The organism is Paenibacillus sp. 2RAB27 (assembly GCF_052115445.1).
Taxonomy (GTDB): Bacteria; Bacillota; Bacilli; order Paenibacillales; family NBRC-103111; genus Paenibacillus_E.
This window is the reverse complement of sequence record NZ_JBFRGR010000041.1, coordinates 1-43,521: the sequence shown is the minus strand read 5'-3', so window position 1 is coordinate 43,521 and position 43,521 is coordinate 1. Positions and strand designations below refer to the sequence as shown.

General features: G+C 43.2%; 38 protein-coding genes, 1 pseudogene and 1 other annotated feature. Of the genes and pseudogenes, 29 read left to right on the top strand and 10 right to left on the bottom strand.

Features of this window, described 5'->3' with window-relative positions:
- Positions 1 to 300 precede the first annotated feature (300 nt).
- The 12 genes from AB4114_RS31275 (at position 301) to AB4114_RS31220 (ending at position 12,969) form a co-directional block, all read left to right on the top strand.
- The gene (locus AB4114_RS31275) at positions 301 to 2,166 is read left to right on the top strand and encodes a hypothetical protein (RefSeq protein WP_441991917.1); all 1,866 of its coding nucleotides are present in this window, start codon (positions 301 to 303) and stop codon (positions 2,164 to 2,166) included.
- 178 nt (positions 2,167 to 2,344) lie between these two features.
- Complete coding sequence (locus AB4114_RS31270) at positions 2,345 to 2,827, top strand: DUF2975 domain-containing protein (RefSeq protein WP_441991916.1); 483 nt, start codon at positions 2,345 to 2,347, stop codon at positions 2,825 to 2,827.
- A gap of 10 nt (positions 2,828 to 2,837) precedes the next feature.
- Complete coding sequence (locus AB4114_RS31265) at positions 2,838 to 3,059, top strand: helix-turn-helix domain-containing protein (RefSeq protein WP_441991915.1); 222 nt, start codon at positions 2,838 to 2,840, stop codon at positions 3,057 to 3,059.
- A 35-nt stretch (positions 3,060 to 3,094) separates the two neighbouring features.
- Positions 3,095 to 4,342 carry a DUF4153 domain-containing protein gene (locus tag AB4114_RS31260; RefSeq protein WP_441991914.1) on the top strand — a complete coding sequence of 416 codons (1,248 nt, stop codon included), beginning with the start codon at positions 3,095 to 3,097 and terminating at the stop codon, positions 4,340 to 4,342.
- A gap of 29 nt (positions 4,343 to 4,371) precedes the next feature.
- Positions 4,372 to 5,238: an MBL fold metallo-hydrolase gene (locus AB4114_RS31255; protein WP_441991913.1), complete on the top strand. Its 867-nt coding sequence runs from the start codon at positions 4,372 to 4,374 to the stop codon at positions 5,236 to 5,238.
- Between the two features lie 19 nt (positions 5,239 to 5,257).
- Positions 5,258 to 5,626 carry a VOC family protein gene (locus tag AB4114_RS31250; RefSeq protein ID WP_441991912.1) on the top strand — a complete coding sequence of 123 codons (369 nt, stop codon included), beginning with the start codon at positions 5,258 to 5,260 and terminating at the stop codon, positions 5,624 to 5,626.
- A 182-nt stretch (positions 5,627 to 5,808) separates the two neighbouring features.
- Positions 5,809 to 6,573: a sugar phosphate isomerase/epimerase family protein gene (locus AB4114_RS31245; protein WP_441991911.1), complete on the top strand. Its 765-nt coding sequence runs from the start codon at positions 5,809 to 5,811 to the stop codon at positions 6,571 to 6,573.
- A gap of 103 nt (positions 6,574 to 6,676) precedes the next feature.
- Positions 6,677 to 7,627, top strand: coding sequence for a methylenetetrahydrofolate reductase (locus tag AB4114_RS31240; RefSeq protein WP_441991910.1), 951 nt, complete (start codon positions 6,677 to 6,679; stop codon positions 7,625 to 7,627).
- 80 nt (positions 7,628 to 7,707) lie between these two features.
- The gene (locus AB4114_RS31235; protein WP_441991909.1) at positions 7,708 to 11,091 is read left to right on the top strand and encodes a DUF4132 domain-containing protein; all 3,384 of its coding nucleotides are present in this window, start codon (positions 7,708 to 7,710) and stop codon (positions 11,089 to 11,091) included.
- A 46-nt stretch (positions 11,092 to 11,137) separates the two neighbouring features.
- Positions 11,138 to 11,701: an MOSC domain-containing protein gene (locus AB4114_RS31230; protein WP_441991908.1), complete on the top strand. Its 564-nt coding sequence runs from the start codon at positions 11,138 to 11,140 to the stop codon at positions 11,699 to 11,701.
- Positions 11,702 to 11,720: 19 nt separating this feature from the next.
- Complete coding sequence (locus AB4114_RS31225) at positions 11,721 to 12,431, top strand: aspartate/glutamate racemase family protein (RefSeq protein WP_441991907.1); 711 nt, start codon at positions 11,721 to 11,723, stop codon at positions 12,429 to 12,431.
- A complete protein-coding gene (locus tag AB4114_RS31220; RefSeq protein ID WP_441991906.1) occupies positions 12,421 to 12,969 on the top strand; it encodes a GNAT family N-acetyltransferase in 549 nt (182 codons plus the stop codon). The genes AB4114_RS31225 and AB4114_RS31220 overlap by 11 nt, the downstream gene beginning before the upstream one ends.
- Before the next feature lie 21 nt (positions 12,970 to 12,990).
- Here AB4114_RS31220 and AB4114_RS31215 read toward each other — a convergent pair whose 3' ends face one another.
- Positions 12,991 to 14,106, bottom strand: a complete 1,116-nt coding sequence (locus tag AB4114_RS31215) for an AbrB family transcriptional regulator (protein WP_441991905.1) — start codon at positions 14,104 to 14,106, stop codon at positions 12,991 to 12,993.
- Between the two features lie 114 nt (positions 14,107 to 14,220).
- Here AB4114_RS31215 and AB4114_RS31210 point away from each other — a divergent pair, with 114 nt between their 5' ends.
- Together AB4114_RS31210 and AB4114_RS31205 are read left to right on the top strand one after the other, a co-directional pair.
- Positions 14,221 to 14,883, top strand: a complete 663-nt coding sequence (locus AB4114_RS31210; RefSeq protein ID WP_441991904.1) for a hypothetical protein — start codon at positions 14,221 to 14,223, stop codon at positions 14,881 to 14,883.
- A gap of 12 nt (positions 14,884 to 14,895) precedes the next feature.
- Positions 14,896 to 15,075, top strand: a complete 180-nt coding sequence (locus AB4114_RS31205) for a hypothetical protein (RefSeq protein WP_441991903.1) — start codon at positions 14,896 to 14,898, stop codon at positions 15,073 to 15,075.
- Positions 15,076 to 15,470: 395 nt separating this feature from the next.
- Here the strand turns inward: AB4114_RS31205 and AB4114_RS31200 are convergent, their stop codons facing one another.
- The gene (locus AB4114_RS31200; protein ID WP_441991902.1) at positions 15,471 to 17,144 is read right to left on the bottom strand and encodes a glycosyl hydrolase; all 1,674 of its coding nucleotides are present in this window, start codon (positions 17,142 to 17,144) and stop codon (positions 15,471 to 15,473) included.
- Positions 17,145 to 17,435: 291 nt separating this feature from the next.
- Positions 17,436 to 17,657: a binding site (T-box leader), on the top strand.
- Between the two features lie 51 nt (positions 17,658 to 17,708).
- On the opposite strand from AB4114_RS31200, the gene argS reads away from it, so the two are divergent.
- Positions 17,709 to 19,421, top strand: coding sequence for an arginine--tRNA ligase (gene argS, locus AB4114_RS31195; RefSeq protein ID WP_441991901.1), 1,713 nt, complete (start codon positions 17,709 to 17,711; stop codon positions 19,419 to 19,421).
- Positions 19,422 to 19,553: 132 nt separating this feature from the next.
- Positions 19,554 to 20,753 carry a CapA family protein gene (locus tag AB4114_RS31190; protein ID WP_441991900.1) on the top strand — a complete coding sequence of 400 codons (1,200 nt, stop codon included), beginning with the start codon at positions 19,554 to 19,556 and terminating at the stop codon, positions 20,751 to 20,753.
- A 51-nt stretch (positions 20,754 to 20,804) separates the two neighbouring features.
- Here the strand turns inward: AB4114_RS31190 and AB4114_RS31185 are convergent, their stop codons facing one another.
- On the bottom strand, positions 20,805 to 21,143 hold the full coding sequence (locus AB4114_RS31185; RefSeq protein WP_441991899.1) for a hypothetical protein: 339 nt from the start codon (positions 21,141 to 21,143) through the stop codon (positions 20,805 to 20,807).
- Between the two features lie 73 nt (positions 21,144 to 21,216).
- The gene (locus AB4114_RS31180; protein WP_441991898.1) at positions 21,217 to 21,390 is read right to left on the bottom strand and encodes a hypothetical protein; all 174 of its coding nucleotides are present in this window, start codon (positions 21,388 to 21,390) and stop codon (positions 21,217 to 21,219) included.
- 329 nt (positions 21,391 to 21,719) lie between these two features.
- On the opposite strand from AB4114_RS31180, the gene AB4114_RS31175 reads away from it, so the two are divergent.
- The 5 genes from AB4114_RS31175 to AB4114_RS31155 all read left to right on the top strand — a co-directional run bounded on the left by AB4114_RS31175 (position 21,720) and on the right by AB4114_RS31155 (position 26,400).
- Positions 21,720 to 22,769 (top strand): multicopper oxidase domain-containing protein, encoded by a 1,050-nt coding sequence (locus AB4114_RS31175; RefSeq protein ID WP_441991897.1) that lies wholly within the window; start codon positions 21,720 to 21,722, stop codon positions 22,767 to 22,769.
- A gap of 20 nt (positions 22,770 to 22,789) precedes the next feature.
- Positions 22,790 to 23,998 (top strand): ZIP family metal transporter, encoded by a 1,209-nt coding sequence (locus tag AB4114_RS31170; protein WP_441991896.1) that lies wholly within the window; start codon positions 22,790 to 22,792, stop codon positions 23,996 to 23,998.
- Positions 23,999 to 24,032: 34 nt separating this feature from the next.
- Complete coding sequence (locus tag AB4114_RS31165; protein WP_057313821.1) at positions 24,033 to 24,218, top strand: twin-arginine translocase TatA/TatE family subunit; 186 nt, start codon at positions 24,033 to 24,035, stop codon at positions 24,216 to 24,218.
- Positions 24,219 to 24,601: 383 nt separating this feature from the next.
- Complete coding sequence (locus AB4114_RS31160; protein WP_441991895.1) at positions 24,602 to 25,240, top strand: class I SAM-dependent methyltransferase; 639 nt, start codon at positions 24,602 to 24,604, stop codon at positions 25,238 to 25,240.
- 143 nt (positions 25,241 to 25,383) lie between these two features.
- Positions 25,384 to 26,400 (top strand): Gfo/Idh/MocA family protein, encoded by a 1,017-nt coding sequence (locus tag AB4114_RS31155; protein ID WP_441991894.1) that lies wholly within the window; start codon positions 25,384 to 25,386, stop codon positions 26,398 to 26,400.
- 19 nt (positions 26,401 to 26,419) lie between these two features.
- Here the strand turns inward: AB4114_RS31155 and AB4114_RS31150 are convergent, their stop codons facing one another.
- The gene (locus AB4114_RS31150) at positions 26,420 to 26,638 is read right to left on the bottom strand and encodes a hypothetical protein (protein WP_171630507.1); all 219 of its coding nucleotides are present in this window, start codon (positions 26,636 to 26,638) and stop codon (positions 26,420 to 26,422) included.
- Between the two features lie 277 nt (positions 26,639 to 26,915).
- On the opposite strand from AB4114_RS31150, the gene AB4114_RS31145 reads away from it, so the two are divergent.
- From AB4114_RS31145 to AB4114_RS31135, 3 genes are all read left to right on the top strand, one after another.
- Positions 26,916 to 28,418, top strand: a complete 1,503-nt coding sequence (locus tag AB4114_RS31145; protein ID WP_441991893.1) for a spore germination protein — start codon at positions 26,916 to 26,918, stop codon at positions 28,416 to 28,418.
- A 17-nt stretch (positions 28,419 to 28,435) separates the two neighbouring features.
- On the top strand, positions 28,436 to 29,617 hold the full coding sequence (locus tag AB4114_RS31140) for a Ger(x)C family spore germination protein (protein WP_441991892.1): 1,182 nt from the start codon (positions 28,436 to 28,438) through the stop codon (positions 29,615 to 29,617).
- Between the two features lie 265 nt (positions 29,618 to 29,882).
- A complete protein-coding gene (locus AB4114_RS31135) occupies positions 29,883 to 31,028 on the top strand; it encodes a GerAB/ArcD/ProY family transporter (RefSeq protein ID WP_441991891.1) in 1,146 nt (381 codons plus the stop codon).
- A gap of 182 nt (positions 31,029 to 31,210) precedes the next feature.
- Here the strand turns inward: AB4114_RS31135 and AB4114_RS31130 are convergent, their stop codons facing one another.
- Positions 31,211 to 32,392 carry an NAD(P)/FAD-dependent oxidoreductase gene (locus AB4114_RS31130; protein ID WP_441991890.1) on the bottom strand — a complete coding sequence of 394 codons (1,182 nt, stop codon included), beginning with the start codon at positions 32,390 to 32,392 and terminating at the stop codon, positions 31,211 to 31,213.
- Between the two features lie 21 nt (positions 32,393 to 32,413).
- Positions 32,414 to 32,845 carry a DUF1641 domain-containing protein gene (locus tag AB4114_RS31125; protein ID WP_441991889.1) on the bottom strand — a complete coding sequence of 144 codons (432 nt, stop codon included), beginning with the start codon at positions 32,843 to 32,845 and terminating at the stop codon, positions 32,414 to 32,416.
- A gap of 327 nt (positions 32,846 to 33,172) precedes the next feature.
- Here AB4114_RS31125 and AB4114_RS31120 point away from each other — a divergent pair, with 327 nt between their 5' ends.
- Positions 33,173 to 33,529, top strand: coding sequence for a hypothetical protein (locus tag AB4114_RS31120; protein ID WP_441991888.1), 357 nt, complete (start codon positions 33,173 to 33,175; stop codon positions 33,527 to 33,529).
- A 95-nt stretch (positions 33,530 to 33,624) separates the two neighbouring features.
- Here the strand turns inward: AB4114_RS31120 and AB4114_RS31115 are convergent, their stop codons facing one another.
- Positions 33,625 to 34,500, bottom strand: a complete 876-nt coding sequence (locus tag AB4114_RS31115; protein WP_441991887.1) for an AraC family transcriptional regulator — start codon at positions 34,498 to 34,500, stop codon at positions 33,625 to 33,627.
- Positions 34,501 to 34,607: 107 nt separating this feature from the next.
- Between AB4114_RS31115 and AB4114_RS31110 the strand changes: the two genes are divergently transcribed.
- The gene (locus AB4114_RS31110) at positions 34,608 to 36,767 is read left to right on the top strand and encodes an alpha-galactosidase (protein WP_441991886.1); all 2,160 of its coding nucleotides are present in this window, start codon (positions 34,608 to 34,610) and stop codon (positions 36,765 to 36,767) included.
- A 143-nt stretch (positions 36,768 to 36,910) separates the two neighbouring features.
- Positions 36,911 to 39,046 (top strand): annotated as a pseudogene (gene nasC, locus AB4114_RS31105) (assimilatory nitrate reductase catalytic subunit NasC).
- A gap of 50 nt (positions 39,047 to 39,096) precedes the next feature.
- Here the strand turns inward: nasC and AB4114_RS31100 are convergent.
- Complete coding sequence (locus AB4114_RS31100; protein ID WP_441991885.1) at positions 39,097 to 40,131, bottom strand: YheC/YheD family endospore coat-associated protein; 1,035 nt, start codon at positions 40,129 to 40,131, stop codon at positions 39,097 to 39,099.
- Between the two features lie 207 nt (positions 40,132 to 40,338).
- Between AB4114_RS31100 and AB4114_RS31095 the strand changes: the two genes are divergently transcribed.
- Positions 40,339 to 41,475 (top strand): collagen-like protein, encoded by a 1,137-nt coding sequence (locus AB4114_RS31095; protein ID WP_441991884.1) that lies wholly within the window; start codon positions 40,339 to 40,341, stop codon positions 41,473 to 41,475.
- 131 nt (positions 41,476 to 41,606) lie between these two features.
- Here the strand turns inward: AB4114_RS31095 and AB4114_RS31090 are convergent, their stop codons facing one another.
- Positions 41,607 to 42,800, bottom strand: a complete 1,194-nt coding sequence (locus tag AB4114_RS31090; protein ID WP_441991918.1) for an MFS transporter — start codon at positions 42,798 to 42,800, stop codon at positions 41,607 to 41,609.
- Positions 42,801 to 43,002: 202 nt separating this feature from the next.
- Here AB4114_RS31090 and AB4114_RS31085 point away from each other — a divergent pair.
- Positions 43,003 to 43,521, top strand: a 519-nt coding sequence (locus tag AB4114_RS31085) for a response regulator transcription factor (protein WP_441991883.1), incomplete at its 3' end; no start/stop codon positions are given.

Genomic DNA, 43,521 nt, shown 5'->3' with positions numbered 1-43,521 from the left:
AACGTAGAATAGATGGAAAACACGTAGTTAATTATAACCATTTTACTCGAACTGAACAAAAGTGGCAGTTTTAACAACATGTTTTACAGTTAAATCAAGAATTCAGGAAAATTCCTCGAAAATAGATGTACATTTTCCAGTTATTACAAACTTCATAAGCGGAGCCCCTCCAAACCTACAAAACCCATCAACAGCATATAAATTTAAGTGCAATAAGTCGAAACAATCACTCACCAAATGAGTCAAATAATGGAAGGGTTAACCACACATCATGGAATCTGTTTATCGAAGGAGGTAAAAATGGCCTATATTCGTTTGATTGTTTTAGTGCTGTTCGTTGAAGTTACGATAACAATGGCAGTCAGTTTCGGCATTTACTTTGGATTTTCGATCTATCCGTATACGCTGACAACGTTAACTCCATCAGGGGCTGCTGTTCAGTCAGCTGGTTTTAACGCAACGATTCCTTTGTATATGCCTTCACTTGCTGATTTGAAAGTTCCATATTCGCTGCTAAGGGGAGCCACTCCAGCTTGGGGAGTAGCAGCATTCTTAGTCTCTGCAGCCTTAATGGGCATACAAAGTTTTATACGAGGTATGTACCTAGGCGGTCTGAAAGGATGGGTGCTGAACMAGGAGAAAGTCCCACTATTCGCAAGTGGGCGCAAATATTTCGGCGATATGATCGCATGGACGATTTTTCAATTCGTGACTGGCGCGGCGATGATCTTCTTCGCAGCTGCTTTTTTTCCAATTGGCATCATCTTGATCATTGTTTTAATGTGTTATTCACTCACGCCATATTTAATCGTTCTCGAAAATATCAGCTTTAGTACTGCATTGGCGAAGGCTACGGGTACGTTTAGGAGAAATTTTGGTGCCATGCTGCCACTCGCGTTGCTTGCGATGATTTGCACACTAATTGTGAGTTTGTTCCGTTCACTAACACCACCGTGGGGATACGCAGTACCGTTACTTGCATACGCATGTGTGGGAACTTTCTTGATCGGTAAGCTTATGCAAATACTAGTGGAGAAGCTTAGGATTACCCCTGACCAGCAGAGTACAATTCAGCCGATTGATGAAATTCGAACTCGCGGCTTGGTCAACGTTGTAATTGTGCTGCTAATTCCAGCGTTACTCTTCACAGGAATATGTACTGCTTCTGGAAAGCACTTAAAGATGTTCGACTTCGGTAGTAAAAAACAGATCGAGGGTATCTCGTATCTGACAAGTTTCTCCGACGTATACTATGCGTCCAAGACGAGATATACAGCGTATTTGTGGCAGTCAGCCGATTATAGGATGGCAATCAAGCTTCCAGATTTAATAGGCGATCGTAAGCCGGACGAATTGCGAGGCATAGCAGAGATCACGTGGCAGATGGATGAGAATATTCGCACAGCACAAGGGAACTCAACTCGAATCGACGTGAAACCAATCATGCACAAGAGCCAGTTGATGTATCGGCTGGTCAAAGAAACCACTATGGATGGCCATGTTTATTATTCTAGTTTGAGAGGCTCATCTTCGATTCTGCCAGGTGACGTGGAGCCGCGTGAGCCATTATCCGTACAAATCATGGTCAGTGGAGATGGCAGTCAAATTTTTGTTATACAATACCCAACACGCTTCGATATTTCGCCTGTATTCCGTGTTTCGGATGACGGGAAATATGTGATCACAGGAACAAGTCCAGTGAATCCAATGGATTTCCACACGTATTGGTTCACCGCGGATCAACGTACCGATCACATGTTCAACTTACTGGCTGCCAAAAACCAATTGAATGACACTGCAATGTTTAACCGAGCTTACCTTGCACTTGCTTCTGCTATGCAGGAAGGTGATGGACGTACAGTCGTTAATCTGCTTGAGTCGATGCGGAAGTTCGGCGTAGACGTGAAAGCACCTGAATGGGATATCCAGACGTGGACGGATAACTTACATCATCGATATCAAGATGCAAGCTTGCCTAATTTCCTAGAGCTGCTGTCTAAGGCAGGCATGCAAGGGGGGTATGAAGTCACAGAGACATCTGACAACAAGGAGGATAAGGTAGGTGTTTACCATCTTGAGGTACCGTTCCCTGATGGCGTTATACCGATAACGTTCAAGGAATCTAAGGTAGATGGCAAGCTGTTGTCTATCCATGTCATGGAATAGAAGATAATTGGATACGAGAGTGCCTCTAAAGCCAAGTATATGGCGGGGGCACTCTTTTTCCATTTTTAAAAAAAGTAATAAAACAATAACAAAATGCTAAAATTCAATAATGTTTTATTGTAAAACGATAAATAATGTGGTAAATTCAAATCAATAATTATGAAAAGAGGTGCTTTAGGTGAAACAAGGATCAACATTATTTTTGAAAATCGCAGTCATACTTATTGGCCTCCCTGTACTTGCACTGTGCATATTCGTGGTGCCGGAGTTTGGGAGATATGCCGTAGAGTTATATCCAGGAAAGACTTATCTGCAATATCTCTTTTACCTTGATATCTATGCAACGGCGATACCCTTTTACTTTGCCTTATATCAGGCTTTCAAGCTGTTAAGTTATATCGATAAGAACGTTGCCTTCTCAGAATTATCTGTAAAAGCATTGAAAAATATCAAATACTATGCAAACACAATCAGTATCTTATATGTGCTTGGCTTGCCGCTCTTTTATCTCATTGCGGAAAGAGACGACGCCCCTGGTCTCATCGTTATTGGATTGAGCTTTATATTTGCTTCCAGTGTAATTGCTGTTTTCGCCGCTGTTCTTCAAAGGCTTTTGCAAGAAGCGATCGATATCAAATCAGAAAATGACTTCATAGTCTGAGGTGAATGAAATGGCGATAATAATCAATATTGATGTGATGCTGGCTAAAAGGAAAATGAGCGTGACTGAACTTTCGGAAAGGGTTGGCATTACGCTAGCTAATCTGTCTATTTTGAAAAATGGTAAGGCAAAAGCGATTCGAATTTCCACTTTGGAAGCGATATGCAAGGCTTTGGATTGTCAGCCTGGTGATATCTTAGAATTCAAAAGTGACGAAGGAACGCTAGACTAATACGTTTGGGTCATAAACGTGGAGGAGGGATTCTTGTGGAAAGTAACAATATGATCATTGAACATATAGGTAACCCCCACGAGCTTGAGCGTATGTTTCGAAAAGAACCTGAAGCGTTCAGGAAAACATTCGCCTACGCCTGGGAACAATACCCGAATTCGCAGGTGCTTGCCACTTGGTATGAGAGATTGCACTTCAAAGAAGATGTACATACAGAAAAGGCGTCCTTGTTTCAAAAGGACTTCTTTATCATGGGCATTTTGGCGATACTGGCAKGGATTATCACACGGATCATTTTCCATTTTGTCGAACAAGAGACAATAGCTCCAATTAATCTTGCTTTTGGTGTGCTACCATGTATTGCGGCCTACTTTGTTTGTAACAATCCCCCACGGAGAAATATTATTTATACACTTGCAGGGTTGTTTCTTGTCTCTGTCGTTTATGTGAATATACTGCCACTCGAGCAGAATGACAGCATCCTGTTATCTTATATTCATCTACCCATATTCCTATGGGTATTAGTGGGGTTAGCTTTTACAGGAAATGAATATAAACGGGGCAGCATTCGATTAGCCTATCTGAAATTTAATGGTGAACTTGGCATACTTTACGCGACTATGGCCATAAGTGGTGTATTATTAACAGGTTTAACTATGCAGCTATTTAGATTTGTGGGCATGGATATTGCTGATTTTTATTTTAAAAATGTCGTGTTATTTGGAGCTGTTGCGCTATCCATTGTGGCGACCTATCTCGTTTCTCGTAATCTTAAACTTGCCAAAAATATCGCGCCTTATATCGCCAAAATTTTCAGTCCACTTGTGTTGGTAACCTTATTGGTCTATCTCATAACGGTTATGATGGTAGGGAAAAATCCGTTCTTGGATCGGGATTTCCTTCTTTCCTTTAACGGCATTCTGCTTTGTGTACTAGCTGTTACCATTTTCTCCATTACAGAAAGCGGTTCAGATGAGAAAAAGAATATTTCAGATTATTTAAACTTTGCTTTACTTGTGCTTGCACTTATAATTGATAGCGTGGCCGTATCAGCCATTGTGTTCAGGCTTTCCTCTTATGGGATTACGCCAAACCGGATTGCTGTTCTAGGTGTCAATATTTTGATTTGGGCTAATCTTATTTGGATTATGGTTTCATATCTGCTTTTCTTACGAAATAAAACAGGACCTTCTAACATCCAAGACGCTGTTACGAAGTATTTGCCAGTCTATGGGTTTTGGGCTGCTTTTGTTGCATTTACGTTTCCTTTCATTTTCAAATAAAATAGACATGCCAATGGAGTGTAACCGACATGGGAAGAGAACGTTTAAGACCTATTTACAATGCTGGTGAATCGCTGTTGAAGGAAATTCAACGTACGAATGTCCCTGTGGATGGGGTAGCGATCTGGAGTTTGGGTCAAGCTGGGGCGTTGATTAAAGGCGGCAGTTCAGACGAAGTTATTTGTATTGATCCCTATCTAAGTTATTCAATTGAATTGGAAAATCCTGATACGGAATTTAAAAGGGAAATTCCACCGCCGCTTACGCCTCAGGAGCTAGATGTAAACATCGTATTGCTCACGCATTTCCATAATGATCATATGGATTTAACTACGATCAAGGGTGTTTCTGAGGCTCATCCAGGGACGACATTCGTGGCACCAGCCTCACATGTGAATTTACTGCATGAAGTTGACGTGGATGCAAGCCGAATCATTGCTGCCAAGCAAGAGCTGGTGATTTCTCGACAAGGCGTAACCATTACCCCTGTAGCGGGAGCGCACACAGCGTATGAGACAGATCAGGATGGGAATCAGTACTATTTGGGTTATTTTATCGAAATCAACGGAGTGAGAATCTTCCATACAGGAGACACGGTTGTCACACCAGAGTTGATTGAGCATGCCAAGAAATTTCAGCCTCATGTAACACTTCTGCCGATTAATGGAGGCGATTATGCACGTACTTCCAGAGGAATTGTAGGCAATATGAACTTCCGTGAAGCGGCAGATTTCGGCGTTGAGATTGGGTCGGATCTACTAATCCCTATCCACTTTGATATGTTTTCCAATAATCGTGATAATCCGACCTACTTCGTTGATTATTTGTTCCACACGTATCCTKCGCAGAAGTCCCATATGATGTCCGCGGGAGAGCGATTTATTTATTTTAAATAAGATAAAAGGATGAGACAAAATGAGCAGAATATTACGGTTTGAAATCCAAGCAGATGAACCCAATCAACTCATCGAGTTCTATACACGAACGTTTAATTGGGAATTCACGAAGTTTCCAGGACCACAAGACTATTGGTTTATTAAAACGGGGAATAGTGGAGATCCTGGCATTGACGGGGGATTAATGAAATCTCCTGATGGTACGACGCGAACTATCAATTCAATTGAAGTAACTTCGATCGATGAATATATAGAATCTCTAACATTAAATGGCGGGACTATTGTTGTTCCGAAAATGAGTATGCCAGGAATGGGCTACCTTGCTTATTTTACTGATCCAAGTGGAACCATTGTGGGGATCTCACAATCGGATTCGAGTGCACGATAAGTCGTAAATATTATTGATCTTTATTAAAGGGCTGCCTTATGGCAGTTCCTTTTTGTGTTTCGTAAGGTGATTTTCTTAAAATAGATCATACTTTTGTATAAATAAATGATCCACTTCGTCGTTATTTCTTGGTATATTAAATAGGGAGAAATGAACTTATACGCCGTTAGGGAGGAATGTACATGTACACATTTGGATGGTGCAATGGGATTCAAGAAGCGGAGAGACTTGGGCGATTGGGCTTTGATTATATCGAATGCGCGCTCGTAGCATTAAATGTAGAGGATGAGGCAGATTTCGCCGCCAAGCTTCCCATGTATTTGAACAGTCCGCTTCCCGTACAGGCATTTAGTATATTTTTCCCAGGAGACTTGAAAGTAGTCGGTCCAGAGGCCGATGAGGAAAGAATCCGACGTTATGTGCATAAAGCTGCAAGCGCTTTAAATAAAATCGGGGCCAAAACGGCTGTTCTCGGCAGTGGAAAAGCACGTCATTTTCCGGAGGGTTGGGAACGTAATCGCGCAGAGCAACAGCTTCTTCAGCTACTCGCACGAATCGGAGATGAGTTCGAAGGAACAGGTGTTACGCTAGCCATTGAGCCCTTGAATCGTAAGGAATCCAATATCATTAACACGGTTTCGGAGGCAGTGATGTTGGCCAAGCAGGTGAATCTTCCAACGATTCGAGTTTTGGCCGATTTCTATCATATGGATGAGGAGCAAGATCCGATTTCCACCCTGATTGAAAATAAGGATTGGCTTCAGCATATTCATCTTGCGGATACGGATCGGTTGTCACCTGGCACAGGTCAATATCCCTATGATCAATTCGCGGCGGCATTGAAAGCATCTGGCTATGCGGGGATGATTTCAGCGGAGTGTACCGTTCATGATCCTGAGAAAGAATTCGCGGCAAGTTTGGCTTTTATGAGAGAGAAGTTCATGTAGAGTTCCTATCGAATTGAAAAGGATTTAGCCAAGAGGGGTCGAAATATATAATACCGAGTAATTAACTATGATTTCATTTTTCGGGAATTAGGCAGATAAGGTTGTGACGCAGTTGTTAAAAGATAAAATTCTTAGAAGAGAACCAGGTATCATTACTTACGGTATGACACCTCCTAAGGAAACACATTCGCTAGAGAAAATGGCTGAAATTTCACACAAACAATGTGAGCGACTTCAGAAACTTCAAATAGATGGCTTAATTCTCTATGATGTTCAGGAAGAAAGTGATCGTATCGATCAAGATCGTCCTTTTCCTTATTTACAGACGGTTGACCCGACTACGTACAGCAAGACGTATTTGAGCAATTTAAATGTCCCGAAAATTATTTATCGATGTGTGGGGAAATACACAGAGGAACAGCTGGCGGAATGGATTCAAGCTGATCTTGATGAGGAGCGATTCTCCGTATTTGTGGGGGCATCCTCCAGTAAACAAGAGGTTCAAATGGGTCTGCCAGAAGCGTATGCGTTAAGCAGAAAGCTGAATGACAAACTAACTTTAGGGGCCGTTGTCATCCCTGAAAGACACATGAAAAAAGATGACGAACATCTCAGAATGATCAATAAAATAGCGAGTGGCAGTCGGTTTTTCATTTCCCAAGCGACCTATAACGTTGAAGCGTCGAAGAACTTCTTATCGGATTATTATTATCATTGTAAAGAAAATAAGCTCGACATGGTGCCGATCCTCATGAATATTGCGCCGTGCGGCTCGACGAAGACGCTTGAATTTATGAAATGGCTTGGTATCTCCATTCCGAAATGGTTGGAAAATGATTTGAAGTATTCGCAGGATGTCTTGGATAAATCCGTATCGGTTTCCCTACAAATATTTGAAGAAATTTTCGAATTCGGCCTGGAAAAAGGGATTCCGATCGGGTGCAGTGTCGAAAGTGTCTCCACGCGAAAAGTTGAAATCGAAGCTTCGATTCAATTGGTGCATGAGATCAAAGCTATGATGGCGAAGAAAATGAGATCATCGTTTGTTTTTTGAGTGTACGTCAGAAGAAGGAGCAAATCTGCGTTAGCAGTTGCTCCTTGTTTTTCATTGTAGCTAACTAAAGGGGAATCTCATTGATCATACAAAGTTATGTGAACGAAATGACAGAGGTTTTACAAGCATGTGGTTTTACTGAAAGCGAAATTCTAACAGGCTTGGCCTATATCGAAGGTAACATCTTGGAAGATGAATTGATCGTAAACGTAGCGCCTAAAGATTTCAAATTAGTGCAACGTGAACAGCGTCGCAAAACATGGGCATTGCTATCAACGTTGAGGAAAAAGAAAGATGACTCCGATAGGATCGGAAGATATTTATCACTTTTCATACACATAGGTAAGGACAGTTTTCTAGAAACTAGCTCCGATTTCAATATGGAAGATGCATTGTGGCGAAGAGGATGTTTACGTCTTGTCACCCAATACAAAGTCCCATACACCATCGTTTGGGAGTGGATGCTAGCGAAGAGCAAATTTGTCGATTATCGAGGAAATCCAGAGTCGTATGCCTTGGAATTTGTGGAATTAATGGCGCAAAGCGAGCCTGAACTATTGCACAAGTTGTATCCGGACCAAGATGTTGCTGTGCAGCCATATATCGCTGCATTGTTAACCAAGCATAACGGTGAAGATTATGAAGCATTAACATGGTTTGAAAAACATTTTTACCAACTTGCCTCGGTTGATCATTTGGATACAGACAATAAGAGAAAGCAGCTGAGAAATTGTGTTTATTTGGCTGTTTCAGTAAAGCAGCACAGTCGTATAGCATCGGAATACTTGAAAAAGCTGATTAATGAGGATCCGAATGCTTTTGTAACGAATTACAGAATAGCTTTTTACCATAATCGTGAAAAGGAATTACGTAAAATCCCTGGTATGTTGGAAGAGTTTGGAGCTCTTCGTGAGCACTATCTCATCAATCTTGCTGAGCCTGGTCTTGGAAGTCGTGATGGGTCTTATGATGATCTCTTGAGAGAAGAATTCGCTGATCGACCGGAGAGCTTCCGGAAAGCAATTGAGATGTCACATGGTTTGAAAACCATTCATTTGTGCCGTATCGTCTGGGAAAAAGATGAGGAGAAGCCTTACTTAAGCGAAGCGCTTCAGGAATTTGCAAGTTATTTKGAAAGCTTAATTCCGAATGATCCTCAATTACATGCCTACTTTCGAGGAGAGAACCCATTTAGTGAGGTTGAACGATACTTACATCATCTGCATGAGACTTCAACAGGGTCTAACTATCGTAGACTGCTTGATTTGAAAGATCTACGCAACCATTCAGAGATGTTTGACAGGGGATTGTGTTTCTTGGCCTACGCCGATAAGGAAACGCTATGGATCATGGGCAGTTGGCTGTCAGATAAAGGATTCACCGTGAAAGAGCTTATGGATCGAATCACCAACGCTGGAGGTGATAGCAACGTATTGCTCCCAATGATTGTTACGAAATCTTATGCGAAATATCCGTCGGATGATGAGGCTTTCAACCAGACCGGATATCAGTATTTGAAATCTTATATACGGGATCAAGGGGAAGTCATAGTAGCCCTTCTTCAGGACTCGGAGGATAATAAATATACGAAGAAGTTTCTTCTCGAAGAGCTTTACCAATCCAATAATGAAAAGTACATACCTCTCATTTCCACGTATCTGAAGGATGATAATAAAGTGGTAAGGGATACCACTATCAATTTGCTTAGGGAATATCCTGGAGCTTTACCTTTTGTGAAACCATATCTTATTCATAAGAAGCCTGCAATAAGAGAGTCAGCGGTGCAACTCTTGAACAGCTGGAATGATGAGCCTTCCCATATAGAGCTCGAGCTATTGCTACACTCAGAAAAAAATGAAAAAATCAAAATGCTTATTCTAAATATTTTAAAAGAAAAGCCGGAGATCACACATCAAGAACCGATTAGCCAAGACCATATCTCATCCTATTGCAGGGCCAAACTCGTACATGCTAAGCTTCAACAACTTGACTGGATTCCATTTGATGAATTACCGCTTATCCGATTAAAAGAGAATCAACACATTATTGAACCTGTCATTAGCCAATATTTGTTCTATACGTATGCAATTCAGAATGAGATCGTTATGAATTGGGAAGCTCGGTCGGTGGCAGAACATTTGGAACCGGAGGACCTTTCTCAAGTTGCTTGGTCTCTATTACAGCACTGGCTAGAATCAGGTGCCGATGTTCAAAAGAAATGGATTATGGCTTTTGCGACCATGTTTGGCGATGAGCGATCGATTAACCAACTTCACTCTTGTATTCTGAAGTGGCCATTAGAGTCGAGAATAGCTCTAGCGGCAGACACAGTGAAAGCATTAGTGCTTTCAAAGAAGAATTCTGGCTTACTTATTGTTGATCAATTGGCTAGGAAGAGCAAGTTTAAGCAATTAAAGAAAACAGCTCAGGAAGCTTTAGCTAAAGCTTCTAAAGAACTTGATATCGACCCAGAGGAACTTGCCGACCGCATCATTTCTAATCTAGGTTTCAATTCGACTGGTCAGCAAGTACTCCAATTTGGCGATTCAGAGCTGAAGCTGATACTTACGAAAAAGTTGGAAATCCGAATTGAGGATGCAGAAGGCAAAACCTACAAATCATTGCCGACTCCAAGGAAACATGAGGATGTAACGCAAATTAAATTAGCAATGGATGAATTCAAACAGTTGAAGAAAGAGCTGAAGCTTGTTAAGGATTCCATCGCAATCCGCTTAGAACAAGCAATGTCTACGCGGCGGTATTGGACGAAGCAAGCGTGGGAATCGCTTTTTATAGAGAATGCCATCTTACATTTCTTTGCACGCTCTTTAATTTGGGGGACGTATACGGAGGGGAAAGAATTGCAGAAATCCTTCCTTTATCTGGATGATGGGAGTTATATTTCTGCGGATCATCGTGTAGTTGTTCTGGAAGAGAATAGCTATATTCGACTTATTCACCCGCTAGAATTGATTCAAGCTTCCCTTGAATTATGGAGAGAGCAGTTGGAAAAGCTTGAGATTACTCAACCTATCGAACAATTGAATCGAAAAGTTTTTATTCCTGAGCATAACGATTCCCTTCGTGTTGAGGACTTCGGTGGCGTGCAAGTAAATGGATTCTCGTTACTAGGGAAGTTAACAAAGGCTGGTTGGCAACGCGGTTCCATCGTCGATGKGGGAGGTTATGATGAATTTTTCAAAGAGAATGAACACTTTGGGGTTGGCGTGAAATTATCTTTTAGTGGAACTTCGGTAGGGTATGAGGATGAAACTGTGACGGTATATGATCTAGTCTTTTATATAGCTGGTAAAGTGAAGAGAGGCCCTTACATTTACAGTGACATTCAGGCGGAAGATCTGATACGCCCATCGGATATTCCAAATCATTTTTATAGCGAAATTTTGTATGAAGTAGATCAAGCGTTGTCAGCACGAGTTGGCTTTGTGGAAGATTGGAAGTAAAATAGGGTTGAAAAGAGTTTTTCAAATCGGAGAGGATGAGTTAGAAATGGCCATAAACCATGAATCTCAAATTGGAGAAGTTCTGTCGACCAGCCGTTACGCAACACATTCTTTTAGTAAACAGACTTTCGAGGGCATTAAGCTACTGGCTGGACTAGGCGTGGAAGGCGATGCACACATGGGAACAACAGTGAAGCATCGCTCACGTGTTGCGCAAAATCCGGATCAACCAAATCTTCGCCAGGTTCACCTCATTCATTCGGAGTTATTCGACGAGTTAGAAGTTTCAGGTTTTCACGTAGAGCCCGGTCAATTGGGTGAAAACATTACAACATGTGGCATAGATTTACTTGGATTACCAACCGGAACAAAGCTAACCATCGGTGTGGATGCTGTCATTGAAATTACTGGACTCCGCAATCCATGTGCGCAAATTGATCATTTCCAGTCAGGGTTGTTGCAAGCCGTATTGGATCATGATGCAAATGGCAACCTCGTCCGAAAGGCCGGAGTGATGGGGATCGTGTTATCTGGTGGAGACGTTCGAGTTGGTGATGAAATCCGCGTTATCTTACCTGTGGAGCCCTATCGTCCGCTCGAACGAGTATAGAGAATGAAAGGAAATCGGGATGAAAACAATTGGATTAATTGGTGGTATGAGTTGGGAATCCTCTTTGCTCTATTACCAAATCATCAATCAGCGGGTAAAGGAAAAATTAGGTGGGCATCATTCGGCCAAAAGCCTCATGTATTCGGTGGATTTTCATGAGATTAAGACGCTTCAGCATGAGGGTAAATGGGAAGAAGCGACAAGCGTCATGATCGATTCCGCTCAAAAACTGGCATCTGCCGGTTCGGATTGTATCGTCATTTGTACGAATACGATGCACAAGATGGCCAAAGAAGTTGAAGACGCCGTATCCATCCCGTTGCTTCATATTGCGGATGCAACTGCCATGGAGATCGTAAAAGCTGGCATTAAGAAAGTTGCTTTACTCGGCACAGCCTTTACGATGGAACAAGATTTCTACAAAGGCAGACTTGTTGAGAAATATGATCTTGAAGTACTCGTCCCTCCTGCAGCCGCAAGGAAAATTGTTCATGATATTATCTACGAAGAGTTATGTCTCGGAACGATAAAGGAGGATTCCAAGCAATCCTATATAGAGATCATCCGAGATTTAGTCAATGAAGGGGCAGAAGCAGTTATTTTGGGCTGTACGGAAATTACGCTTTTAATAGCTCAACAGGATGCGTCGGTTCCATTGTTCGATACAACGAAAATTCATGCTGAATATGCGGTTGATTTTGCATTAAGGGATGTTGAACATGATTTATGAGATAACGACACGGTGGGATGAAGCGCTTTGGGAGAAAGCGGAGCACGTATACAATGAAGCCTTTCCTGAACATGGTAGAAAAAATCGTACACTCATTCGAAGCATGTTCGAAAGAGGGATCTGTATGCTGCACACGTGGAGCCTTGATGAAGATGTGGTTGCAATGGCGCTTACCGCTTTGAATATCAAAGCACGAATTCTTATTATCGATTATATTGCGGTTCGCCAAGAGCAGCGAGGTCATGGTGTAGGTTTGGCATGTATGCGTGACATTCGAAATTGGGCAGAGAACGAAGCAGGCTGTCTGGGCATCGTCATTGAGGTCGAGGCGGAACCTTCCAATGAAAATGCGGATCGAATTCGATTCTGGGAAAAAGCCGGATTTCATTTGACCGATTATGTGCACTCCTACATTTGGGTCCCTGAAACCTATCGGGCTATGTATATGAGCTTTGGGTCGTTCGAACAGCATGACGGGAGACAATTGTTCGATTATATTACTGAGTATCATGAGAAAGCCTATCGTGTAAAAGGGTAATGAGAATAGCCCACTCCTTGATTAGGAGGGGCTATTTCTAATAATCTTTTTGGTTGCGCTATATTTGAATAGCATACGTAATAGTGGTGGTACCGCAAAGAAGATGAAAAAAGTGCGAAATAACTGATAGCCAACAACCACGGATAAATTAGCATTAATCTCGTGAGCGATGATCCCCATCTGGTCCATTCCGCCTGGTGCGAGACTAAGTAAAGCCGTTGATTTGGAGATGGCATGCAGCTGCATAAAAATAAAACTGAGTCCAAATGAGCCTAGAAGAAGGACTAGACTACTGCCAATTGCAAGCGAAATGATCTGGACCTTGTGGTTGAGTTGGGCTGGTTTGAGCATTAATCCTACCTGGATACCAATCATGATCTGTGCTGCGTTAATTATACTTGTTGGCAACGCCGGTCCATGAAGTCCTAGGAGTTGAATGATTGCCGTACTGAAGGCAGGGCCGAGCAAAAAGGCAGTTGGAAATTTGATTTTATGACCTAGAAGTGCACAACTGATGCTGACTACGGCGAAAATGAAGAAATTCGGTGTTAGGGCACCCCAGCTTGCAGACGTAGTCGTTACCGATTGAATCAGAGTTTGGGCGGTATGCTGATTACCCATAATCGGACTAAACACCAGCAACGGCACACTGATAACGATCATCATAAGGCGAATGACTTGCAAGACGGTCACGATAGTTAAATTGATACCCTCTGTCTCTTCCGCCAAAATAACCATTTGTGTAAGCCCGCCAGGTATGCTTCCGAGCAATGCTGTTTTGAAGTTAATCCGAGATAGCTTGGATATGACGTAGGCAAGTAATACGCAGAGTAGCATTAAAAGCAATGTCATGAGCAGCATGGAAGGCAGTTGAATCGCCATTTCATGTAAAGCTGTCGCGGTCATGGAGAGACCTATCGTGTATCCGACAATGATGAGTCCTGCATTTCTAATCGGGGTAGGCCATGCATATCGCTCTTTGAACACATTGGAACCAATCAATACCGCGATCATCGGGCCAAGCAGCCACGGGATGGGAATACGTAGAAGTTGGAACAAGTAACCACCTAACAGGGCAGTAATGAGAGCTATGAACAGCTTCATGGGTTTATTTAAGGAAATCTTATTTATTGCCATGGATCCAATTCACCACCTTGACAGAACTGTACTTATGTTAGCACAGTTCTACTATGCGTTCAAATAGGTCACATTTAAGGCTAAAACCAACACGGAAAGTCGAGGTAATTCATCGTGATTTTAAGAAGGATGTATCGTGCGGAATGGCAAACAGGGATGAAGGAAGTAGGTGTAAACGCACTAGAACTAGACAAACAAGCACGATTGTTGGTAGCCCAAGGTGAGCTAATGACAGCTGCGGCCTTCGTCTGGCGGGACAACCTATTCCTCTACTATGAGTGCATGAGCCGAGAGGTGTTACCTGATGAAGTGGCTGGAGCTGCTGTCCCTTTTTTGAAGGAATGGCCTGGGCAGGCACAACCTCGGAAGTGGATCTTGATGATTGATGTGTTTCATTTTAACGAGCCTGCAAGCGCTGAACACTGGTTGAGAAAAGAGCCCGTGGTATCCCGGGTGGGGAGGATTGCGCATTTGAAGCCTGAGATGATGAGCAGTTACATCTATTATCATTATCAGCTGCAAGAGGAACGTGCGTTCCACGGGGAAAAGTATGAAATAATTGCAATGCATGAGAACCTTCTATTCGGCTATCAAGAATTTCCCAAAGTGATCGAGGAGCCTGTTGTGACAGGGCGTCTGAGCACGAAAGGGACCCCTGAGAATTGGAACGATTCGCGGATGGATCTGCATTTTCAGGCATGGGAAGAGGATGGTCATTTATATTTTAAACCGATTGATCAAGTGTTTGCTTATTATGTTGGTGATCTGAAAGAATAAGGAGATAGTACATTGAATTTTAAAATAATGGATTTGCGAAATCATCTTAATGAGTTAAAAGAAGTAGAAAACAATGCGTATTATGAATTTCTAAAGGTATCGTCAATGAGTGTAGGCTTATATAAATTGAATAAAGGTGAGCTGGATAAACAAAAGCCACATACAGAAGATGAGATTTATTTTATCCTCTAGGGTGAAGCATCGTTTCAAAATGGGGATACGATTACACAAATTAGCAAAGGGGAAGTTCTATTCGTGGAGGCTCATAAAGACCATAGATTCTTTAATATTACGGAAGACTTAACTACTTTAGTTTTCTTTTCGCCTGCAGAACACGCCAATAAATAGTGTGCGAATGTAAAAAGACACCTGAGGGGTGTCTTTTTTAGTGAGGTGAACGTTCCAGCGGAAGCGCAGCAGCTGCGAAAGGGAACTGCGTTCCGTAACGTTGGCGTGGTGCAGAGATATCGTGCTCCAATGCGGGAATAGTCCATAAAAGACGGTGTAGATAGTCGAAATAAACGACTAACTCGGAAGAATCTGGCGCCTTTGGGCTGAGACAGCGATGCACTTAGCTAGCCTCACTCTTATTTACTTATAAAAACATTATCCATATAGTAGACGCCAGTTGCATCAGCGGCAACGCCTACTTTCAACCGGCTGACGTCAGACGCTGCTGTATTTTTGAAGCTGAATTGATTGGCTTTTTTCGCGCCATTGACGTATAAGTCGAACTTTTTGGTATCGGTGTTCATGATAACTTTGATATCATACCAGGTGCCATTGGTGATGGGTTCAATACTCGAAAGCGTTGTTGCACCATCATACACCTTTAAGTAATTACCTTGTAGGCCTACATGCAAGGCTGCTCTGCTCGAACTATCATACACAATGAAGTCTTTCCAATTGACATCCTCTGTCCGCAAGGTGGCCTTGAAGGTCACGATGCCGGTTTGTGGAGTGAACGTTTTCTGAGCGGTGGCCGCATTCGTTGTGCTTGTTTTATTGATTTTCATGCTGCGATCCGGACCGGTGGCGAGTCCCACAGTAGGAACGTTCTGCACGGTTACAGTACCGCCAGTGGTCACTGTCGTCCAGTTAGAGGGAGAGACACCTGCTGCCGAGTATCCGTTCATTGCGTCTTTGAAAATGATGGTTTCCGAAACGAGCGTTCTTCCGAATGCAGGCACTTCGTCTCTCGTGAGTGTTACGGCATTGTTGTAAAATTGCGTGATGGTGTAAGTGTCATTGCCCGGTCCATTTGCTCCGGGATATCCGTAGAAAAGATTGTCCGCCCAACCGATAGCCCAAGTGAGGAACCAGGTGTAATCAAAATTCGTTTGAACGGCAGTCTCTGAAGGGAGCAAACCAACTTCGGACAAGCCATAACGCTTACTGCCTAGGACAGAAGCCAGCTCACTGTTCGCATTTGTAAACTTCGCATCCCCACGGGCTTGCGTATATACATCAGCTCCACCGAGATCTACATACGAAGAACCTGGGTAATAATTGCTGTTAACGGCATTATTGTCATCCCTACCCGGAGCCCACACCCAAATCAGGTTGTTCAAGCCGTGATAATTAGTGTAGCGGTCGTACATGTTTTGCCATAACTTTTTGTAACTTGCTGCAGACTTACCACCCCACCAGAAGCCGATGTTCATCTCGTGATAAGGTCGCCAGAGAACGACTACACCTTGATCCCGAAGGGATTTCAAATAGCCCGCTATCGTATCGATATGCGCTAACCATTTGTTATACAAGGTGGTACCAGGGGTTGTGAGCAAGTCGAAATTCGCCTGTGACATGGAGCTGATCACACTGTTCCATCCGCCATCATCTACTGTGGCATCCAAAGGGTTCGTCTCATGCCAAGAAAGTGTAACAAGTCCGCCTTTTTTCCAGTAGTCCGTAGCATGATCGACAATGAAGGAGCGCCATTTACTGAGATCGGAAGCGTTCGTCACATTGTATAAAAGATCGTATCCAATCATCGCAGGGTACTTGCCCGTTAAATTATAGAGGTGATCGGTCTCCAAATAGCCATAATTTTGCCCTCGTACGTATTGTCCTGAGATGATTTGATTATTCGTTTGGACAGTATCGAAATAATTCAATACGTCTTGCACAGCTTGCGTTGCATTAGGATTAACAGGGGTTGCAGCATGAGCAGTTGGTGCACCTATCGATGGTAAACCGGAAACGAGCAGAGCCACAATAAGTGTTGTGGCAAGTAATTTGGACAACCATGTGTTCAACATTCGTTAATTTCCTCCTAGAATGGATTGGTGTTAGTGAACTGTTCGACTCATTCGTTGCATTGCCAGTATAGAAAACGTTTACATTTATTTAGATATTATCTTCCCTCCTCTGGTACAGTATGGTTACAATTGTAAATGCTTTAAAAGGGGAAGAAGTCTAATTTTTTTGGAAACAAGTTATGGATCTTCGGATCTTCGTACACGCCTGCAACCTTCAAGCTGAGTATAAGTCAACGAATATGGGCTTGACATTCCCTTGGATCCCTTGTAAGATATTGAAAAATTCATATCGAAATATTAATGAATGGGACAGTAATTCCTAACAGACAGTCGCAGCGAGCCGGGTCAGTGTAAGCCGGTACGGATGTTAAGAATGAAACGGACCCAGGAAATGGTTTGCCGAAAATGGGAGTAGGTAAATCCGGTCTGTCGACCGTTACGAAACAGAGGGGTTAAACCAGAGGTTTAACACTTAGAGTGGTACCGCGGGAATGTTCAGCTCTCGTCTCTTTTATAGAGACGGGGGCTTTTTATATTTTCTAGAAAAGATAGGAGAGAATTACTATGTTAAATTATAAGCTCTATTTTGCAGGGGAAATTACATCGTTACTCACTGGTTTCGAGGCCCAAGACATTATGGCATGGATGGAATACCCAGCGAATCCGGATCAAGGGGATCTATCTTTACCATGTTTCCGACTAAGCAAAACCCTTAGTAAATCACCACAAGTCATTGCTGAGGAGTTAAAAGCAACCCTAGAAGATGAGTACATCGACGAGATGAATGCCGTATCCGGTTATCTAAACATTTTTCTCAAGAAGTCTACATTTGCAGAATCTCTTATTCGTCATATAAGTCAAGCTGGCGAACAGTATGGCTCACAGACTTTGGGACAAGGAAAGACGGTTGTGATCGACTATTCCTCGCCGAATATCGCGAAGCCCTTTCATGTTGGTCACTTGAGATCCACGGTGATCGGCAATGCGTTATATCAGATTCACGCCTTTCTAGGATACAACTGTGTGGGGATTAACCATTTAGGCGATTGGGGGACACAGTTCGGGAAGCTGATCGTTGCCTACCATTTGTGGGGCAGTAAGGAGGCTGTAAACGAGAGAGCTATCGATGAGCTTCTCGATCTGTATGTGAAATTTCATGAGGAGGCTGATCACGACCCAACGTTAGAAGATCAGGCTAGATCTTGGTTTACGAAAATGGAGCACGGTGATCAAGAAGCACTAGCTTTGTGGCAGTGGTTTGTGAAGATCAGCCTCAATGAATTTCAGAAGATTTATAAGCTGTTAGGTGTTCAATTCGACACATATCAGGGGGAAAGCTTCTACAATGACAAGATGGAGCCCGTCATTCAGGAGCTGAAGGAGAAGCAGCTTGTGGAAGAAGATGAGGGTGCTTTATTAGTTAGGTTAGATGCCTATGGCATGGCACCAGCATTAATGCTGAAGAAAGATGGCAGCTCCCTGTATCATACGCGTGACCTAACGGCGGCTATATATAGAGCGGATAAATACGAATTTGAGAAATTGATCTATGTGACGGATTATGCTCAAAATCTTCATTTTCAGCAGTTGTTTAAGGTTGTTGAATTAATGGGTTATACGTGGTCCTCCAAACTTGAGCATGTCGCATTTGGCCGTGTGAGCATTGAAGGGGGAAGCTTGTCGACACGCAAAGGCAACGTGATAAGACTGGAAAACTTGCTGGAGCAATCTATTCAGAAAATAAGAGATGTCATCGAATCAAGAAACCCAAGCTTGGCGAATAAAGCTACAGTTGCTGAGCAGGTAGGAATTGGAGCAGTGATATTTAACGATTTGAGTGCGAATCGAATCAAAGATATTGATTTTTCGTGGGAGGAAGCTCTTAACTTCGATGGTGAAACGGGGCCTTACGTACAGTACACCTATGCAAGAACTTGCAGTGTGTTGAAGAAAGCGCAATTGGCTGACGGACATTCGATGGATATGGCGGAAATAGACGGAGCTAATTTGCAAAATAATGAGGCCATGGCGGTTGTGAAAATGCTCTATTTGTTTACGGAAAGAGTAGAGCAGGCCATGGTAAAGCTGGAGCCTTCGATCATATCGCGTTATCTCATTGATCTCGCGCAAGCATTTAATCGCTTTTACCACGCCTGTTATATCCTAGTAGAGGATGCACAGGTACGTGAAGCACGACTAGCTCTGGTCCAATGCGTTCAAATTACGTTGCGTAATGGCTTGAAATTGATCGGTTTACAAGCTCCTCATGAAATTTAATGGAGTTAATCATTAATGCAGTTAAATAAAATTCGACAAAGTAAATTGGTAAAAATCCTCATTCATGAGAGATTTTCTTAGGGGGAATACTACTGGATAATACAGGTGTGACCCTTAAGGAGCTGGTTTGTCGTGTTAAAGCGAGCTGCTGCGATTGTTTCGACATTCTTATTGGCAAGCGGATGCTTAGGAAATACGGCTACGCCCAAAGATCCAAGCATGGAAGCGAAGCAAGTTGCCCCTTTTGTCCAGATATCTTCTCCACCGATACAGCCCTATCATTCGACTTCAAAGAAACAAGCAGAACCAGAAACCAAAGTCTCTCAGGTGACGCTTGCTGCAATCGGGGATATCCTCATCCATGATAAAATTTATATAGACGCTAAGCAGAAGGATGGAAATTATAATTTTAATCACATTTTCGCGGGGGTATCGAACATATTACAAGCACCTGATATCCTTGTTGCTAATCAAGAAACGATGATTGGTGGCAAGGAGCTGAGTCTATCCACTTACCCTGCATTTAACAGCCCTCACGAAATTGGTGATGCTCTGAAAGTAGCAGGAGTGGACGTTGTTACGGTTGCCAATAATCATGCGCTAGACCGAGGCGAGAAGGTCATTCAAAGCGCACTCACCTATTGGGATACCCTTGGGATTCCCTACACGGGTGCATTTAAATCCCAGAACGATCGGGACATTATTCGAACGGTCACGCGAAATGAGATCACGTTCTCCTTCTTAAGTTACACCTACGGAACGAATGGGATATCAACACCGAAGGGAAAGCCGTTCTTGGTCAATCGAATCGATGATTCGCAAATTCGTACGGATGTGGAACAAGCCAAACAATTGTCGGATGTCATTGTGGTTGCACTCCATTGGGGGAACGAATATCAACGATTTCCGGATGCCAGTCAAACTAGTCTTGCTCAAAAGCTAGCGAACATGGGGGTTCATATCATCATTGGGAATCATCCGCATGTTTTACAACCGCCTGCTTGGGTAGAAGGGAAGCACGGGCATCGAGCCTTTGTTGTTTATTCGCTGGGCAACTTTCTATCCGCTCAAATCAACTTGTATAAGCAAATAGGTGGCATGGCAACCATTGACGTGTTGAAAACCACCAAAGAGAATACCACTAAGATTGAGCTCATAAAGCCCAGCTTTCATCCAACCTACGCGTATAGTCAGCAAGGGCGCCATTTTCAAATTATTTCAATGGATAGGTTAACCAATGATCAACTCATTCATGCTAAAACTCACTATGAAATGATAATAAAACATATGCGAACGAATATACCCGAACTGGATATTAAGTCGTCAATGTGAGAAATCAAAAACACCGCTCCTTAAAAGGGCGGTGTTTTGTTTTGCAATCCATCACGATGAGGATTCATCCTGCGGTGTCGCTTTAGCGAGGTTCAACTTCAAAGCAGTTTTCTTGGCTACTAATTCTTTCGCTAAATCTTTTTGTAGTCGATCATTAGTCTTAACCTCTTCGTTCAATTTATTCACGCGTGACATTTTGCTGCTCAAATCACTGTGTGACTGGCTTAATTTCATATCTCGCTGAATCTGATTAATTTTGGCTAGGGCTTGTTCTTTCTTTTTCTTCGAATTGACCTGTTTGCTTTCAAGGTCAGCAATTTCTTTGGTTAACTGCGTAACAATTGTTTTCGTAAAGCTAATGGCCATTCCTACACCCCGTATCCATTTCATGTAGCTGAGACATCATTCTACTATAAAAGGGCGCGTTAAGCGAGAAATACCCTATCATTTATTATTCTGTTCGTTATTTCCACCCTTTTGCAGTTATGCTTTGCTTTTTGCGATTAAAAAGCCTCTTGAACAAGCTTACTTGTTTTTTACGTCTGAGAGTGAGGCGAACACCTTCGATAAGCAGCAAAGACCTTAATGAATCGCGGCGATTAAGTGAGTGTAATCTTTTAATAAACTGCTCGTCCATGTCGATCATCCTCCCAAATGGTTACACAATAGTTAGAACCTCACTAACAAACCTAACTCTATTATAAATTCAATAGGCGAAAATATTTGTCAAACCGTAGATGAGAATAAGACTGCTTTTGTCGAATAAGCATGTTATTTTATGAAATTGGCTGATGTCTAGAATTTTTTAACAAATAGGTTTACATTCGCGACCATTCCGCATATAGTTAAAACACGGTGTTTCCCTTGGTAAACTTTTTGTCCCACTGGAAACTTTATTTTTACTCAAAATGTTTCCCTAGGTAAAAAAAATTGTAAACAAGCAATTTATAATAGGAGGTCATAGCGATGTTTCAGAAACAAGATAAAAAGCTATCGAGACGTAATCTTTTGAAGTTAGGAACGACAGGAGCGTTTGCTGTGATAGGGAGTGCCTTATTGAATCCGTCCTCGTTATTCGGTAGGCCACCGATCGCACAAGCGCAAGATAAACATGATATTCACCATGCGATGAAAGAACAATTACATGAAGGTATGAAGCATGGCTATGTGCCGAGCAGCGAAGTAACAGAAGGTTTCAAAGCTGCACAGCATGCGCTGACTGCTTTTGATTATGGGAAAGTAAGTAAACTTCCTGACGGTAGAACGCTTAGGGAATATGAGATCGCAGCCTATGAGGCTAATGTGGAGATTGCCAAAGGAATCAAGTTTCCTGGCTGGACGTTCAATGGGACGATACCAGGTCCAACAATCCGTTGTACAGAAGGCGATGTCCTTCGGGTGAAATTTACAAATGGAACACTTCATCCGCATTCCATTCATTTTCATGGCATGCACCCTACGAATATGGATGGACTTGAATCTGTGCTTTCCGGGGATTCGTTTACGTATGAATTTGAAGCCAAACCAGCTGGTATGCACGTTTATCACTGCCATGTGGCTCCCTTAGCCAGACATATCCATAAAGGCCTCTATGGCAATTTCATCATTGACCCGAAGAAGCCAAGAGCTGCTGCGAAGGAATTCAACATGCTGATGAATGGCTACGATCTGGATCTCGACGGGGAAAATGAAATTTACACAGTGAATGGTTACGCTTTTGCCTATCAGCAGGAACCGATTAAAGTGAAGGTAGGGGAGCTTGTACGTATTTACTTAAGCAATCTGACTGAATTTGATTTAATTAATTCCTTTCATCTGCATGCGAACTTTTTCAACTATTACGCAACGGGGGCAGATCCTGAGGCTCGGCCAGCATATACCGATACCATAATGCAATGCCAGGGTGAACGTGGGATTCTGGAAATTGTGTTTCCACTACCTGGGCGATACATGTTCCATGCGCATCAAAGCGAATTTGCTGAACTCGGTTGGATGGGATTCTTCATTGCTGAATAAGAAAGGAGGCGACGTACGATATGAGTATCAATAATCAAACCAGTAAGCCGACATCTCCCTCTAAAATAAAAGCTATTCTTTGGGGCCTTCTGCCCTTGATCTTGTTATTAGCCATTATTACAACGATTGCCAAAGTAGGTACCGGGATTGAGAACGAACCGGCTGCTCCGATCGAAGTCTTGAATGTCGAGAAAATCACACTAAATGATGACGGTATTCAAGTGAAAGTACTGAACTCAGGGCCAGAAGAAGTAACTATCGCTCAAGTCGTTGTTGATGGCGCATTTTGGAATGCTTCTTTCTCACCTAGTGATACGTTAAAAAGATTCGAACAAGGCATGATCCATATCCCATACCCGTGGGTACAAGGCGATCCTCATGAAGTGAAACTCATCACGTCGAATGGATTGATTTTCGTAGGTGAAGTGGCAGTGGCTGCTGCTACGCCTGAAGCGAATGGGAAGCTAATCTGGCAATACGCGTTAATTGGCTTCTATGTGGGGGTAATTCCCGTAGGGCTTGGCCTATTATGGTATCCATTTCTTCGTAGATTCTCGGTAAGAGGCATGCACGCGATTCTTGCACTGACCGTTGGTCTGTTGTTCTTCCTAGTCATTGATACCTTTGGCGAAGGCTTTGAGATGGCTGCTGAAGCGCCAGGCGTCTTCCAAGGCTCAGGGCTAGTGTGGTTCGGTGCGTTGCTGAGCTGTTTATTCCTGATCGCTGTCGACCAGTCGAATGAGCGTAAATTAAGCAGTGAAACATATGCTGGCAAACGTGTAGCGAACAAAATCGCAACAGGCATCGGGCTTCATAATTTTGGAGAAGGTCTTGCGATCGGATCTGCTTTTGCAGTAGGGGAGGCAGCTTTAGGGACTTTCCTCATCATTGGTTTCACCCTTCACAACATTACAGAGGGCGTAGGTATTGCAGCTCCACTGCTGAAAGATCGCCCAACGTGGAAGACATTTGTCAAATTAGCATTAATCGCCGGCGGACCTGCTATAATAGGTACATGGGCGGGTGGCTTCATATTTAACGATACATTAGCTGCACTCTTCTTCGGTATCGGTGCGGGTGCGATTCTGCAGGTCATTTACGTTATTTCGAAAATGATTCTGAGAGAATCTGAGAAAAAAGGTCTATCTCCGGTATCTTGGTTAAACTTCAGTGGACTTACAGCAGGGATATTAATCATGTATGTAACAGCGTTAATGGTGAAATTTTAAGGTTTCACAATGATGGGGAAAGGTGGTGACTCACATGCTATCAGGAATTGGCATACCAGGTCTTATTGTAATCGTAGGCGTTGCGTTACTTTTATTCGGTCCAACGAAGCTTCCGCAACTAGGTCGTGCTTTCGGAACGACCATCAAGGAGTTTCGACAAGGAACGAAAGGTTTGTTGGAAGAAGAAGAGACGAAAGATAAGCAGAAGGATACACATTAATTTTGATGAGATAATAAAAGGGCTGTCCAGTGGTAGCGTGAGCTGCATTACTGGGCGGCTTATTTTTATTCGTAACCAATTAGCTGTAAAAGGTACATCTAATTTCCTTCATTTGAGCAGGAATATGAAAATAAATGGAAATTATGTCGTTAATAATCCTTATAATTGTATTTTCGAGAAATTTCCTCGGAATTAGATGTAGGTTATCCAGTTATTCTTTCATAAGCACCGAAATGGTGAAATTTAACTGTAGATTTTCCAGTTAACAGGTAGAGTAGGTGGGGATAGGGGGCCATATTACAATTTATACCTTGGATTTTACTGCTGGTTGCCGTAGTATATATGGTTTAGAAAGAGAAACGACTAACGGATGGAGCAAAATAATGAAGTCACTAGAACACTATTGGAATAAATCATATCAAAGGCTAGGCCTCAAACCTACTTTCGATAATTGGTTGGACAAATACTGGCAAGAATACTTATCGACAACAAGCCGTGCAGATCTTATCGTTGATCTTGGTTGTGGTGTCGGTAATAACGCCAAGTACCTTGTAGAACATGGACTGTCGCCAATCGCTTGTGATATCTCCGAAGTGGCAATTCGTACATTGAAGTCATTCCTGCCAGATATTCAAACGCTTTGTTTGGATATGGCAGAGGGGCTTCCTTTTCCAAAAGATTCTGTACAAGTCCTAATTGCTGATCTCAGTATTCATTATTTTGATGAAGCGACTACCCATGAAGTCATCCGAGATCTCCATAACGTGCTCAAAACAGAGGGGATTTTACTTTGTAGGTTGAATTCAACCAATGAAATGAGTAATAAGGGAAATGTCATGCCAACGACAGATCGCTATTTAATGGAATCGGAAGGGATTTATCGAAGATTTTTTGATCGAGAAGAGATAGAGCGATTTTTTGATAAAGAAAAATGGACTTATCTGCATATGGAGGAATATGAAATGGATCGATATACCAATAAGAAGATACTGTGGGAAATTGCTTTACAACCACGCAGGTAAGTGAAAAGTCATGATAAAGCAATAAGTGGTCAATTTCCGCATGCAGAATCGTAAAGGATTTGGTGCTGGATGAGCGAACCTCTAATATATACATGTGTATCATCAAGTTGGACCATAATATCGAAGCAGAAAAGGGGATTCCAATGAAACAGATTGGCATTGCACTTATTGGTTGCGGAGCGATTTCCGGCTTACATTTGAAAGCTATTTCACAAATACCGACAGCGAAACTAGTGGCCGTAGTTGATACGAACGCCGAATTAGCAGCTCAAACTGCTGAAACGTATGACTGTGCGTATTACACCGATTATCTCGACATGTTGAAAAATCCTGATATTGACGTCGTTCACATATGTACGGCACATTACCAGCATGCGCCAATGGCGGTTGATGCACTACATGCGGGTAAGCATGTTCTTACTGAGAAGCCGATGGCTGAAACGAAAGAAGCGGCACTAACGATGTTACGTGCAGCAGAAGCGAATCCGCATGTACAGCTTGGTGTTATTTTCCAAAACCGATATAATCCGGCCTCCCAAATCATGAAGAAAACCGCCCAATCCGGTGAATTAGGGAAGTTGCTTTGTCTTAAAGGAATTGTCACTTGGTCCAGAGATGCGTCCTATTATCAAACAGAGTGGAAAGGGAAATGGGCAACAGAAGGCGGTGGCGTCCTAATTAACCAGTCTATTCATACGTTGGATTTACTGCAATGGATAGGCGGCGAAGTATCTAGTATTAAAGGAACCATGTCGACGGATTCCCTTGAGGGAATTATTGAAGTAGAAGATACCGTTCATGCACACCTCACGTATCGAAGTGGAGCAACGGCTATCTTCTATGCAACGAACGCGTATGGGGTAAATTCCCCTGTTGAGATTGAGCTTGTCTTTGAAAAAGGGAAACTCGTACTCACGGGTGATACGTTGTATCGGGTGATTGATGGTGTGCAAACGATGCTGACTTCACCAGAAACGACGAATCTAGGGGCCAAATCGTACTGGGGAATTAGTCATGGTACTCAAATTGCTGATTTCTATGACCATTTATTATCGGATCGCAGTTACGGTTTGAATGGACCCGAAGGCTTTAAGGCATTCAATCTCGTCATGGATGTGTATGAATCGGCTAGATCTKGGAAACGAATTAGTTATCTATAACAACCTGGTAGAACTGGTTCTAGGTTTCAGCTCGAAACTCTGTTCCATCGTCACGGAAATAAAAGGCAATCTCATCGGTGATCGTACTCATGCGAATGGATATTCTTGTGAACTCTTCAATGATTCCGCGATCGACTTCACAGAAAACACCATTCTCATCTGTTTGCCACACGGATACCGTTGTTTGAGATAGCGCTGCTGTGAATAGATCTCCATCGGATGTCAAGGTCATCATCATGAATATCGCCMTCCCCTTCGGTCGCCGCCTCAAGACGGTTGGATCGTCTGTACCATTGTTATTCGTTCAGTTATAACTTGAGTATATTCGCAGTTATGTACGACATGCGAATTTGGCGAGATATGTTCTTATTGTACTATGTAATTCTTGTCGTTACCCTTTGGTAACGGCTTTTTACTGTTCCAAGCAAGAATTGGCCAAAACATCTATCACGGTTTATCTACCAATTCAAATGGTCATAATGGGGAAGGGATGAGAATAAGGAGGGATTAACATCATGCCAGATGATGCAACGATTCCTATTGACCCGAATGTTGAAATAAACCTTGAACGAATCATGATGGATTTAGGCGGAAGCGACGATGTCGTCATTCGAGAGATACAGGATGATGGCACTTTGATCGTAGCAGCCGCAGTAGTATATATCGATGGACTTTCCGATACGTTGGCCATAAATACGTATATTTTCGATGTGTTAAAAATGATGGTAAGGAATGTCACACAGGACGCACATGGAGAAAGTCTGGATACAGAAACACTTGCCAAAGAACTGCTGACAGGATTAGGCTCCATTCAAACCGTAGCGGATATGGCAGCTCTGTATGAGAATTTACTTTCAGGCGAGGCTATTATTTTATTTAATCAGCAGCACTACGCCTATCGCGCAGACATTCGTAAATGGAAGGGACGTGATGTTACTGAATCCACCAACCAGACGTCCGTACGTGGTCCGAGGGAGAGTTTTACAGAAACACTTCGCACCAATACTGCGTTAATTAGACGTAAAATTAAAGACCACAGACTGTGGCTGGAGACGATATCCATTGGTCGGATGACGAAAACAGACGTAACGATTATGTACATTAACGGGATTGCTAAGCCTTCCGTAATCGAACTCGTTCGGTCAAGATTAAGAGCAATTGATATCGACAGCATTTTGGATAGCGGATATATCGAGGAATTGATTGATGATAATAAATTTTCACTCTTTCCAACTATTTATAATTCTGAGCTCCCGGACTCCACGGCATCCCAGTTATTAGAGGGAAAGGTGGCGATTCTCGTAGATGGTACACCTAATATCTTGCTGGTACCTACACAGCTCGTTACTTTTTTTCAATCAGCAGAGGACTATTATCAACGAGCCTATTATGCAACTCTGCTTCGGATACTTCGATTTAGCGCAGTGTTTATTTCCTTGCTATTGCCTTCCATTTATATCGCAATAACGACTTTTCATCGTGATATGCTGCCAGCTTCCCTGTTAATCGGACTGGCAGCGCAACGTGAAGGGGTGCCGTTGCCCGCATTTGTGGAGGCGTTAGTCATGGAGTTGACCTTCGAGATATTGCGAGAAGCGGGTCTTCGCATGCCAAGAGCAATTGGACAAGCCGTATCTGTCGTAGGCACACTTGTCATCGGACAAGCTGCAGTAGAAGCGGGAATTGTCTCGGCAGCCATGGTTATTGTCGTTTCAGTAACGGCCATTTCAACCTTTACGTTGCCAGCGTATAGCATGTCGATTCCAGTGCGTCTGCTTCGGTTTGTATTTATKGGGGCTGCGGCAAGTTTTGGGTTATTCGGGATTGCCATGGGGATGTTTGTGTTATTACTTCATTTGTGTGCTCTTCGTTCTTTCGGAGAGCCTTATATGTCTCCATTTTCACCATACCGCAAAGCAGATTTAGAGGATTCGCTGGTTCGTTTACCGAGATGGCTTGTGTTTAAGCGTCCTGAGACATCACTAGATGAAGGCAGCGAAAGAATACGAAAGCGTTAGTTGGGAGGCGCTTTAGGGTGAAATATAAATTAACTGTCTTGATTCTTTGCTTACTCATGCTAACTGGGTGTTGGAGCAGACGTGAATTAAATGAGCTGCTTATTGTACTTGGCGTCGGTGTGGATTGGAAGGATGGCGAGTATTTGGTGTCCTTTCAAGTTGTTAATCCAAGTGAAATATCTGCCCAACGAAGAGGTGGGGATCGTCCGCCTAGCACGCTCTATCAAGGTAGAGGGAAGACACTATTTGAGGCAGCGAGGTCGTTAACAGCGGAGGCACCAAGGAAAGTCTACATGGGACATTTGCAAATGTATATCATTGGTGAGGAATTAGCGAAGCGAGGGATTAAAGATTTCCTCGATAATTCAGTCCGTGATAATGAATTGCGGATGGATTTTAATATCGTTGTAGCAAGAGGAGATATGGCTGAGAATATTTTGAAACTATTTACACCCGTCGAGAAATTACCTAGTTATAGTATGCAGCAATCCTTACAAACTTCACAGAAGTCATGGGCACCGACTGTTGCTATGACCTTGGATGAAGCGTTGAATAAGTTGTCCAGCAAGGGTTTCGAACTCGCGTTAACTGGTATCAAATTAATTGGTGACACGGCCGTTGGTGACAGGAAAACAAACGTAGAATATTTTCAGCCGCCTAGCCGATTCCGCTACACGGGGATTGCAGTGTTTAAAGATGACAAATTAATTGGTTGGTTAAATGAGCAGGAAAGTAAAGGATATACAGACATTACAAACAAATTGGATAGCACATCTATTGAAATTCCTTGTGCTGAACAGAAATATACGGGAATTGAAATTACATCATCTGATTCTAAGTTAAAAGCAGGCGTACAGGACGGGAAACCTGTGATAGATGTGTCCATTCGTGCGGAAGCGAACATCGTGAGTAGACAATGCAGAGATATCGATTTGACGGATCCGCAAACGATCAAACGCCTAGAGCAAGAAACGAAACAAATCATACAGTCGAATGTGGAAGCGACCGTTGCTAGGGCAAAGAAGATGAAATCGGATATTATTGGTTTTGGTAGTCAGCTAGGAAAGGATCAGCCTGCGTATTGGAAAGAAGTTAAAGATACGTGGAATGATGAGATGTTCCCTCAAACAAATGTCAATTATAAGATCGGATTGTTTATTCGAAAGACGGGTACAATTGGGAATTCAACCATGAAATAGCTATGGAGAAAGGCTTGGTCTTGGATGGCGTCTGTACTCACCGTTCTTGCTTTAGCCGCGGGTACGTTCTGGCTAGATGCGCCTAAATTATTACGTCAAAATCATAAACGAGAATTAGTTATTTTCATCATATTCCTGCTAATAGCTAGCGTGTTGTATATATTACTCACATTAGAGATTGTGATACCAAACCCATTTAAAATAGTTGTTTGGATGTTCAGTTGGATCGGTTAATTAGGCTGGATGCAGGGACAAGGAGGTTCGAGTGAGAACATTTGACAATGCTACCATATCCGTACGCCAGTTTACGATTTTAATCATTCTTGGCGTAATCGGAGATTCGATTCTCATTCTGCCGACCATTCTCGCAGCTGCTTCCAAACAAGATGCATGGTTGTCTATGTTGTGTGCCATACTCCTTGGTTTCGTAGCAGCGGGTATTTTCGCGGGTATCGCTAACAAACTTCGGAGGCGGAGACTCTTTAATCTCCTAAGGTTAAATCTTGGGGTTTGGATTGGTAGTTTAATCATCGTACTATTTTTGTTCGAGTTCTATATGTGTTCGCTAACTTTGTTAAGTGAGATGAGTCAGTTTATGACAACGCAATTAATGCCAGAAACACCTATTAATGCGATCATCGCTGTATTCATTTTGGTCATTATTATCGCCTATAGGTATGGTGTTGAAGCGTTTGCACGAATGGGAGAGCTGCTATTTCCAGTATTTATGCTCTTCTTCCTAGTTCTCTTTGTTTTATTACTGCCGCAAGTGGAATTCTCAAACTTGAAACCTATTGCGGCAGAAGGAATGGGAGTAATTTTTCAGGGAGCAATCATGGCTTTTGTTACTGCTTTTTCAGAAATGATTGTACTACTTATGCTTGTATCCAATGTTGTAGGTTCTACATCACTAACTAAACCAATCTTAATCGGTTATGCAATTGGTGGTGCCATTTTATTTATCATTGTGATTTTGTGTGTACTTGTGTTAGGTCCAAATTTAATGGAATCGAAATATTATCCGACCTTCGTACTCGCACAGAAAATTACGATTGGTCATTTCTTGGAGCGGTTAGAGGCTGTTATGGCTTTTCTATGGTTCATATCGGTGTTTTATAAAACGCTACTCCTCTTTTTCTCATTAACCTCAGGCTTTGCTGAACTGTTTCAATTAAAGGAGAGTCATATGCTGACCATACCAATTGGCATGCTGCTACTCGTGGGAACAGTTGTGGGTACGCCTAATATTACGGAATATAATGCAATTCTTGAGTCCTACTATGTTTATTTCGACATTACTTTCTGTATCGTGATTCCCGTATTGATGCTCATTTTGTTTTATATCTTTGATCTCCGAGATAAACGTAAAAAGGGATCAAGGAACGACACTGAGTTGCTGACGGAATCGTGATGTTTCTATCATCTCTCAATTGGGCAAAGCATGATCCGCTTTCATACCATGCCTTTCAGGACAAGGAACATAAACTATCTAGTACTATTAATATCATTGATTGGGAAGCAACGATCAACAATGCGTTGAGAATAAAAAAAGATGCCTCACGAACCATATAGGCTGCGAGACATCTGTATTTATTAATAAGCTAAAGCGAATAATCCATGAATGTGTGAAAGATAACGAACGTTACTTGCTTCCTTCATAAGTGTAGCAGGTAAGCCCTTTAACTGTGTGTTCTTACCGCCGATTGTGCCAATGCCATCTTTACGACCAAGGCTACCTAGAGTTCCAGAGAACACAGGTACGAATTTATCCATGACGCCGCCTTTAAGTTGAACGGACAAATTGTAACCAACCGTCTCACCCATTTGCCATGCAAGTTGAGCAGTTGGAGGATATGGTCTTTCGCTTCCTTCAGGGAATACAACTGCGCAGTCACCAGCCAAGAAGATATCCTCGTGTGATGTGGATTGTAGTGTCGATGTCACCGTAGCCCGGCCGCGATCTTCTGCGATCCCACAGCTGCCGACAACTTGGTTGCCTTTGACGCCGCCAGTCCAAATAATCGTGCTCGCCTCGATCGTTTGCCCGCTTTTCAACGAAACCGAATTACTCGTAGCTTCAGTGATCGCAACACCCGTCAAGAAGGTAACGCCACGCTTCTCAAGACTTGTGACAGCACGCTCAATGAGTACTGTTGGGAACACAGGAAGAATGGCTGGGCCTGCTTCCACACAGTAGATGGAGATATCATTGAAATCAATGCCTTTAGCACGGCAAACTTCAGGAAGCTTATCTGCAAATTCACCGACAAGCTCAACTCCCGTTAAACCACCGCCACCGACCACAATCGTCGCATCCGCCTTATTCCCAGAAGCTTTATAAGCGTCCAAGCGAGCTTCAACATGAGCACGAATCCGGTTAGCATCAGAAGCTGATTTCAGAATTAAACTGTTCGCTTCCAATCCCGGAATGCCGAAGTAGTTCGTTTCACTACCAAGTGCTACAACTAGTGAATCGTATTTATGTACGGCACCGCTGCTTGTAAGGACTTGTTTCTCATTCGGTTTAATTTCTTGGATCGTGTCAACCACGATATTGACATTTTTGTCGCCTAGCAGTTTCTGAAGGGGAAGTGCAACGGCCTGTTCTTTAATTGTGCCGCCTGCTAATCGATGTAACTCGGTAATGATTTGGTGCGTTGAGAATTTATTAATGATCGTAATGTTAGCTTCTGAAGCAGATAAATGTTTACGTGCAGTTAACGCAGTCAAGAGACCACCGTACCCGCCGCCAAGAATTAATATTTGTTTAGCCATCGTTACCATCCCTTGTCCGGATTAATTTTTTCGTTCAGCGAGTACGTTCAAGAATGCTTGAGCAAATCGAAGTGTTTTCTGCACTTCAGGGTCTTTCAGCATTTTCAACATACCGAATAGACCGATGGTTGTACTAACATCAGCTTGCGACCGCTCACCAGCTTCAATAGCTGCCGATGCGATGTTTTTTGCTTTCTCTTGCACAGGTTTTACGAATTCCCCAATACCTTGGGCAAAATCATTTATAAGTACTTTGTCAGTCGCTACATTTTGTGCGAAATCGTAAGCTTTGGTAAGCATGTTAACCATTTCAGCTAGTTTAGGGAGATTATCTACCAGAAGTGTTAACGATTCTTGCACCTCGGGTTTCAGTAATTGGTCAAGTACGTCTAATGATTTGGGTTCAGCAACAATTGAAACGGGTACTTCTTGAATAGTTGATGTCTGAGACATATGACAAATCCTCCTTTGCGTAGAAAAAAACGTATTACATTATTCTACACCTTTTGACAATAAATTTATAAAGGCAGATATTTCAAATTKGTGAACAAATCCTATTTTTGTACACAAGTAGGACCGTTTGCACCTTGAATAAGGAAGGGATGCTATACACGTTGAGCGTAGGGCATCCGTTTCTGTTCATTACATGATTGAATTCTGATGTATCTTCACGGTTTGCCTACGAGAATTTAGTTAAAAGTTAGCTTGCACAGGATTTATCTCATTTGCATCGAATACAATAATTGTAAAATATGTTGTAAATGAGGAAGGGCGTACACGATGATATTTGGGATATTTATCTTAGTCGCAATAATAGGCATCATAGCTTCACTTGTAATACCAGGTTCAGGTTCAAGTGGTGGGAACCGCAGGTCTCAGTCGAATTTCAACAACCACACGACGACCATCAATCCCATGCTTATGGATAATCAAAGTCAGCATCAGCTGAATAACAATCAACCTGAACTTAATTATGATTCGAACGGTACATCAACAGACAATCGTGCAAATTGTGATAATAATAGCTCAGGAAGTACTGACAGCGGAAGTAGCTGGAGTTCAGACAGTGGCAGTAGTGGCGGATTCGATAGCGGTGGTGGTGGCAGCAGTGATAGTGGGACAAATAGCAGTGATTAGAGAATCCTTCGGGGTTCTTTTTTGTTATTGTGAAATTCGAGCCTTCGGCTGCAATAAAGCCCCAAAAGGGCCTTATTTCTCGCCAAGTTGCCCGATCACTCCAAGAATCGTAAGTAATCTTCGCTCTCACTGACTTCCGATAGCCGGAACGCAATTGGCGATAGTCCTACCATTTTATGAAATACCTTCCCGAAGTAGCTCAAGCTTGTATAACCGCATAAGGCTGCAATGTGTGTAATGGACAGTCCATGATCGCGTAGCAGCTCGGCGGCCTTCTCGATTCGTCGGTTACGGACATAATCCATAGGGGTTATGCGGAAGTAGTGGGGGAACATTTTGCATAAATAATATTTATCCAGCTGTGCGACTTCTGCTAACCGATCCAAGGAAAGGTCATCAGCAATATGGTCCTGGATGTAAGCGGCGACGCGCTTGTAGGCGGAGGGAATTTCTAAATTTGTTGGCGCGTTTCCATCCAATAAACAACGTTGCAGGGAAAGCATCCACTCATAAATGCGAAGCGAAAGATCAAATCGGTCTTTCAATTGGTTCTCCGCTGTATCTGAATACAGTCGCCATAGAAGCTGAATTGGAGCCGCATCAGGATGGATTTCAAAAACAGGCCCATACGTTTGAAGCAAATCTTGTCGCAACCAATCCTCTTTGAACCCCTCAAAACGAATCCACATAAACTCCCATTGATCGCACAACGAGGCATCGAATGCATATTCATGATCGCTAGGAATAGCTACCATAAATGCATGGCCTTTCGGGACGGTGTAATGCTTTTTCCCAATGCGAAGTTTACCTGCGCCTTTAATTGTCCATTGAAAAATGACCCCTTGCCCGCCACGCTTTAGTCCGTTCCATTGGTAGTTCTCGTCAGTCACAGAGCTGTGCCCGATCGAGTTGAGCTTAAATAGGTGGCGATTTGCATCTTCCGTGTATCGAAAGCCATAAGATTTATGCACAATATTTTACCACCAATCATCAAGATGTTACTATATTTTCTATCCTTACTAAGATATATAATGTCCGTATTGGTTAATATTTTACCACATTGGAGGCTACGGAAGATATGGTGGATATGGTGCTTAAGGAATGGTTGGATTGTTATGTTCGTGTTGAAGGGACTTATTTGCGGATTGGGAATGCCAAGATGGAAAGGAGTTTGTCGTTTGCCAGCGGCCGTCCAGTTAATGTCTCTATTTTAGATAAAAATACAAAGCAGGAATGGCTCGCAGCAGAATCCGATACCCCGTTGTTTCAAATACCAGGATTATCTGATGAGCAGCAGCCGGATGCCATATTCATTTCGAATTTCGTTGAGAATGACTATGGCGTATCTCAGCCTTATCTACAAACGAATGTAGATATGCACTTTGAAGCGATAGCTTCTATCCGACGATTAACTTTGAAGATCTATCCTGATGCACCATTCATTAGACACGAAATAACCGTGATACCAGATCGTCATGTCAAAAGCAATCTTACCCCGCCAGATAAGGAACGATATCTCGCCTGGACAAAAGAAGATTTCGATGTAAAAAGCACTCTTTCCACGACAGCACTTCAATTAGACACGAATAATAAGCAACATCACGTCGTGCTGGCTGATTATTGTGATCATATGGTACTTCGAGATCTACATTGCCGATGGACATCTATTCAATTTTTAGATCAGACTGATACGAACAATAATCTCGTAAGTCGTGACACGGGTTTGTTATATATCAATGAGAAACGAAGCGTACATGGTAATCTATTGTTTCTTACGAAAACACTTCATGAGAGTGGTTTATTAATTATCAAAGAAGGTCCAACACCATTGGGGGAATTCGGTAAGACTCGCATGGAATTTCAATTTCGCGGGAAGCGTTTGAGTCTGGAAGGGACGGGGATCAGTGAAGAAGATCTCCAACAAACACAGGAGACGACCTCATACGGTGTAACCATTGGTGTTTATGATGGGTCTATACTCGGCGGATTTGACTTACTGCATAGGTATCATCGCAATCTTCGTGCACACAATTCGGATAGAGATAGTTTCATGATGAGCAATACGTGGGGGGATCGTTCGAAAGATGGCGCAATAAGTGAGTCGTTCTTGATCAAAGAATTACAGGCAGCTGCTGCTCTTGGTTTAAGTATCTTGCAAATTGACGACGGGTGGCAGAAGGGGGTAACGAGCAATTCTGTGCATGCAGCAACGAAGGCGAATGGAGGGTTGTGGAGCGATTATTATAGTGGCGATGGCGATTTCTGGGAGGTTCATCCGGACAGGTTTCCGAGTGGGCTTGAACCTATCGTTTTGCTTGCCAAGGAACTTCGGGTTGATTTAGGCTTATGGTACTCACCAGACTCTGTACATGACTTTATGAACTGGGAAAAGGACATTGCTAACTTATTGCATCTACATCGCACTTACAATATTCGTGCATTTAAACTAGATGGCATAGAGCTACGCTCTAAGCTGGGAGAGATTCGGTTATTGAATTTGATGCGATACGTTCAGAAAGCGACCAACGGGCAAGTTGATTTCAATATCGATACGACCGCTCAGAAGAGACTAGGATTTTTTGGGCAAACCCAATATGGCAGTATCTTCCTTGAAAATCGTTACTCCGATTGGAAAAATTATTATCCTCACTGGACGCTGCGCAATCTTTGGATGTTAGCTCCTTATCTACCATCTTCGAGACTGCAAATGGAATTCTTGAATGTGAATCGCAACACAGATAACTATGCGGAAGATCCTTTAGCTCCTGAAACATGCGGGCAAGTCTATGCGTTCGCAGCAACAGCGTTCTCGAACCCATTAGCCTGGATGGAACTAACGAGATTAGAGGAGCAGCAAATGGATTGTTTGTCTAGAACTATTCAGGCGTTGAAACCATATCATGCTGAGATCTTAGCTGGACAAGTTTTGCCAATTGGTGAAGAACCCTCCGGGGCTAGCTGGACAGGCTTGCAAAGTATTTGCAGCCCAACGCATGGTTATGTCCTTATCTTCCGCGAGCTGCATGAATCTGACTCCGCAGCTATGAAACTTTGGGGAGTGAGTGGTGCCGTAAACGTAACCGAGCTGATGCGAATGGATGTAAAAGATGAAGTGCTAATTCCTCAATCGCAGCTTCAAATGGTCTGGCAATCGACTCCGCAAGGAGAATATGTGGTCACACGACCAGCACCATTCACTTTCATTATGTATCGATACGACAAGTCATCGATTTCTTGAGAGTTAGATTCGCGACGGCCCCATTTTACGGTAGAATCATCCCAATTGTTGCAACTTGCTCAGGAAAAGATTACGATCGAAGTGCAAGTCAAGATTTGATTCAGTAAATTCGCAGCGTAAAGCTGCATTGGCAAGGTGAGCTCATGAGTCTATTTGTTAAGCAGGAACAAGTCGTTTCCAATTCTATACATGTGATGGATACGCAATGCCCCTTTTGCAGTGTACAGTGCAAAATGCAAGTCATCGAAGATCGCAGCGCCGCCAATGGACAGTCCCTTTATTCTGTTGTGCCGATGTCAAATCAAGCATCAGAAGGGCGACTTTGCATCAAAGGCATATATGCATATCAGCATGTACTTACAGGAGAACGCCTACTTCATCCGATGGTGAAGCGCAATGGTAGGTTTGAGCGAATTACTTGGGATGACGCCTATGAGCTAATCGCAAGTAAATTTAACAACCTCCGTGATGCGTATGGCAACCATACCGTAGGGTTATATGGCGGAGGATCACTCACAAATGAATCTGCTTATGTATTAGGGAAATTCGCGCGTGTTGCCCTGCAAACGAAGTACATTGATTATAACGGTAGATTTTGCATGTCGGCCGCGGCATCAGCCGGGGTTAAAGTATTCGGGATTGACCGAGGGTTAACGAACCAACTTTCGGACATTGAAATTGCCGAGTGTATGATACTGGCGGGAACGAATATTGCGGAGTGTCAACCGACGTTGATGCCTTATTTTAAAAGAGCGAAAGAGAAGGGTGCCATCATCATAGCCATTGATCCGCGTGAAACGGGTACAACGCGTATCGCCGATATTCATTTGCGCGTGAAGCCTGGGATGGATGCGACTTTGGCCAATGGGATGCTCAAAGTTCTGCTTGAGGAAGGTTGTTTAGACGAAGAATTCGTAGCTAATCGAACTACTGGGTTAACGGAACTTAGAGCGCATCTCGATTCGCTTGATATGGAGGAGATCGCCCACTTAACCGGAGTGCCATCTTAGTTGATTCGTAAAGCCGCATTGAGTTATGGCAAAGCGCAGACGGGCATGGTGTTTACAGCAAGAGGCGTGGAGCAGCAAACGGATGGCCACATGGCGGTTCGAAACTTTCTGAATCTCGTGCTTCTTACTGGTAAAATTGGCAAACCTGGCTGCGGCTATGGCGCCGTCACAGGACAAGGAAACGGGCAGGGCGGAAGGGAGCATGGTCAAAAAGCAGATCAGCTTCCAGGCTACCGCCTGATTGAAAATCCAGAGGATCGCGCTTATGTCGCGAATGTGTGGGGCATCGATCCGAGCGAGTTGCCTGGCAAGGGAGTTTCAGCCTATGAAATGATGGAGAAAGTCCATGAGCAGGAGATCCGGGCTTTATTCGTGATGGGCTCGAATCCACTCGTCTCGAACCCCAATGCAAACTTCGTAGAAGAAGGCTTGAAGAAGCTCGATTTCCTTGTCGTTGCGGACTTCCTCATCTCCGAAACGGCACAGTTAGCTGATCTGATTTTACCGGTAACAGCCTTTTTAGAGAATGCAGGAACGTTAACGAACCTTGAGGGACGCGTGCTTCTAAGAGAAGCTGATCTTGCAGCACCTGGTGAAGCTAAGCATGATTGGCAGGTTCTCTGTGAGCTTGCTGAGCAGCTTGGAAGAGGTCAATTCTTTCAATTCACACAGGTGGAAGATGTCTTTAATGAGCTTCGACTAGCAAGTCGTGGAGGAACAGCAGATTATTATGGCATTACGTATGAGCGATTGCGGAAGGAAGAAGGCGTCTATTGGCCTTGTCCAGAAGAAGGGCACCCTGGTGCCAAACGCTTATTCGAATCTTCTTTTCCGCTTCCAGCGGGAAGAGCGCTTCTCACTACCGTGGAGAATCATTTGCCTAAGGAACAAACCAGTGAGGATTTCCCGCTGTATTTGACCACTGGCCGAGTTCTCGTACATTATCTAACAGGTGTGCAAACACGTAAAAGTCCATCATTAGCCGCGAGAGATATGGAATCCTTCATGGAGATCCATCCAAGTACAGCGAAAAAGCACCATATCGAGGATGCGACACTTGTGAAATTAACGTCCAAACGCGGTGAAATTCACGTACGTAGTCGATTTAGTGACGCTATTCGCGAAGACACCGTGTTCGTGCCTATGCATTGGGGTGATACCCAGAACGTTAATAAATTGACGAATGATGCACTCGATCCAACATGCAAAATGCCTGGGTTTAAAGTGTGTGCGGTACAGGTAAGCCCGTTAGTATCTGAATATGTATAAAATGAATAAACCGAACTCATCGATCTCTTGCAACGGTGAGTTCGGTTTTTTTATGATTGAGTAAGATGATAAGCATATTCCATTGGTCTACGATACAGATCCTTATGTTTAAAACCCTTAAGATCCTCGTATATATTTTTTTGAGGCTTTCCATTTAGTTCAATAATCCATAATTTACTTTGTTTGTCCAAAACAAAGTCCACACTCAGTTCTCCCAATGATCCCATAAGAGTTTCTGCTTCTTGAGCGGCCATTACACTTAATTCGTACAGAGACTGTAGGATTTCAGTTGCTTTTTCAGGCGAAAGTATTCGCTTGAGAATTTCTGCTGCATCATATACGCGTTCACACATACTTGTGTTAAAGTAACGCTCGTATGCCACTCTACAAGTGATGTTGTATATCATCCACTGACCAACATTCCCCTTTTGAACAAGGACACGGATGTCAAAATATTGACGATCAAGTTGAGTCATTTGAATCCCTTGTTGGACCAAGTAGTTCTTTCCTCCGAGGAGAACATCTAACTTTTCCTGAATGCTTTCATTTTTCCTGCAAATAACTCTTGGAGCTAGACTGTGTAAGGAAATATGAATATCGTCATTATTTGTACGTTCGATTCGATAGACTGATGTCCCTTTAGATCCATAAATTGGTTTTATAAAGAGAAGATTATTATTGTCTAATAGTTCTGATATGTTCACTTCATTATATTGAAATGTGTCGGGTATATATTCCGAAAGATTTGATTGGTGTAGTTGGTTATGAAGATCCCATTTATTGAAATGATTGATTGAATTGAAACACTTATTCTTACCTATTATTTTCTCTAGGCTTTGAATGGTCATTGAGTCTTTGTTATAACAACGGTTATAGACGACACGAGGGAAAGGGAACATACGTTGTATCCATTTGCCATTTTTCAGGCTAAGTCCAATAATACGTTGCTTTTTCCACCGTATATCTGCTGGAGTGAAAGCATAAAGTCTCAGGTTTTGATTTTGATAACGCTGACAAAGACCCAAAATACTTTTTCTACTAATCCTTTTAGTTACCATAATACCTATTAATAGGCGCTTGTCCATTCCTATCACTCCCTGCCATCATCCATCTTTAATAATGAATGCTAGCGCGGTCATTTTGGTATGGGACAATCACATAAAAGAGCTGATTTTTGTTGAATAATTAGCTTTATTTTCCACTTTTACTAATTTGGTAGGCATTTACTGTGTCTATCTATTTAGGCTTTTAATATGATGAAATACGCTTGAAAATAGGGAGATGAGATTAGTATGGGGAAATGTAATTGCCCGCCAGGTCCTCCAGGGCCAGAAGGCCCACGAGGGCCCCAAGGAGCTACAGGGGCGCCAGGGGCAGCAGGTCCTACGGGAGCACCAGGACCAGTAGGAGCACCAGGACCAGCAGGAGCGACGGGAGCAAAGGGAGCTACGGGGCCAGAAGGGCCACGAGGTCACAAAGGGAACGAAGGGCCTGAAGGTCCACGAGGACCCAAAGGGCCAGAGGGACCAGAAGGACCCAAAGGATCAACGGGAACAGCGGGAGCTACAGGAGCTACAGGAGCTACAGGTACAGGAGCTACGGGAGCTACCGGCCCAGCAGGTGCAACAGGAGTTACAGGGCCAGCGGGTGGTCCGCCGGGACCAACTGGCGCAACAGGCCCAGCGGGAGCAGCAGGTGCAACCGGATCAACCGGAACAGCGGGAACCGCGGGTGCTACAGGAGCAACAGGAGCTACAGGTGTAGGAGCAACCGGAGCAACAGGCCCAGCGGGTGGTCCACCGGGACCAACTGGCGCAACAGGCCCAGCTGGAACAGCGGGAGCAGCAGGACCAACCGGAGCCACAGGCCCCGCAGGTGCGGCTGGTGCTGGAGGATTAATTCCATTTTCAACTGGTGTTATTCTCAGTGGTGCTACAGTCGTATCTGCTGCGCCAATTTTAATGGGTTTTGGTAATCATACGGTTGAAGTTATTAATGGTGCTGGAGAATCAACGATGCCGCCAGAAGCAGGTGGTTTTGCATTCCCAATTCCCTTTAATGGAATTATTCGAAATTTACAAATAAGCGCAGATTTATTGGTTGCTTCAGTGGCCTCTATAAATGTGACACCACTTGTATATGATTTCACAGTTTTCAGAGCTCCTTCATTTCCTAATAATGGGGTTAGTCATCTTGCTTCACAATACTTGACAACTCCACTGACTAGCTCACTTACTTTTGGAGGTCCTGGTAATACGGTAATTGCCGGTACTTTCTATGCAGCAACGAATATTAATCTCGGAACATTAGGTGTCGTAGCAGGTGATCGGATTGGTATTCGTATAAGGACGAATGTAGCGTCTAATCCTTCAGCAGCTGATATTACTCAACTCTCTTTTAGTGCAAGTCTTTCTTATACGCCTAGTTAAAAAACGTAGCCGCAAATATTGTTGAAGTCTTGGGGTAAGCGATGCTTATCCCTTATTTCATTGACTGAAATGAGGCGCTTTCAAGCATAACATATGAATGGGAGAGAGTAGAATGAGGGTGGGCTATGGACTCACCGAACCAAGGTTTCTTTACCGAATATGAGCAATATCCCTGTTCCTATTAAAATAACTAATGCAAACATGCCAAATATCCATGCGTAGCCAATATCCGTTTGTACCATTGCACCTACCAAAAATGGTGCAATCACACTACCTATCCTGCCGAAGCTAGCCGCAAAGCCTGTTCCTACGGCTCTTATTTCTGTCGGGTAATTTTCTGGCGTGTACGCGTACAGTGCTCCCCAAGCTCCTAAATTAAAAAAGGACAGTAATGAGCCCGTTAATAAAAGCATAGAGATGCTGTTACTTAGCCCGAAACCAACTGACATTACCCCGGAAAGAACAAGAAAAACGGTTAAAGTCCGCTTGCGACCCCATTTCTCCACAACATAAGCGGCTGTAAAATAACCAGGCAGTTGGGCTAGTGTCATGAGAAGTACATAACGAAAGCTCTGAATCATGGAGAAACCTTTATCGACCAAAACGGAAGGAAGCCAAAGAAACATTCCGTAATAGGAAAAAGCAATGGCGAACCAAACAGCCCAAAGTGCAATGGTCTCTCTTCGATAAGTAGTGAACAACACCCCTAATTTAATCGGGCGACCACGATGATTACCGAATTGAGGCGATTCTGGAACCGCTCGCCGGACCCAAAAAGCAAACAATACGGGGATTGCCCCGATCATGACAGCTGTTCGCCATCCTAACGCCGGGATCACAAAGTAAGCGAGGACAGCCGCTATAATCCAGCCTGCAGCCCAGAAACTCTCCAGCAACACAACAATTCGCCCTTTTTTATCGGGCGGCGCGAATTCACTAACAAGTGTAGAGGCAACAGGAAGTTCAGCACCTAACCCAAGACCCATTAAGAAACGGAGTATAAGCATACTACCGAATCCGCTTGCAAACGCACTTCCAAAGCTGAATACACCAAAACACACTAAGGTCAGCAAAAACACGGGACGACGCCCAAACTTATCCGCAAGGTATCCGCCGAAAGCGGCACCGATTGCCATGCCAATCAGATTGACCGAACTGAGAAGCCCTGCCTCTTGGGCCGTGAGTGCCCACTCTTTGCGAAGTGCAACAAGGATAAAAGATAATAAACCGACATCCATGGCATCAAATAACCAGCCAAACCCAGCAGCCCAAAAAACTTGACGAAAGACGAGTTTGGGATCCTTTTTATCGCATACTTTGGTGATGAAGCTTCCTCCTTTATGTACTAGTCGCGTTTACCACTACTTCAATTCATTTATATTTTCCCATTTATTACTTAGAAGATACGGTGTTATGCCTGTCCAGTGAGAAAATTTGGAAGAGAGGTACCCATAGAAGTCGAATCGGTTATAATAGGAATGAATTGTAAACGACAGCGGGACAAGTATTTGAAGGAGCGCGATAGAGATGAAGCGTACGACGATTTTAATCGCAGATGATGAGGCGGAGATCGCTGATTTGGTTGCGTTACATTTGGAAAAAGAGGGCTATCACCTCATTAAAGTATCCGACGGGAAAGAGGCTATTCAAGCGATTGAGTCACATGCCATTGATCTGGCGATTCTAGATATCATGATGCCGAAGATGGATGGGTATGAAGTGACGCGGCAAATTCGAGAGCGCTATTCATTGCCGATCATTTTTTTGAGTGCCAAATCCTCTGATTTAGATAAAATTACGGGGTTAGTTATGGGCGCAGTCGATTATATGACGAAACCGTTCAACCCTATGGAGTTGGTGGCTAKGGTGAATGCACAGCTACGGCGATCTATTCAGTTGAGCCAGCCGGCAGCAGCAAGCAGCCCCGTATTGGATGTGGGAGGTGTGACCATCGATGCGGATCAAAGATCTGTTCTTCTATATGGAGAGAAAGTCGAGCTTACGCCGAAAGAATTTGATATCCTGTACCTTTTAGCAAGTCACCCT

Excerpts from the sequence above, each read along its gene's own strand:
- AB4114_RS31160 (WP_441991895.1), top strand. The coding sequence starts at position 24,602 with ATGAAGTCACTAGAACACTATTGGAATAAATCATATCAAAGGCTAGGC.
- AB4114_RS31215 (WP_441991905.1), bottom strand. The coding sequence starts at position 14,106 with ATGGCAATAAATAAGATTTCCTTAAATAAACCCATGAAGCTGTTCATA.
- AB4114_RS31250 (WP_441991912.1), top strand. The coding sequence starts at position 5,258 with ATGAGCAGAATATTACGGTTTGAAATCCAAGCAGATGAACCCAATCAA.
- AB4114_RS31185 (WP_441991899.1), bottom strand. The coding sequence starts at position 21,143 with ATGAAATGGATACGGGGTGTAGGAATGGCCATTAGCTTTACGAAAACA.
- AB4114_RS31130 (WP_441991890.1), bottom strand. The coding sequence starts at position 32,392 with ATGGCTAAACAAATATTAATTCTTGGCGGCGGGTACGGTGGTCTCTTG.
- AB4114_RS31110 (WP_441991886.1), top strand. The coding sequence starts at position 34,608 with ATGGTGGATATGGTGCTTAAGGAATGGTTGGATTGTTATGTTCGTGTT.
- AB4114_RS31200 (WP_441991902.1), bottom strand. The coding sequence starts at position 17,144 with ATGTTGAACACATGGTTGTCCAAATTACTTGCCACAACACTTATTGTG.
- AB4114_RS31100 (WP_441991885.1), bottom strand. The coding sequence starts at position 40,131 with ATGGACAAGCGCCTATTAATAGGTATTATGGTAACTAAAAGGATTAGT.
- AB4114_RS31170 (WP_441991896.1), top strand. The coding sequence starts at position 22,790 with ATGAGTATCAATAATCAAACCAGTAAGCCGACATCTCCCTCTAAAATA.
- AB4114_RS31165 (WP_057313821.1), top strand. The coding sequence starts at position 24,033 with ATGCTATCAGGAATTGGCATACCAGGTCTTATTGTAATCGTAGGCGTT.
- AB4114_RS31175 (WP_441991897.1), top strand. The coding sequence starts at position 21,720 with ATGTTTCAGAAACAAGATAAAAAGCTATCGAGACGTAATCTTTTGAAG.
- AB4114_RS31265 (WP_441991915.1), top strand. The coding sequence starts at position 2,838 with ATGGCGATAATAATCAATATTGATGTGATGCTGGCTAAAAGGAAAATG.
- AB4114_RS31150 (WP_171630507.1), bottom strand. The coding sequence starts at position 26,638 with ATGATGATGACCTTGACATCCGATGGAGATCTATTCACAGCAGCGCTA.
- AB4114_RS31120 (WP_441991888.1), top strand. The coding sequence starts at position 33,173 with ATGATATTTGGGATATTTATCTTAGTCGCAATAATAGGCATCATAGCT.
- AB4114_RS31180 (WP_441991898.1), bottom strand. The coding sequence starts at position 21,390 with ATGGACGAGCAGTTTATTAAAAGATTACACTCACTTAATCGCCGCGAT.
- AB4114_RS31125 (WP_441991889.1), bottom strand. The coding sequence starts at position 32,845 with ATGTCTCAGACATCAACTATTCAAGAAGTACCCGTTTCAATTGTTGCT.
- AB4114_RS31245 (WP_441991911.1), top strand. The coding sequence starts at position 5,809 with ATGTACACATTTGGATGGTGCAATGGGATTCAAGAAGCGGAGAGACTT.
- AB4114_RS31095 (WP_441991884.1), top strand. The coding sequence starts at position 40,339 with ATGGGGAAATGTAATTGCCCGCCAGGTCCTCCAGGGCCAGAAGGCCCA.
- AB4114_RS31225 (WP_441991907.1), top strand. The coding sequence starts at position 11,721 with ATGAAAACAATTGGATTAATTGGTGGTATGAGTTGGGAATCCTCTTTG.
- argS (WP_441991901.1), top strand. The coding sequence starts at position 17,709 with ATGTTAAATTATAAGCTCTATTTTGCAGGGGAAATTACATCGTTACTC.
- AB4114_RS31230 (WP_441991908.1), top strand. The coding sequence starts at position 11,138 with ATGGCCATAAACCATGAATCTCAAATTGGAGAAGTTCTGTCGACCAGC.
- AB4114_RS31220 (WP_441991906.1), top strand. The coding sequence starts at position 12,421 with ATGATTTATGAGATAACGACACGGTGGGATGAAGCGCTTTGGGAGAAA.